Source organism: Acuticoccus kalidii, assembly GCF_021556395.1.
Lineage (GTDB): Bacteria > Pseudomonadota > Alphaproteobacteria > Rhizobiales > Amorphaceae > Acuticoccus > Acuticoccus kalidii.
In genome coordinates, this window is record NZ_JAKGCS010000006.1 from 1 (window position 1) to 55,608 (window position 55,608).

Consider the following 55,608-nt stretch of genomic DNA (forward strand, 5'->3'; position numbering starts at 1 on the left):
ACGGCTTCGCCGTCCTCCACTTCGTTTCGGCCCTTCGGGTGACGGCGCACGCCTCACGGCCCATGGCGGTCGCATGACGGCTCCGGAGGAACGACCCGGAGGGAACATGACCCGACTCTCCAAAGGAACGGAGAGGGCGCCGGCGGTGAAGTGAGGCGGGCCACGCCTGCGCCGGGGTGGCGGCACGGTGGCGCCCGCCGCCGCTCAGCGAAGGGCGGCCTCCAAAGAGGCGGTGAGGGGGCTGTCTTCGTAGACGTCGGCGACCTGGGAGATCACCACCGCCTCGGCGCCCTTGCAGCGCAGCCACGAGGCGCACGCCGAAGCCCGGCGGCGCGGAACGTGCAGCGTCAGCGGCACCGGCTTGTCGCCGAACGGGGCGACGGCGGCGAAGCGCGCCTCCGCCTCGTCGAGTACGGCGCGCGGATCGGCCACCACGGCGCGCAGCTCGAGGATCGACTGGGCGCGCATCTCGGCGGCGATGCGCTCCACGATGGTGCTGGCGAGGGCGCGCGTGGCGTCCGTCCACGGGGCCGTGCGGGAGGCGACGAAGAAGGCCTGGGACTGGAGGATCAAGCCGTCCGAGAGGATCTTGAGCTGGTTCGCCGCGAGCGTCGATCCGGTGGTCGTGATGTCGACGATGAGTTCGGCCGCGCCGGCCGCGGGCGCGCCCTCCGTCGCGCCGAGGCTTTCGACGATGCGATAGTCGGCGACGCCGGCCGCCGCGAAGAAGCGGCGCGTCAGGTGCACGAATTTCGTCGCCACGCGCAAGGTGCGGCCGTGGCGGGCACGGTGCATCTCGGCGACGTCGGCGAGGTCGGCCATCGTGTCGACGTCGATCCAGCGCTCGGGTACGGCGACGACGACGTCCGCCGGGCCGAAGCCGAGCGGGGTGACGAGATGGAAGCGCGCCTCGCGTTCGGCGAGATCGTCGATCGTCTCGTGGATGAGGTCGAGGCCGGTGAGGCCGAGATGGGCGTTGCCCTGCGCCATCTCGCGGGCAATCTCGGAGGCTGAGAGAAAGGCGATCTCGACGCCCGGCAACCCGCTGATCCGGCCACGATAGTCGCGGCCGCCGCGGGCGCGCTCGACCTTCATGCCGGAGCGGGTCAGGAAATCGAGTGCGGCGTCTTGGAGGCGTCCCTTTGAGGGGACGGCGAGGATGAGGTCGCTCATGCCGCGCCTTTCTCGGGAAGTCGGTCGAGCCAGACGGAAAAGCCGATCGCGGGGAGCGACTTTGCCGGATCGAGGAGGGCGATCAAGCGGTCATAGCGCCCGCCGGCGATGACTTCGGGCCCGGCCGAGCCCGCATCGGAAATTTCGAAGACGAAGCCGGTATAATAGCCGATGCGGCGGCCGAAGCCGGCGTCGAAGGCGATCGCGCCGGTGTCGATGCCGTGGGCCACCATCGCGTCCGCGCGTTCGGCGAAGCGCGCGATCGCATTGTCGAGCACGAGACCCTCGGTGCGGGCGAAGGCGGCGATCGTATCGGCCGCGCGGTCGAGCGGGGCGGAGAGGGCGAAATAACGCTGCATCGCGGCGACGGCGTCGGCATGGGCGCCGTTGCTCGCGGCCTGCTCCAGAATACGCTCGGCGATGTCGCGGCTCGAACGGCCGCCGGCCGGGACGTGCTCGGGGATGCCGATGATCGCATCGACCACGGCGCGCGCCTGGTCGCGGTTCATCTTGGCGAGGGAGGGGGCGAGGCGAGCGGCGATCCCGTCGCCGCTCTTGCGGGCGAGGCGGTCGAGCGCACCCGACAGGCGCGCCTCGTCGCCGAAGGCGGTGGTGAGGCGCGTGCGCCAGGTCTTCGACAGGCCGAGCGCTTCGGTGAGCGCGGTGAAGACGTTCTGATCGCCGACGCGGACCTTCGGCGCGAGGCCGACATCGGCGGCGCATTCGAAGGCGAGCGCGAAGAGGCGCGCGTCGGTCGCCATCTCGTCGTCATGGCCGATCCACTCGGTACCGGCCTGCTCGAATTCCGGTTCGCCGCTCGCCCGCCGCTTGCGGAAGATCTTGCCGCGATAGGCGTAGGCCATCGGCGCGTCGCGGCCTTGGCGCAGGTGTTCGAGGCACACCGGGATCGTGAAATCGGGCCGCAGGCACAAGGTGGCCCCGTCCGCCCCCTCGGTGAGGAAGAGGCGCTTGCGGAACTCCTCGCCGGCGAGCTCGACGAAGATGTCGGCCGGCTGCAACAGCGCCGGAAGGATGAGGCTTTCGCTCGAGCCCTCGAGCGTCGCCATCAGTTTGTCGATGCGATCGGTCACGTCAGGATTTCACGAATGGCGGCGGCGATGGTGGCGATGTCGGCGTCCACTTCGATCTGAGCGGGGCGCGCGGCGACCCACTCCTCGCGGTTGTCGATCGCCTCGGCGGCGCGCTTGCCGGCCGCGAGGTCCTTGATCTGGACCTTACCGCTCGCACGCTCGTTTGAACCTTGGATGACGACGCAGGGTGCGTTGCGCCGGTCGGCATATTTGAGCTGGGCCTTCATGCCGCTGTCGCCGATGTACATTTCCACCGGGACGGTGGCGCCGTCGGCGTTGAGGGCGGCGCGCAGCTTGGTCGTCATCGCCTGATAGTCGGGGATCGCCTCGCGATCCATCACGGTGACGATGACGGGGCCGGACTGGCGCGCGCTCTCCCCCTCCCGCGCGGCGAGTGCGGCGGCGAGACGGGACACGCCGACCGAGAAGCCCGTCGCCGGCACGTCCTCGCCACGAAAGCGGCCGACGAGCCCGTCATAGCGGCCGCCGCCGCCGACCGAGCCGAAGCGCACCGGGCGGCCGGCCTCGTCGGTGATCTCGAAGGTGAGCTCGGCCTCGAAGACGGCGCCAGTATAATATTCGAGACCGCGCACCACGGAGGGATCGACGATCACCCGTTCGCCATAGCCGGCGCCGGCGACGATATCGCCGATCGCCGCAAGATCGTCGGAGATGCGGCGCTCGGCGGCGGGGTCGAGGAGGGAAAGGACGGTCTCGGTCTGCGCGGCGTCGAGGCCGGCGCCCTTGGTGAAATCGCCGCTTTCGTCCTCACGGCCGGGGCCGAGCAGTTTCGCGATTTCGGGCAGCGGGAACTTGTCGGCCTTGTCGATCGCGCGCAGCACCGTGAGGCGGCGCGGGTCGTCGGCGGGAAGGCCGATCTCGGACAGGATGCCGTCGAGCACCTTCCGCGAGTTGACGCGGATCGCATACTCGCCGGGCGCGAAGCCGAGCGCCTCCATGGTGTCGGCGGCCATCATGCAGATCTCGGCGTCGGCGAGCGGGGAGGCGGCGCCGACGATATCGGCGTCGAACTGCATGAACTGGCGGAAGCGGCCCGGTCCGGGCTTCTCGTTGCGGAACACCCAGCCGGCGCGATAGCTTTTATACGGCTTCGGCGTGCGATCGAAATTCTCCGCCACCATGCGCGCGAGCGGGGCGGTGAGGTCGTAACGCAGCGACAGCCACTGCTCGTCATCGTCCTGGAAGGCGAAGACGCCCTCGTTCGGCCGGTCCTCGTCGGGCAGGAATTTGCCGAGCGCGTCGGCATATTCGATGAACGGCGTTTCCACCGGCTCGAATCCCCATCGCTCATAGACTGCGCGGATCGTTTCCATCATCGCCGCGGTGCGGCGGATCTCCGCCGGCGTGCGGTCGGCAAACCCCCGCGGCAGCCGCGCCTTCGGCCGGTTCGCCTTCGTCTTAGCCATTGTCGCCTCCGTTCGGCGCGAGGATGTACCGCGCAACGTCGCACGGCTCAACTGAAAGGACTTCAGTCACCGTGACGACCGACTATGCTGGGCCTCGCCAGAATGGGAGAGCCATGTGAGCGTCCTACGTGAGGATATGATCTTCGTCGGCACCGCCGAGGCGCCGCAATATTTGCGCCTCGACATGGCGAACCGGCACGGCCTCGTCACCGGCGCGACCGGCACCGGCAAGACGGTGACGCTCCAGATCCTCGCGGAAGGGTTTTCGCGAGCGGGGGTGCCCTGTTTCTGCGCCGACATCAAGGGCGATCTGTCCGGGCTCGCCGCGGAGGGGGAGCCGAAGGACTTCCTTCTGACGCGGGCGGAGGCGATCGGGCTCGGCGCGGACTACACGTTCGGCGCCTCCCCTGCGGCGCTCTGGGATCTCTTCGGCGAGGCGGGGCATCCGATCCGCACGACGGTTTCGGAGATGGGGCCGCTTCTCCTGTCGCGCTTTCTCGACCTCAACGAGACGCAGGAGGGCGTCCTCAACATCGCCTTTCGCGTCGCCGACGACGAGGGGCTCGCGCTGCTCGATCTGCGAGATCTGCGGGCCTTGATGGTTCATGTCGCGGACCAGGCGGGCACGCTGTCGAAGACCTATGGGCGCGTCTCGCCCGCCTCGGTCGGGGCGATCCAGCGGCGGCTTCTGGTGCTCGAGGAGCAGGGCGGCAATCACTTTTTCGGCGAGCCGGCTTTTGAGATCGTCGACCTGATGCGCACGGCGGAGGACGGGCGCGGCGTCGTCAGCGTCCTCGCCGCGGATCGGTTGATGGCGAACCCGCGGCTCTATGCGACCTTCCTCCTGTGGCTCCTGTCGGAGCTGTTCGAGGAACTGCCCGAGGTGGGCGACCCGGACAAGCCGCGGCTCGTCTTCTTCTTCGATGAGGCGCACCTTTTGTTCAACGACGCGCCGAAGGTTCTCCTTCAGACGGTGGAGCAGGTGGTGCGGCTCATCCGCTCCAAAGGCGTCGGCGTGTTCTTCGTCACCCAGAGCCCGCTCGATATTCCCGACACGGTCCTCGGTCAGCTCGGCAACCGGGTGCAGCACGCTCTGCGCGCCTATACGCCGCGCGACCAGAAGGCGGTGAAGGCGGCGGCGGATACCTTCCGGCCGAACCCGGCGCTCGACACGCAGCGGGTGATCACCGAGCTCGGCGTGGGCGAGGCGCTGGTCTCGACGCTGGCCGAAAAGGGGGTGCCGTCGATGGTGGAGCGGACGCTGATTCGCCCGCCGGCCGGACGGCTCGGCCCGCTCACCGCGGCCGAGCGGGAGGCGCTCGTCGCATCGAGCGCGATGGGTGCGAAGTACGACACGCCCGTCGACCGCGAGAGCGCCTATGAGATCCTCGCCCGCCGCGCCGACGAGACGGCGGCGCCGGCCGATAAGGGCGCCGATGCGCCGCCGCCTCCGACGACGACCGTGCCAGAGGAGACCGAGAGCGAGGGCTTTCTCACCTCAGCGTGGCGGATGGTCTTCGGTGGCGAGAAGAAGCTGACCGAGGCGCAGAAGATCGCCCGCCGGACCGCGCGGACGATGGCCGCCGAGGCGGGAAGCGAACTCGGCCGCGCGATCGGTGGAACGTCCGGCGCGCGGGTCGGGCGGTCGCTCGGGCGGGGGATCTTCGGCAATCTGTTGCGCCGCTGAGGGGGACGAAGGCGCCAAAGCCGGAACATTGTCGTCCGATCGAGACGCTTGCACGGATTATGGTGAGGAACGCTTCACTCCTCGTCCCTAGTCTGTTCCGCGCGGAACGGTCGCCCGTTCGCCACGCATCGTGACGTCGCGGCGCGAAAGCCTCTGGATTGACGGCATGACGGGCCCCGTTCGCCGCCCGATCGTGTAGACTGGCGGGCGTCGTTCGAGCGCGCGGCGAAGGATCGGCGTTCCGATCCGCACGTGGATCGGACGAGGAGACGATGATGGCGGTGATCATTCTGGGCATCGATCCGGGATTGCGGACGACCGGCTGGGGCGCGATCCGCGTCGACGGTTCGGCGCTCGCATTCGTGGGGTCGGGCAGCATCAGCTCGGACCCCGCCGCCGATCTCTGCGACCGTCTCGCCAGCCTCTATCAAGGCCTCTCGTCGATCCTCGCCGAGATCCAGCCCGACGAAGCGGCCGTCGAGCAGACCTTCGTCTCGCGCGATGGCGCGGCGACGCTGAAGCTCGGCCAGGCGCGGGGCATCGCGCTTCTCGCGCCGGCGATGGCGGGTGTGTCGGTCGCCGAGTACGCGCCCAATCTCGTGAAGAAGACCGTCGTCGGCGCGGGTCATGCCGACAAGCGCCAGATCCGGCACATGGTCTCGATGCTTCTGCCCAAGGCGACCGCCCGGACGGAGCACGCCTTCGACGCCCTCGCCATTGCGATTTGCCATGCGAGCCATCGCCGCTCGCGCCAATTGAGGCAGGCGGCATGACGGATGCCGTGCGGGTGGAGCGCCCCATGACGCCGCGCGCGGGGATTGCGGCATGATCGGTCGCCTCACCGGGGTCGTCGCCGAAGCCGAGGAGGTCGCGATCATCGACGTCCACGGTGTCGGCTACGAGGTGCATATGCCGAGCCGCGATCTCGGCGCCCTCGCGATCGGCGAGACCGTTACGCTCGTGATCGAGACGATCGTGCGTGAGGATCTTATCCGCCTCTACGGGTTCCGCGATCATGGGCAGCGGGACTGGTTCCGCCTCCTCCAGAGCGTCCAGGGAGTCGGCGCAAAGGTCGCGCTCGCGGTGCTGTCGGTGTTGCCGGGCGACGAATTGGCGTTCGCGATCGCCAACGGGGACCGGGCCGCCATCGCGCGCGCTCCGGGCGTCGGCAAACGGGTCGCCGAGCGGATCGCGACCGAGTTGAAGGCCCGCATTCCGGCGACGATGGGCACCGTCATCCCGGCGAGCGGCGGCGCGCCCCGCGGTGACGAGCCGCTCGCCGACGCGATCTCCGCCCTCGTCAATCTCGGCTATGACGAGACGAAGGCGCGGGCCGCCCTCACCAAGCTGCGCGCGGACGCTCCCGATGCAGGCGCGGCGGAGCTGATCCGCGCCGGTCTCAAGGCGCTCGCCGCGTGACCGTCTTCGTCGGACCGCACGCCACAGACCTTTCGCCCGCACCGCATCATGGTGGCATGTTCGGTCCGAACGGCCGCGTCCCCGCCTCAACCGACAGGAGCGCCCCATGACCGAGCGCGCCCTTTCCCCGGACGAGCAGCCCGAGGATTTCGACACCGCCTTGCGGCCCCAGCGTCTCGCCGAGTTCGTCGGCCAGCCGGCCGCACGCGCCAATCTCGACGTGTTCGTGAAGGCGGCGCGCACGCGCGGTGAGGCGCTTGATCATGTGCTTCTGGTCGGCCCGCCGGGGCTCGGCAAGACGACGCTCGCACAGATCGTCGCCAAGGAACTCGGCGTCAATTTCCGGTCCACCTCGGGCCCGGTGATCGCGAAGGCGGGCGACCTCGCCGCGCTGTTGACGAATCTCGAGGATCGCGACGTCCTGTTCATCGACGAGATCCACCGCCTGTCGCCGCATGTCGAGGAGATCCTCTATCCCGCGATGGAGGATTTCCAGCTCGACCTCATCATCGGCGAGGGGCCGGCCGCGCGCTCGGTGAAGATCGACGTCGCGAAGTTCACCCTCGTCGGGGCGACGACGCGGCTCGGCCTTCTGACGACGCCGCTGCGCGACCGTTTCGGCATCCCGCTGCGGCTCGAATTCTATTCCGTCGAGGATCTCTCGCGCATCGTGACGCGCGGAGCGTCGCTGATGGGGATCGCGACGACCGACGACGGCGCCAACGAGATCGCGCGCCGTGCCCGCGGGACGCCGCGCATCGCGAACCGTCTGTTGCGGCGCGTGCGCGATTTCGCGCTCGTCGGCGGGGCGGACGCGATCGATCGCGAGGTGGCCGACTCGGCGCTTCTGCGGCTCGATGTCGACGCGGCGGGCCTCGATACGCTGGACCGGCGCTATCTCACCCTGATCGCGGAGAATTATTCCGGTGGGCCCGTCGGCATCGAAACCCTCGCCGCGGCGCTCTCCGAGCCGCGGGACGCCTTGGAGGATATCGTCGAGCCCTATCTCCTCCAGCAGGGCTATCTGCAACGCACCCCGCGCGGCCGCTTGCTGACGGCGCGGGCGTTCGCTCATCTCGGCCTGCCGATCCCGAAGAGCGACGGGCCGCCGACACTCTTCGAGTCCTAGACGCCGAACCGGCGGCGCGCGCCTCTCCACTTCCGACCTCCGTATCGCGGCCCCGCCGCACCGTCCGCGCAACGTCAGATTGACGCAGGCGCGGTCGGTGCTCTTGCCGTTCCTCCTCGATACCGGGCGCCCGGCGGCTCGGGCGATGAACCCGTGTGCCGCCTTTTCCGTGGAAAGGCGACGGCTCGCATTCGCAGCGCCGTCCTCGGGCGGGGACGCGGCGCCGGCCTTCGGGGCTGCCGCGATGCGCAATCTGAACGCGACAGCGCCGCCAGCGGCGCGTTCCGGGTTGCGGTTCAACGGGCTTCGTGTTCAGGCTTTGAGGATAAGAATTAGGTGTGAGGGACTTGACCCATGAAGACTGCTCTATTGGCGCTCGCCAGCGCAGCCGCCATTGCCGTGGCGGCGCCGGCCGCGGCGCAGGACGACGTGAAGCTCGGTGTGCTGCTCGCCTTCACCGGCCCGCTCGAGAGCTTGGCGCCCTCCATCGCTGACGGTGCTGAACTCGCCGCGAAGGAAATTTCCGATTCCGGCCAGTTCATGAACGGCGCGACCGTGACTCCCGTCCGCGGCGATTCCACCTGCATCGATGCCGGCGCGGCCACCGCCGCGGGCGAGCGTCTCGTCACCTCTGACGGCGTCGCCGCGATCGTCGGCGCGATGTGCTCGGGGGCGACGAGCGCCGTGCTCCAGAATGTCGGCATTCCGAACGGGATCGTGATGATTTCCCCGTCCGCAACGTCGCCGGCGCTGACGAATGTCGAGGACAATGGCCTGTTCTTCCGCACCGCGCCGTCGGATGCGCGCCAGGGCGAGATCATCGCCGACATGCTGTCCGAGCGCGACATCAGCGAAGTGGCGCTGACCTACACCAACAACGATTACGGCAAGGGCCTCGCGGACTCGATCGCCAGCGCGTTCGAGGCGAAGGGCGGCACGATCACCATCAACGCCGCCCATGAGGACGGCAAGGGTGACTATTCGGCCGAGGTCGCGGCGCTCGCGGCCGCGGGTGGCGAGCTTCTGGTCGTGGCCGGCTATCTCGATCAGGGCGGCAAGGGCATCATCCAGGCCTCGCTGGATTCCGGCGCGTTCGACACCTTCCTCCTCCCCGACGGCATGGTCGGCGACGCGCTCGTCGCGGCGATCGGCGACGATCTCGACGGCTCGTTCGGCGTCCTTCCGGGCTCGGACAGCGACGGCGCAGGCGTCTATGCCAAGCTCGCCGAAGAGGCCGGCTTCACCCCCGGCGTCTATTCGGGCGAAGCCTATGACGCGGCGGCGCTCATCCTCCTCGCGATGCAGGCCGCCCAGTCGACCGAATCGGCCGACTTCAAGGGCAAGATCATGGACATCGCCAACGCCCCCGGCGAAAAGATCCTCCCCGGCGAGCTCGGCAAGGCGCTCGAGCTGATCGCGAACGGCCAGGATGTCGACTATGTCGGCGCGACGGCGGTGGAGCTGATCGGCGGCGGCGAGAGCGCGGGCAGCTTCCGCGAGATCGAGATCAAGGATGGTGCCATTCAGACGGTGAAGTATCGTTGATCAACGCTGACACCAACGCGGCCCGGGATTCCCGGGCCGCTTCCGTTATCACCCCACATTCCGACGCGATGATTGCGGTCGACCACCTCTCGAAGTGGTTCGGCGGGATCCAGGCCGTGCGCGACGTGTCGCTTTCGATCCGAAAGGGCACCATCACCGGCCTCATCGGACCGAACGGTGCCGGAAAGACGACGCTCTTCAACATCATCGCCGGGCACTACAAGCCGACTCACGGCACCGTGTCGCTCGACGGCGAGGACGTGACGGGGCTCGATCCGCACGACCTCTTCCGGCGCGGCCTGTTGCGGACCTTCCAGCTCGCCCAGGAGTTCGCCTCGCTGCCGGTGCGCGAAAATCTGATGATGGTGCCGCCGGATCAGCCCGGCGAGAATCTCGTCAACGCCTGGTTCCGACCGCGTCGCGTGGCCGAGGAAGAGGCGAAATTGCGCAAGAAGGCCGACGAGGTGCTCGACTTTCTGACGCTCTCCCACCTCGCGGACGAGCGCGCCGGCAACCTCTCGGGCGGCCAGAAGAAGCTCCTCGAGCTCGGCCGCACGATGATGGTCGACGCCAAGATCGTCTTTCTCGACGAAGTGGGCGCCGGCGTGAACCGCACCCTCCTCAACACCATCGCCGACGTGATCCAGACCCTGCACCGCGACGAGGGCTATACGTTCTGCGTGATCGAGCACGACATGGACTTCATCGCCCGCCTCTGTGATCCGGTCATCGTGATGGCGGAGGGGGCCGTGCTCGCTGAAGGCACGTCCGAGGAGATTCTCGCCAACGAGGCCGTGATCGAGGCCTATCTCGGCACCGGCCTCAAACATGCCCGCCCGCAACGGGGGGCGACCCCATGAGCTTTCTCAAAGCCGAGGCGATGCGCGGCGGCTACGGCAACGATGATATCCTCCAAGGCTGCACCGTGGAGGCCGACAAGGGCGAGATCGCCGTGATCGTCGGCCCGAACGGCGCCGGCAAGTCGACCGCGATGAAGGCGGTGTTCGGCATGTTGTCGCTGCGCGAAGGCCGTGTCCTGCTGGGTGACACCGACGTCACCCGGATGAAGCCGACCGAGCGCGTGCGCCACGGGATGAGCTTCGTGCCGCAGGTCCGCAACGTGTTTCCGACGCTCACCGTCGAGGAAAATCTCGAGATGGGCGGCTTCATCCGTGAGGACGACATCAAAGGCACGATGGACGAGGTCTACGCGCTGTTTCCGATCCTCGCCGAAAAGCGGCGCCAACCGGCGGGCGAGCTGTCCGGCGGGCAGCGCCAGCAGGTCGCCGTCGGGCGTGCGCTGATGACGAAGCCCACCGTCCTGATGCTCGACGAGCCGACCGCCGGCGTCTCCCCCATCGTGATGGACGAATTGTTCGACCGGATCATCGAAATCGCGCGGACCGGGATCGCCATCCTCATGGTGGAGCAGAACGCCAAGCAAGCGCTGGAGATCGCGACGCACGGCTATGTGCTGCAACATGGCCAGAACGCCTACACGGACACCGGAGAGGCGTTGCTCGCCAACCCGGAAGTCCGCCGCACCTTCCTCGGAGGTTGAACGTGGAAGGTCTCCTCAACGCCATCGTCCTCATCACCAATTTCGCGGTGGTGCCGGGCCTCGCTTATGGCAGCCAGCTCGCGCTCGGCGCGCTCGGCGTCACGCTCACCTTCGCGGTGCTGCGCTTTTCCAACTTCGCCCATGGCGAGACGATGTCGTTCGGCGCGATGGTTGCGATCTTCGTGACCTGGGGCCTCCAGGCCTATGGCGTGTCGATCGATCCGCTCCCGACGGCGCTTCTCGCCCTGCCGGCGGCGATCATCGTGACGGTCCTCTTCGTCCTCGGGACGGACCGGCTCATTTATCGCTTCTATCGCGACAAGCGGTCCGACCAGGTGGTGTTCATCATCGTCTCGATCGGCGTGATGTTCGTGATGGCGGGGCTGATCCGCTTCATCATCGGGCCGAACGATCAGATCTTCACCGACGGCGCGCGCTTCTTGATCTCGGCGCGGGATTTCCGCGACATGACCGGGCTCGACGAGGGCCTCGCGATCAAGACGACGCAGGTGATCACCCTCGCGACGGCGGCGGTCTGCGTTCTCCTCCTCTTCTGGTTCCTCCAGAAGACGCGGACCGGCAAGTCGATGCGCGCCTATGCCGACAACGAGGATCTCGCGACGCTCTCCGGCATCGATGCCGGCCGCGTGGTCGTGATCGCCTGGGCGCTGTCGGCGGCGCTCGCGACCATCGCCGGCACGCTCTACGGGCTCGACAAGAGCTATAAGCCGTTCGTCTTCCAGGAGCTGCTGTTGCCGATCTTCGCCGCGGCGATCGTCGGCGGGCTCGGCAGTCCGATCGGGGCGATCGTCGGCGGCTATCTGATCGCCTTCGCCGAGGTGTTCCTCACCTACGCCTATAAGCGCTTTCTCGGCCACATCCTGCCGGACTCGTGGATGCCCGACGGGCTCGCTCAGCTTCTGGCGACAGAGTACAAATTCGCCGTCGCCTTCGTGATCCTCGTGATCACGCTGCTGATCAGACCGACCGGCCTCTTCAACAGGAGGTCGACATGACCGGCTTCAAGCGGAACGTCCTGCCTTTCCTCGTCTTCTTCGTCCTCATCGTGCTGACGGGGACGTTGCAGAGCTGGTCGCTCGCCTTCTCGATCCTCAATCTGTGCCTCGTGTCGGCGGTGATGGCGCTCGGCGTGAACATCCAGTGGGGCTATGCCGGGCTGGTGAATTTCGGCGTGATGGGCTTCACGGCGCTCGGCGGCCTCGCGGTCGTTCTGATCGCGGCCGATCCGGTCGCGGCCGCCTGGCAGGCGGGCGGACCCGGCGTCCTCCTCGCGCTCCTCGTCATCCTGGCGACGGTGGTCATCACGCTCGCCGTCCGCCGGTTGATCCGGCACGCGGCCCTGCGGATGATCGCAACCGCGGTCCTCGTGATCGCCGGCCTCGTCACTGCCTCGATGGTCTTCGGCCCGTCGACCGAGGCGATCGAGGGGGTGAATCCCTCCCTCGCCGGTTATCTCGGCGGGCTCGGGCTGCCGGTGCTTCTGTCCTGGGTGGTCGGCGGGCTCTTCGCGGCGGGCGCGGCCTTCGTGATCGGCAAGATCGCGCTCGGCCTCCGCGCCGACTATCTCGCCATCGCGACGCTCGGCGTGTCGGAGATCATCATCGCCGTTCTGATGAACGAGGACTGGTTGGCGCGCGGCGTGAAGAATGTCGTCGGCCTGCCGCGACCCGTTCCCTACGAGGTCGCTTTGCGCGAAGAGCCGTGGTTCCGCAGCCTCGTCGACGCGTTGCCGCTCGGCTCGGTGGAGCTGTCCTCGCTCGTCGTGAAGGGGGCTTATATCGGCCTCTTCGTCGTCGTGCTCGCGATCCTTCTCTGGCTCGCCGAGACGGCGCTTCGCGCGCCCTGGGGCCGCATGATGCGCGCCGTGCGCGACAACGAAGCCGCCGCCAATGCGATGGGCAAGGATGTGAAGCGCCTTCACCTCCTCGTCTTCGTGCTCGGCTCGGCGGTGATCGGCATCGCCGGCGCGATGATGACGACGCTCGACGGTCAGTTCACCCCGTCGAGCTATCAGCCGCTGCGGTTCACCTTCCTGATCTGGGTGATGGTGATCGTCGGCGGGTCGGGCAACAATTGGGGCTCGACCCTCGGCGCGTTCATCGTGTGGTTCACCTGGGTGGAGGCGGAGCCGGTCGGCCGGATGGTGATCGATCACGCGACGGCTTGGCTCGGAGACGACTCCTCGGTCCGCAATCACCTCCTCGCCAACGCCGCGCAAATGCGCCTCGTGGTGATGGGCGCGGTGCTTCTCCTGGTGCTCCGCTTCTCACCGCGCGGGCTCATCCCGGAGACCGATCGACGATGACGTGCCGTCCACCCGCCCGCCCGCGATCGTCGCGGGCGGACGGGTGGGCCGCTCAGCGGTCGTAAATATAGCCGCGGGCAACCTTCTCGCGGATCTCGGCCGCGGCGCGGGGGGAGACCTCCTTGGACCAGAGGTCCACCGCGGATGAAACGTCGACCCCCGCCGCTTCGAGGTCGGCGATCTTGCGCGGATTGCCGGTGATCAGCCGCACCGAGGCGATGTGCAGCGCTTTCAGAAGCGCGCCCGCCGCCTCGAAATCCCGCGCGTCGACATCGAACCCCATCGCAAGGTTCGCCTCGTCCGACGAATAGCGCCGCTTGCCGAGCTTGCCGTCGGAAAAGCCGTACTGCAGCGCGAGGCAGTCGAGCTTGTTGGGCAGGCCGATGCCGCGCCCTTCCTGGCGCAGATAGACGAATACGCCTTCATGGCGCGCCGCCATCTCGTCCATCGACAGACGCATCTGGTCGCCGCAATCGCACATCGACGAGCCGAACGCATCGCCGAGAATGCATTCGGAGTGGATGCGCACGAGGACGTCGCGGCGACCGGACAGCGCTTTCGTCACCGCCTTGTGAAGGTCGGGCTCCTGGAGCCACTGACGGCCGCCATAGATCATCGCGAGGTGCGGATGATCGCCCAGCGGTCGCCCCGCCTCCTCGAAACCGATGCAGATCCAGATCCGATTGTGGATTTCGACCGGCGCGACCGAGATCAAAACGAGGCCCGCGGCCTCGAACGTGTTCTTCAGATCCATGCGTCTCGTTGTCTCCGGCCGCGTCTCTCGATGATGTCGGTCGTCCGCTTCACCGCAACCCATGTATGGCGGGTGATGACCTTCGACGACGGATCGTCGAAATAAACGTCCGATATTGCGGAATCGTCTTGGTCAAAATTTCGTGGTGAGCGTGCGAGCGACAGTGACATCGCGGGACTATGGACGTTCGCTACTCTCATGAGAAGAAACGACGCGGGCGATGGTTCCAGGGAACGCAGGCCCGTCAGCGCCATTTGACATGGTCGAGACGCGGGCGCGGGGGAGACACGGATGACGGCGGGTAATCCCCTTTGCGAGGAGGTCGTGGCGGCGCGGCTGCCGAGCGTCGCGCATCTTGCCGCGGCGCGGGTGGAAAGGCGGCCGCTGGTCGTCGCCCAACTCGGCCAATCGCTCGACGGGCGCATCGCCACCCCGACGGGCCATTCCCATTATATCAACGGCCCTGCCGCGATCGCCGCGCTCCACGCCCTGCGCGCCCATGTCGACGCGGTGGTTGTCGGCGCGGGGACGGCGTCGTCGGACGATCCGCAGCTCACCGTGCGGCGCTGCCCCGGCGAGAATCCGGCCCGCGTCCTGATCGACCGGAGACGCCGGTGCGGGGCGGGGCTGCAGATGCTGGCGGCCGATGGGGTGCGACGGATCGTCTTCGGCACCGGACTTTGCGACGATCCGCCCGGCGTCGAGATCGTCGAAGCGGCGCCCTCGGGCGAGGCGCTGGCGCCCGGTGCCATCATCGCGGCGCTCGCGGAGCGGGGAATGACGCGGATCCTCGTCGAAGGTGGCGCGGCGACGGTGAGCGGCTTTCTCGCGGCCGGCGTGCTCGATCGGCTCTGCATTCTCGTCGGGCCGATCATCGTCGGCTCCGGCCCGGTGGGGCTCGACCTGCCCGCGATCGACACGCTCGACGCGGCCCACCGCCCGACGGTGGAGACCGTCGCGCTGCCGGGCGGTGATGTGGTCTTCGATTGCGGCTTTCAGCGCTGAGGCAGGGCGAGGATGTCGGTGTGGCCGATCATCAGACGCTCGGTCGTGCCGATCCGTGCGGCGCGCCATTGCGCGATCGCCTCGCTCCGGTCCGGCAAAATCTCCGCCGCCGCGCCGGCCCAGCCGTCGAGCGTCGCGTCGATCAGTGCGCCGTCGGTGGCGCGTTCGAGGCGCCAGGGCGTGTCGCGCAGCTCCACATCGAAGCCGTGCTTGCGCAGGGCAGCCTCAAGGAGTGGCACGGCGTCCGGTCCCGCCGCCTTGCCGAAGCTCTTGAGGCCGCGCTGGTGGGCGTTGAAGGCGTCGATCATCGCCGCATCGAGGGGATGGGACGGAGAGAGCGCGATGCGCCCGTCATAGGTCAGCATCGCGAGGAGTGGCACCTGCGCCGCCGCGAGGGATTCGGCGAGGCGCGCGATGAAGGCGGCGGAGCCGATATCGAACAGCGCCGAGGCGGTCACGAGGTCGGGCGGTTCGTCCCACGGCACGGGCGCGGCGACGAGATCGAGCGCGCGCGTCTCCATGGTGACGCCCTCGAGGCCGTGTGAGCGGCGTTCGGCTTCGGCGAGAAGGCCGGGATCGGCGTCGACCAGCGTCCAGGATTGGGGGCGGGGAAGGTGTTCGGTGAGGGCGCGCAGCGTCGCCCCGGTCCCCGCGCCGAGATCGACGACCCGGCACGCGCCGCCCGTGGCCTCGATGTGCCGCGCCGCTCTCGCGATGAGGTCGGCGGAGCGGGCGCGGGCGTCGGCCGCGGCGCGCAATGTGAGCCAATCGGTCGAAAAGCCGCTCATAGCGCCGCGACCGCGTCGGAGACGAGGCGGCCGGTATTCGGCCACCCGGCGAAGGTGTGTCCCATCTCGTCGGCGCCTTCGGACAGGCGCGCGGCGAGCGCGGTGTCGGTGAGCACCTGGCGCAGGGCCGTCGCCATCCCCTCGACATCGTCGACCTCGACGAGGATCCCCGCCGCTGCCGGCACGACGTCGCCCACGGCCCCGCCACGCGTCGCGACGATCGGCAGGCCGGACGCCATCGCCTCGGCGAACACCATCCCGAAGCCCTCATAGCGGGAGGCGAGGGCGAAGAGCGTCGCCTCGCGATAGAGCGCGCGGATCGTATCCTCGTCCGCCTCGCCGGGGATGCTGATGCGTTCGGCGAGCCCCGCTGTGGCGATCTGCGCCTTCAGCGTCTCGACGGTCTCCGGCGCCCGCTCGATGCTGCCAACGAAGACCGCGCGCCAGGACAGGTCCGCGATCGCGGCGAGCGCGGCGGTCAGCGTGTCGAAGCCCTTGCGCTCCGAGATGCTGGCGACGGAGACGATGAGCGGCGGGTCGGCGGGACGGCGCAGCACCGCCTGCCGCCAGGCCGCGTCGAGCCCCGGCACGGCGACGGTGATCTTTCCCTGCGGCACCGCGAAGTCGGCGACGAGCGTCTCGCGCGTGTGGGGGCTCGTCACGATGACGTGGCGGGCCGTCGCGAGGGCGGCACGCTCCGAGGCGGCGAGGCGCTCGGCGCGGTCCGGGGCGAGGCCGGTCTCGAGTGCGAGTGGGTGATGGACGAGCGCGACGATCGGCGCCTTCAGCGTCGCGAGACGGTCGGCCGGCAGCGTGCCCAAGGCGAGGCCGTCGATCACGATCGCGTGTCCGGCGGGGACGGCGGCGAGCTGTGCGATCGCGTCTTCGATGTCCCTCTCGCGCGGGTTCGGGAAGGTATCGGCGAGTTTGACGAGCGCGACCTTGTGCCCGTGCCCCTTCAGTTCGGCGATCAGGCGGCGGTCATAGGCGTAACCGCCGGTCCGCGTGTCGAGGTCTCCGGGATAGGCGAAGGCGACGGGGCGCATCTTAAAGATCGGCCTCGTACCAGGCGCGGGCGACGTGGGACTCGTTGAGGAGCACGCGCACGCGCGACACGCTCTTCGCATCCTCGCCGAGACGGCCGGCGGCGATGTCCTCCGCGAGGCGGTCGAAGATGTGCTTGCAGAGAACCTCCGTCGTCGAGCGGCGCGACCGGAAGGCGTCGAGGGTGTCGAGATTCTTGTAGTTGAGGTCGGCCAGAATGCGCTTCAGGCCGTCGGTCGCGAGGCCGATATCGAGCACGATGTCGTTCGGGCCGAGCTCGGCGGCGTAGAAGGCAGCGTCGACGACGAAGGTGGCGCCGTGCATCTGTTGCGCCGGGCCGAAGGCTTCGCCCGGCAGGCTGTGGGCGATCATGATGTGATCGCGGACTTCGAGAGCGTACACGCGGCCTCTCCTTCAGGTGGCGTCAGTCGTAGGTGATGAGGATGGCGAGCGCGTCGGGCTCGGCCGTGAGGAGTGCGGGGAGGCGCGCAGGGGCGTCGGCGAACGGCACCTCATGCGTGATCAAGGCGTCGAGCGTCCGGTCGGCGAGGAGGCGCATCACGGTGTCGAGGCGCCGGCGATGGGTCCACCGGGCGGCGCGGTCGCTCGGGATCCGGCCGACTTGCGACGACACGATCTGCAACCGCTTGGCGTGGAAGGCACCGCCGAGCGGCAGGCGCGCCTCGTTCGCGCCATGCCAGCTCGCCTCGACGACGCGGCCTTCGAGGCCCACGGCCGCGAGGGCCGTTCGGAGACCGGCATCGTTGCCGCTGGTGTTGATCGCGACGTCCATATCGGAAGGCACCTCATCGATGCCGCAAAATAGGGCGCCCATCACGGTCGTGACACCGGCCCGCGTCGGATTGACGTCGGCGACGCTCACCTCGACGCCGGCGATGCGGGCGAGGAGCCGCGCGACGAGGAGGCCGACGACCCCGGCACCCACTACCAGAACGCGATCGCCGACGGACACACCGCTATCCCAGACGATGTTGAGGGCGGTCTCCATGTTGGCGGCGAGCGCGGCGCGGCGCGGCGGCACGCCGTCCGGCACGAGGGTGATCCAATCGCGCCCCACCACCGCCTCGGTCTGATGCGGGTGGAGGGTGAAGGCGGTGCGCCCGACCCATTCTGACGGGCCGTCGGTCACGCGGCCGACGAGGGCGTAGCCATATTTAACCGGGAAGGCGAACGAGCCCTCCTGATGCGGGCAGCGCATCCGCTCCCATTCGCTTTCCGGCACCCGCCCCTCGAAGACGAGCCGCTCCGTTCCCCGGCTGACCGCCGAATAACGCGCGCTCAGCCTCACCATATCCGGCCCGGGCTGGGCCACGGCGCCCGGCATCAACGTGAACGTGTTTTGCCGTGGATTCCAAAGTGCCGTAGCGACGTTGCTCGCTGACGGGGAGGACGATTGTTCGCACATGCGGCTCTCATGGTCGACCGGGGGCGGTCCTGACCTAATTAGAGCGATCGGTATCGGGTCTCCAACGCCGACACAATAAAAGGCCGAAAGGGCGCAATGCTTCGATTTGATCCGATGCGGTCCGATGCGATCGCAATAGAACCGCCCCGACGCCTTGGTGGTCTGCGGCGGATGAACCGTGTCCTGCTGCGGCGCCGCCTTTTCGTGGCGGGTCTCAACGCAGCGACGATCGCGGTGCTGGCGAGCCTGATGGCGATCGCCCTTTTCAGCGGCGGCGTGACGCCGATCAAAGCCGGGATGTGGGTCGCCTTCGTCGTCACCCTGCCGTGGCTCTCGATCGGCTTCTGGAATGCGATCATCGGGACGGTGATCACCCTGCGCGGCCCAGCGGAGGACGATCCGCTGGCGTTGACGGTCAATCCCGCCGCGGTGATCGCAACGCGGACCGCGATCCTGATGGCGGTGCGCAACGAGGACCCGGACCGCGCCATCGCACGCGTGCGCACGCTGTTCGAGGATCTCGACGAGAGCGGCCTCGCCGATCATTTCGACATTCATGTGCTGAGCGACACCGACGATCCGGCGATCGCCGCCGCCGAGGAGGCGCGCATCGCGGCCTGGCGTGCCGAAACGGCGCGTGCCGGGCAGATCCACTATCGTCGCCGCATCGACAATCACGGCTACAAAGCCGGCAATATCGAGGAATTCTGCCGCCGCTCGGGGGCCGCTTACGAGTTCTTCCTGCCGCTCGACGCCGACAGCTTCCTTTCGGCGAACGCCGTCGCCCGGCTCGTGCGGATCATGCAGCGCCATCGGCGGATCGGGATCCTTCAGACCCTGGTCGTCGGAGTGCCGTCGGCGTCCTTCTTCACCCGCGTCTTTCAATTCGGGATGCGGCACGGCATGCGCGCCTACACGGCCGGCTCGGTCTGGTGGACCGGGGATTGCGGCGCCTATTGGGGGCACAATGCGCTGATCCGCACGCGCGCGTTCGCAGCCCATTGCACGCTGCCGACCCTGCCCGGAAACGGCCCGCTCGGCGGGGCGATCATGAGCCATGATCAGGTCGAGGCCGTGTTGATGCGCCGCGCCGGCTATCATTGCCGCGTCCTCGCCGAGGAGGGGGAGAGCTTCGAGGAGAACCCGCCGACCCTGCCGGACTTCATCCGCCGCGAGCTGCGCTGGTGTCAGGGCAACATGCAATATTTCCAGCTTCTCGGGATGGAGGGGCTCCATATCGTCAGCCGCCTCCAGCTCATGCTGGCGATCCTGATGTATCTCGCCCCGTTTGCCTGGATGGCGTTCATCATGCTCGGCGCGGCGAGCCTCTTCTCCGAGGCGGGCAGCTTCTCCGGACCGGTGGCGCTCGGCATCGGCCTCTTCGTCACGATCATCACGATGACGTTCGCGCCGAAGATCATGGGCCTCGTCGGCGTCCTCGCGCGCGGCGAGGAGAGCGCGCGTTATGGCGGCCGGTGGGCCGTCGCGGCGGGCGCGGTGGTGGAGCTTGTCTTCTCGATGATCGTGGCGCCGGTCGTCGCCTTCGCGGTGGCGGTGTTCGCCGCGGGGCTTGTCTTCGGCAAGCGGATCGATTGGCGGGCGCAGGGGCGCGTCAGCCGCGCGGTCGGTTGGCGCGAGGCGGTGATCGACTTCCTGCCGCAGACGGTGATGGGGGTGGCGCTCTTCGCCCTCTTCGCGATGACGGCGCCGGCGGTGCTGCCCTGGGCAATGCCGGTGATCGTCGGCTTCGCGGTGGCGATCCCGTTCGCGGTGGCGACGGCGATGCCGGCCCTCGGGGCGTGGAGCCGGCGGCGCGGGCTGTGCGCGATCCCTGAGGATATCGCGCCTCAGCCCATTCTCGCCCGCCTCCAGGCCGAAGTGCCGCCGGTCTGACCGCCGGCACCCGGTCCGATCAGACCTGCGAGGTTTCCGTCGACCCCATCGTGCGGCCGCGGAAGATGCCGATGAAGAATTGCAGGCCGAGCACGCCGAACCCGACCGGCAGCATCGAATACGGAATCCACATCGGCGTGCCGAACGCGCTCGACACGCGTTCGCCATAGATGAACGCGTCGTGCGCCATCAGGTAGCCGCGCCACACGAGGATGCCGCAGAACACCGTGCCGACGATCCCGATGATCGCCGACAGGAGGCTGCGGACGAATGGGCCCGCCGCCTCCGGCAACAGCGTGATGCCGATATGCTCGCCCCGCCGTTCGACGTCCGCCGCCGTCATCAGCGCGAGATAGGCGACGAAGAACGCGTTGACCTCGAGACTCCACGAGGTCGGCGCGGCGAAGAAATAGCGCATCGTCGCGTCGTAGGTGATCGAGAGCACCATGAAGGCGAGGACCGCCTGGCCGAAGATCTGAAGGATCTTGGCGACGGTATCGACGATCTGGATCGGCACGGCGAAGCGCATGGGACGGACCTCGGTCAGGCGCTTTCGCCGAGGGCGAGCGCGATCGCCTTCTTGCCGATCTCCTCGCCGACTTCGGCGGACCAGGCGTCGCGCACGTTGACGCTCACCTCGGAGAAGCGCTCGAGGGTGGCGGCATCCGGCTCGATCACCTGCATTCCGCCTTCCTTGAAGGCCGGCCAGTACTTGTCTTGGAAATAGTCGACATTGGCGACGCGGGCGCTGTTCTCGTCGAACCACTCGACGCCGTCCATGAAGACCTTCTTCACGTCCTCGTCGAGCGCGTTCCAGCGGCTCGTCTGGACGAAGATGCCGATCGCGAAGGCGGTGACCGGGACGAGGAAGGCGTGGTTCACCTGCTCCTGCAGGCTGCGGCCGTTGACGGTGGAGATGTTGGCGACTGCCGCGTCGACCGTGCCGCGCTGAAGGGCGAGATAGAGCTCGGACGAGGGGATGCGGACCGACGCGCCGTTGAAGTCCTCGATCGCCTTGGTGGCTTCGAAGGAGACGACGCGGATGCGCTTGCCGGCGATGCCGTCGAGCGAATCGATCGGGGCGCTCTCGGTGCTCCAGATATATTCCGGCTCCATGATGCCGCCGCCGAGGCTGAGAAGGGTGATGCCGCCCTTTTCGAGCTCGGCCGCGATCAGCTCGAACAGCGGCGTGCCGCGCTTCAGCCGGTCGGGGTTGTCATAGAGCGGGCCGACGACGCCGGGCAGGCCGAGCACGCCGAGGATGGGCAGCGAGCGCGTGACGTACGACGTCGTGTGAAACATGAAGTCGATGTTGCCGGAGCGCAGCGCCGGAAGCTGCTCGTCCGCAGCGAGGAGACGGCCGGAATCGTAGAAGTCGAGCGAGACGGTGTCGCCGCCATGCTCGTTCACGAAATCGACGAAGCCCTGCGAGCCATAGGCGAGATCGGCATAAGACGGCGGCAGATAGGTGACGCCGGTGAGCACCTTCGCGGCTTCGGCGCGCTGGGCGCTGAGGCCGACGGCGGAGCCGAGCGTGAGGGCGCCGGTGGCGGCCATGAAATGACGACGATTGATAGACATGACGTTCCTCCGATTCATTATTTTAAGAGTGTCGGTAGCCATAGGCTGAGGGGCGGGAACAGCACGAAGATGAGCAGCATCACGAACTGAACCAGCACGAAGGGGACGACGCAGCGGACGATCTCCTCGATCCGCAGCATCGGCGCGACGGCCTTCAAGGTGTAGAGGTTGAGCCCGACGGGCGGCGTGATCACCGCGATCTCGAGGTTCATGACGAGGATGATGCCGAACCACAGCGGATCGTAGCCGAGCGCCGTGATGAGCGGCAGCAGGATCGGCGTCGTCACCACGATGAGCGACACCGCGTCGACGAGCATCCCGAGCCCGACGAGGATGAGCATCACGAGAATGAGGATCACCTCGGGCGGCATCTCGGTGCCGATGAGGAGGCTCGTGATCGTGTCGGGCACGCGCACCAGGTTGAGATAGTCGCCGAAAATGCGGGCGCAGCCCATGATGAGGAGGATCGCGCCCGAAATGCGCACCGATGCGCCGAGCACCTTCGCGATGCCTTTGAAGTCGAGGCAGCGGAAGATGAGGACGGCGATCAGGAAGGCGCCGAGCGCGCCGAAAGCCGCCGCCTCGCTGGGGGTCGCGATGCCGGAATAGATTGTCCCGAGGACGAGGACGACGAGCAGCAGCGAGTGCCAGATGCCGCCGATCGCCTTCAGCCGCTCGCGCCAGGTGTAGACGACATGCTCGCCGGCCGGCGCTTCCTCGGGATAGAGCCGCGCGCGGAAATAGATATAGACCGACAGGGCGACGGCGAGGGCGAGGCCCGGCACGATGCCGCCGATGAAGAGGTCGGCCACCGAAACGTTGGAGACCGCGCCGTAAATGATCAGCGGCACGCTCGGCGGGATGAGCATCGCGAGCGCACCGGAGGAGACGACGGCGCCAGCGGCGAGGGAGCGGCTATAGCCGCGCGCCAGCATCTGCGGCACCGCGATCGATCCGACCGCCGCGACGCCGGCGATCGAGACGCCGCTCACCGCGCCGAACACCGCCGAGGCACCGACGGTCGCGATCGCGAGGCCGCCCCGGAGCCATTGGAGCCATACGACCGCGGCATAAAAGAGGTTCTTGCCGACCGGCGTCGCGGCCAGGAAGTTGCCCATCAGGACGAAGAGCGGGAGCGCCAGCAGCTCGAAACTGTTGAGCTGCGCGAACAGCGACGTCGGGCCAAAAAAGAAGGCCATCGACCCGCGCGCCATATAAAGGCCCGTGAGGCCCGCCGCACCGAGCGCCAGGAAGATCGGCGCGCCGATCGCGATCATGGCGAGGAGGATGACGACGACGATAATCGGTTCGATCATGCCGCTGTCCCCCCCAGCTCAGGACATCCGCGTGCGCCTCGCGCGCACGGCACTATCGCATGATCGGTGCGTTTGGCGTTCAATCAGTGTTCCTCCCTCGCCCGTCCCGTTTCGCGAGCGGTCTTGCCGCCGCCTCACGCCGTCTCGTCCGTCAGATGATGCCGCCCGTGCGGAGCGCGTCGATCTTGCTTGCGTCGTAATCCAGCCAGTCCCTGAGGACTTCGTCGGTATGCTCGCCGAGCTTCGGCCCGGTATGGCGCACTTCGCCCGGTGTTTCCGACAGGACCGGGAAGACGCTCTGCATCGCCGTCGGCCCCACCGTCTCGTCCTCGACGCGGACGATCGACCGGCGGGCCTCGAAATGCGGATCGGCGAGCATCTCGCGCGCGGTATAAGTGAGGCCGGCCGGCACGCCGGCTTCGGCGAGCGCGTCCATCAGCCAGTTCGCCGGCTTGGTGGCGGACCATTCGGCGATGATCTCGTCGATCAACGTCTGGTTCTCGCCGCGGGCGCGGTGGTTCTTGAAGCGCGGATCGTCGGCGAGCTCGGGCTGGCCCATCAGCTTGGTGAGGCGGCGAAACAGGCTGTCCTGGTTCGCGCCGATCACGATCGTCGTGTCGCCGTCGGCGGTCGGATAGGCGTTCGAGGGGGCGATGCCGGGCAGGATCGAGCCCGAACGCTCGCGCACGTGGCCACCGCGATCATATTCGGCGATGACGCCTTCCATCACCGAGAGGACCGCCTCGTAGATCGAGGCGTCGACCATCTGGCCCAGTCCGGTGCGGTCGCGATGGTGAAGGGCGAGAAGGGCGCCCTGGAAGCCGCTCTGTCCGGCGAGCGTGTCGCCGATCGACAGGCCGATGCGCACCGGCGGGCGGTCGGGATAGCCGCCGAGATAGCGCATGCCGCCCATCGCCTCGCACACGGCGGCGAAGCCGGCGCGGTCCTTGTAGGGGCCGGTCTGGCCGAAGCCGGTGACGCGGACCATGATGAGGCCGGGATTGATCGCCTTCAGCGTCTCATAGCCGAGGCCCCAGGCCTCCATCCGGCCGGCGCGGAAATTCTCGACCAGAATGTCGGTCTTCGCCGCGAGGGCGCGGACGACGTCCTGCGCCTCGGGCTTTCTGAGGTCGAGCGTCATCGATTTCTTGTTGCGGCCGATGACCGGCCACCAGAGCGGGTGGCCCTCGGCGTCGGTGCGGCCCCATTGGCGCATCGAATCGCCGGTTCCGGGCGGCTCGATCTTCACCACCTCCGCGCCGAAATCGGCGAGAAGCTGGCCGCAGAACGGACCTGCGATGAGCTGCCCCATTTCCAGGACGCGGATGCCCTCGAGCGGCCTCATGACGCCTCGTACTCCTCCCCCAACCGTTTTCGTCTTCTGTAATCGACCCGATGGCGGCTGGGAGCCCGGGTCGATCGGCCCGCGGAGGCCGGAAAATCGCTTAACGCTATTGTATCCAAATCGTCAATAGAGGATGACTCATGCCGCAATGCCGAAGGGCATTTGGATCCAATAAAGAAAAGACGGAGGATCCTGCATGGGAAACGCGCCCAAGGAACGCCGCACTGCAAAAGAACGCACCGTCGATCGGGTCTATGCCGAGGTGCGTGAGCAGATTCTGGCCGGAACATGGGGCCCGGAAAGCAGGTTGACCGAAGAAATGCTTGCCGAGCGCTACAATGTCAGCCGAACGCCCGTTCGTGCTGCGCTGCACAAGTTGGCGAGCGACGGTTTCATCGAAATGATCCCGCGGGCCGGCGCGGTGGTGCGGGCGCGAACCCTTGCGGAGGCGATCGAAATCTATGACGTGCGGTCGCTGCTGGAGAGCGAAGCGGCCGGCCTCGCGGCGCGGCGGCGGAGCGAGGAGGAGGTCGCCACCCTCTATAAAATTGCCGACGAGATGGAGGCGATCGCCGAGAAGAGCGGACAGGTGCCCGCCCTCTCACAGCTCAACCAGGAGCTCCATCATCTGATCTTGCGGGCGAGCCGGAACCGCACGCTGGAGGAATCGGCGCTGCGGCTCATCGATATCGGCTTCGTGATCAACACCTATACCAACTTCCGCCGGACCGACATGGCCCGCACGCTCGCCGACCATCGGGCGCTGATCCAGGCGATCGAGGCGCAGGACGAGATCTGGGCCTCGTCGGTGATGCGCGCCCATATCGCAACGACGCGCAACGCCTTGAAGTCGACGATGCGCCCCTGAGGCGGGGCTCCGCCGGGAGCCGATCATGCGAGCGCCAGCGCGCTTCCGTCTCCCGGCTGTCGTGAACGACTCGCCGGTGGCGGCGCCCTATGCGGTGGTCTTCGCGAAGGTGTCGGCGTAGGTCTCGCGCAGCGCGGCCTTCTGCACCTTGCCCATCGTGTTGCGCGGCAGCTCGTCGACGAAGAAGACGCGCTTGGGCTGCTTGAAGCGGGCGAGCTCGTCCTTCAACGCGTCGAGGATCGAGGCCTCGCTGACGTCCGCCTCCCCGTCCTTCACGACGACCGCGGCGACGCCTTCGCCGAAATCGGGATGCGGCAGGCCGATCACGGCGCTTTCCTTCACCCCGTCCATATCGTCGATCAGGCCCTCGATTTCCTTCGGGTAGACGTTGAAGCCGCCCGTGATGATGAGATCCTTCGACCGACCGACGAGGGTGAGATAGCCGCGCTCGTCATAGACGCCGAGATCGCCGGTGATGAAGAAGCCGTTCTCGCGCTTCTCTTCCTTGGTCTTCTCCGGCATCCGCCAATAGCCGGCGAACACGTTCGGCCCGCGCACCTCGATCGCGCCGATCTCGCCGGTGGGGACCGCCTCGCCGGTCTCCGGGTTGGTGACGATCACCTCGACGCCCGGCAGCGGGAAGCCGACCGTCCCCGCCCGGCGGTCGCCGTCATAGGGGTTCGAGGTGTTCATGTTGGTCTCGGTCATGCCGTAGCGCTCGAGGATGGCGTGGCCGGTCGTCTCGCGCCAACGATCGTGCGTCTCGGCGAGAAGCGGGGCGGAGCCGGACACGAAGAGGCGCATGTTGGCGACGGCCTCGCGGGTGAGGCCCGGATGGTCGAGCAGGCGGGTGTAGAAGGTCGGCACGCCCATCATCGCCGTCGCGCGGGGCATCGCGGCGAGGATCGCGTCCGGGTCGAATTTCGGCATGAAGATGATGGAGCCGCCGGCGACGAGGGTGGTGTTCGTCGCGACGAAGAGGCCGTGCGTGTGGAAGATCGGCAGCGCGTGGATGAGGACGTCGTCCTTCGTGAAGCGCCAATAGTCCTTGAGCACCTCGGCGTTCGAGGCGAGCGCCTCGTGGGTCAGCATCGCGCCTTTCGAGCGGCCGGTCGTGCCGGAGGTGTAGAGGATGCCGCCGAGATCCTCGGCGGTGCGCGGCACGTCCACGGGGTCGCTCGGCGCGGCGGCGACGCGATCGGCCCAGCTTCCCGTCCCGTCGGCGGAGAGGGTGGCGAGCGTCTTCACCCCGGCGCTCTTCGCGATCGGGGCGAGGGCGGCCTCGGCGGCCGGGTCGCAGATGAACACCGCGGGCTCGGCGTCACCCAGGAAATAGGCGATCTCGTTGGCCGTATAGGCGGTGTTGAGCGGCAGGATGACCCCACCCGCGAGCTGCGCGCCGAGCACGAGATGCAGCATCTGGAGCGACTTCTGCGCCTGGACGGCGACGCGGTCACCCGGCGTCACGCCGGCGGCGAGCAGCGCGGCCGCGGTGCGGTTCACGTCGGCCCAGAGCTGTCCATAGGTCACGGTCGACCCGTCGGGCATGTAGGCGAACGGCGCGTCGTGGCGGCCGTCGGAGCCGACGGAGAGGCGGCGGATGAGGTTGTTGGAAAGGGTCATGGACAGGTGCCTTTAACGCGAATGCTCCGTCATCGGGCGGGGCCCATGACGGCGTCCGGCAGGCCCGTGACGAGGCCTGGGAAGATCGACAAAATCACGATCGCGGCGATCATGCACAACACGAAAGGGGCCGATCCGAGCAGGACCGTCTTCAGCGAGATGTCGGGCGCGATCGAATTGATCACATAAAGGTTTAGCCCAACCGGCGGCGTGATCAAGCCGATCTCCATGTTGATCGTCAGGATGACCGCGAACCAGTACGGATCGAACCCGGCGGACGTGACGATCGGCAACAGGATGGGCGCCGCCATCAGGATGACCGCCACCGGCGGCAGGAAGAATCCGGCGACCAGCAGGAAGAGGTTGATCGCCGCCATCAGCACCCAGCGATTGACGTCGAGCCCGGCGATCCACTCCGCGATCGCCTGGGTGACGAAGAGGTTCGACAGCATGAACGAGAAAACGCCCGCCGCGCCGATGATGAAGAGGATCATCACGCTCTCGCGGGTGGAATCGCGCAGGACGTCCCAGAGCGCGCGGAACGAATAGAGCCGGTAGATGAGCACCGCGACCACGATGCACAGGAGCGCGCCGACCGCCGCCGTCTCCGACGGCGTCGCGACGCCACCATAAAGGGCGTAAAGGACGCCGATGATGATGGCGAGGAAGGGCAGCACCCGCGGCAGGATCTCGACCTTCTGCCGCCAGCTATATTTGACGCGGGCGAGCGCCGTCTCCGCGCCGCCTTGGCGCCAGGTGTCGAAGATCGCCCAGCCCATGAAGAGCGCGACGAGGACGATGCCCGGCACCACGCCCGCGAGGAAGAGCCGGCCGATCGAGGTCTCCGTCGCGATGCCGTAGACGATCATCGTGACCGATGGCGGGATCAGGATGCCGAGCGTGCCGCCCGCCGCGATCGAGCCGGCGGCGACGGTGTCCGGATAGCCGCGCTTGCGCATCTCCGGGATGCCCATCTTGCCGATCGCCGCGCAGGTCGCGGGCGAGGAGCCGGACATCGCGGCGAAGAGCGCGCAGGCGCCGAGATTGGAGACGACGAGCCCGCCGGGAACGCGGGTCAGCCAGCGCTCCAGCGCCTCATAGAGGTCGGCGCCGGCGCGCGTCGAGGCGATCGCCGCGCCCATGATGATGAACATCGGGATCGACAGGAGCGCGAAGTCGTCGAGGTTGCCGAAGAAGATCTCCGGCAGCAGCTCCAACGCGCCGACCCCGTCGAACACCGCGAGGAAGAAGGCGGCGACGATGAGGAGGCCCGCCGCGACGGAGACGCCGGAGAAGAGGACGAGAATGGTGGCGATGGCGACGAGAACGCCGAGCGTGAGCGGTCCCATCAATCGCCGATCGTCAGTTCGTCGGCGTGGGTCGCCGGGGGTGGAGCGTTGAGGAGGCCGAACGCGTCGGCCGCGAGCTGGACGAAATAGAGCCCGAACCCGATCGGAAGCGAGAGATACGGGATCCACAACGGCGCGCCCCACACCGTTTCCGAGCGCCAGTTGCGCGTATAGGCCATGTGGAAGAGATCGTAGCCATAATAGATCATCACGGCGACGACGACGCCGGTCGCCGTGAGCGTCACGAGCATCAGGACGCGGCGGATCGGCGGCGGCAGAAGCATCGGCACGAGGTCGACATTCACGTGGCCTTTGAGGTGCTGCACGTAGGGAAGGCCGAGCATGGTCGCGGCGATCATCAGATAGGTGACGGCCTCGGTCTGCCAGATCGTCGACTTGTTGAGGACGAAACGGACCCAGATCAGTTCGCAGGTGATGAGCACGGCGGTGAAGATCATGACGGCGGCGATCACCCCGCAGGCGATCGACACCGTCGCGATGGCCCGCACGAGGAAATTCGGCCGCGGCGCAGGCGGGGCGGCGTCAGACATGTCGGCTCTCCGATGGAGGGGGAGCCGCCGGCGGCGATCGGCCGGCGGCGTCGCGCTTCACTCGACGGCGAGCGCCGCGTCGAGGAGCTGCTGTCCGTTCGGCGTTTCCTCGACGAAGGCCTTGTAGGACGTGCCCTTGGCGAGCTCGCGCCAGGCGGCGAAGTCCTCTTCGGTCATCTTGCCGATTTCGACGCCGGCATCCTCGAAGACCTGCGCCGAATCGGCATCCGCCTTCTTCGCCCCTTCGAGATAGAACGCCTCCGCCTTCTCCGCGGCCGCGAGGAGCGCGGCTTGCTGCTCTTCGTTGAGGCCCTCGAAGGTGGATTTGTTCATCAGGACGGGCTGGTACATGAACCACAGTGCGACGTCGCCGGCGGGGGTGTAGCAGCCGAGCTGCTCATAGAGCCGGTAGGAGACGAAGCTCGACGACGAGGTGTTCACCGCGTCGAGGACGCCGGTCTGCATCGCCGAATAGACTTCCGATGACGGCATCGAGGCGATCGACGCGCCGGCGCCGGCGAGCATCTGCTCGAACGCCTTCCCGGCGGCGCGCATTTGCAGGCCCTTCACGTCGTCGGGCTTCGTGATGCAATTGTCCTTCGCGCCGAAGCCGCCGGCGAGATAGCCGTGAACGAGCACCATCACGTCGTCCTCGGCCATGATGGCTTCGAGTTCGTCCATGAAGGGCGAGTCGGAGAGGCGGGCGCCGTGATCGTGATTCTTCACGAGGCCCGGCATCAGGGTGAGATTGTAGGCCGGGCGCTGGCCGCCGGCATAGGACAGCGGCAAAACCGTCATGTCGAGCCGGCCGCGCGAGAGGGGGTTGTACTGCTCGTTCGCCGAGAACAGCGAGCCCGACGGATAGATGCGGATCGACAGGTCGACGTCCGCCGCTTCCACCTCGTCGGCGACCATCTGCGCCACCTGGTGGCGGATGTCGCTCGTCGACCATTGGTGGCTGAGCTTCAGCTCTTCAGCGGACGCGCCGCCCATGGCGAACGCCAGGGCGCAGGACGCAAAGAGCGCGCGAGTGAGCGTCGTCTTCATCGAATTCCTCCCCAGGAATGGGCCGTTTCGGCCCGCACGTCGCCTTTGCCGGCGCGCGCATTTATTTGTGCGCCTACATTGCGGGCGGTTCTCCGCATCGTCAATGTTGGGTTTCAAAGACGGCTTCGGGGCAACTCTCGCGGTGCGGCGATCCTGTCGCGGCGAGGGGGTCGGGCGGTCAGCCCGGCGCGTCCCACTCCATGGTGACGAACCAGGGGGCCCGCCGATAGCGCGCGGCCCGGTCCGCGGGGCCGTCCGCGTCGGGCGCGGGCTCGTCGTAATGGACGAGCGTCAGCCCGGCGGCGAGGCAAGCGCGCATGTAAAGGCTCAGTGGGCGGTGCCAGTTGACGATATCGATGCCGCGCCAGCTCGCCCGATAGGGCCAGGCGGACAGATAATTGTCGATCGGGAAGCGGGCCGTGCCGGCCTTGTCCTCGAGCCAGCTTTGCCCGGCATTCGCGGTGGCGAGGCCGGAGAGGTTCGCGATCAGCAGCGAACCGCCGGGCGCGAGCACGCGGGCCATCTCGGCGATCGCCCGCTCGGCGTCGGGAATGTCGATCAAGGTGAGATAGCTGACGACGAGATCGAAGCTGTCATCGGGACAGTCGAGCGCCTCGGCGGTGCCGAGACGATAGTCGCCGGCCGGGTCGCGCGCGATCGCCTCGTCGATCAGCTCCGGGGTCGGGTCGATGCCGATGGCGGGAATGCCGCGTGCGGCGAGCATACGGCAAAAGCGCCCCTCGCCGCAGCCGACATCGAGCGCGCGGGTGCGCTGCCGGCGCGTCGCGCGCGCCAGCATCGGGGCATCGAGGATGTGGCGGCGGCCATAGTCGCCGCCACCCTCGGCCGGTCCCATGTCCCGGACCCAGGCGGCGGCGGAGGCCCGCCAGCCGTCCGCGTCGGGATCGTTCATGGCGCCGGCTCTACTTGCCCCAGCGGAGGGCGAGAATGTCGGCCTCGCGGGCGAGCTCCAGGAGCCCGGCGCGAACCGCCGGATGAAGCGGCGTGAACGGGTGGCGGACATGGTCGGACTTGATGACCCCGCCTTCCATCATCACCGCCTTGGAGGAGCGCAGGCCGCACTGCCGGTTCTCGTAATTGATGAGCGGCAGGACGGTCTGGTAGAGCGCCGCCGCGGTCTTCCGGTCGCCGGCCGCGTGGGCCGTGAGGATCGGCTTGATCAATTCGGGCAGCGTCGCGCTGGTCATCGAGCCGGTGGCGCCGGCGTCGAGATCGGCCATCAGCGTGATCGCCTCCTCGCCGTCGAACGGGCCGACGATCGCATCGCCGCCGGTTTCGATCAGCGCGCGCAGCTTCTGCGCGGCCATCGGCGTCTCGATCTTGAAGTAGGAGACCATCGGCACCTCCTTCGCGAGGCGGGCGAGGAACGGCACCGACAATTCGACGCCCGCGAGCGGCGCATCCTGCACCATGATCGGCAGGCCGACATCGGAGACGCGCGCGAACTGCTCGTAGGTCTGGGTCTCGTTCCCCTTCAAAAGCGCGCCGTGATAAGGCGGCATCAGCATCGTCATCGCCGCGCCGAGTTCTTTGGCGAGCGTGACGCGCTCGACGACGACCGGCGTCGCGAAATGCGAGCAGGTGACGATGATCGGCACGCGCCCGGCGACGTGTTCGAGCGACAGGCGCATCAGCGTGTCGCGCTCGGCGTCGGACAGGAGGAATTGCTCGGAGAAGTTTGCGAGAATGCAAATACCGTCGACGCCCTGATCGATCATCAGATCGAGGACGCGGCGCATCCCGTCGAGGTCGAGCGTGTCGTCGTCGTTGAACGGTGTCGGCGCGACCGGCCAAATGCCGGAATAGGCGGTGTCAGTCATCGAGCTCCTCCCAGTCGCCCGCTGTTCGCGGGTTGTGCCTCTTCAAGCCAGAGGTCGCACGGCAAATCAATGGAGGCGCGCCGCCTCTTCCATATCGTGGAAGGGGCGGCGCGGTTTGCATTGGGCGCACGCGAGGGCCATGAGTGCGACGGCCCTTGCGCCGCCCACCACCTCGGAAAGACCGTCATGAGCATGTCGACCATCTACGGAGCGCTCGGAATCGCCATCCTGTTGGAGGTGATCGGGACGTCGATGTTGCAGCAATCTCAACAGTTTACGCGTCTCGTTCCGACGGTGATCATGGGGCTTTGCTATGCGGGCGCGTTCTATTTTCTGTCGGTGTCGCTGAAGGTGATCCCGATCGGTGTCGCCTATGCGATCTGGAGCGGGCTCGGGGTGGTGCTGATCTCGCTCGCCGGCGTCGTGCTGTTCCGCCAGACGCTGGACCTCGCGGCGGTCATCGGGCTCGGCTTCATCGTGGTCGGTGTCGTGATCGTCAATCTCTTCTCGAAATCGGTCGGCCACTGAGGGCGGTGGTCGCCCCGCGCGCGAGGCGGGTTCGGGCGCCGGCGCCGATCCGGCCATAGGCGGAGACAGGACGGCTCGCGATCCGCGTCTTCATCCTTTATGAAACATGCTTGCCGGCATATTGTCAGGCAGACGAACAAAAGACCTGACCGTGGCCTCATTTCTCTTAGACGCGCATCGTTCGGCCCTCACCATGAGCGCGCGGGCGGTGTTTCGCTGCCTGGTCGAGGCCGGTCCGGCGACGCGTCCGCAAATCGGGCAGACGCTCGGCCTCTCGCGCCCGACCATGTCCGCAGCGACCGCAGAGCTCGAACGCCTCGGCTATATCGAGGTGGTCGGCGCCGTGCAGGGGGCGCTGGGGCGCAAAGCGGCGCAATATCGTGTCGGGCCGGGGGCGGGGCACGTCATCGCCGTCGATGCCGGGTCGACGCATGTGCGGGTGCGCGTCGCGACGCTCGACCGGCAGCTATTGCACAGCCGCGTGCACCGCCTGTCGTCGAGTCATTTCCTGATGAACGAGGAAATCAGCGCCGCCGTCGCCGACGAGGTGAACGCCGCGATCCACGAATGTCGTGCCGATCGCGGGCCGCTGCGGGCGATCGGCATTGCGCTGCCCACCCGCGTCGTCGGCCCCGATCAGGATCACAGCGCGACGCGGCAGGATATCCTGTTCAGTCACTTCACCCCGCCTGACGGGGTCGACATCGTGCTCGAGAACAACGTCAATTGCGCCGCCGTCGCGGAGCGCCATCATGGGGTCGCGAAAGGGCGCGAGACGTTCGCTTACGTCCAGATCGGCCTCAAGATCGGGATGGGGCTCATCCTGTCCGGCCAGCTCCTGCGCGGCCACAATGGCGCGGCGGGCGAAATCGGGCATCTCACCTTTCCGTTTGCCCCCGGCCTCGTCCCGGAGCCGGGCGAGGTCGAGCGCTATATGGGGACCGAGGCGCTGATGGGGCGCGTCCGCGCCGACTGGCCGGCGGATGGCGGGCCGGTGCCGCAGGACGCGGCCGATCTCGTCGCCCGCGCCGAGGCGGGAGAGCCGGCGGCTTCGGCCCATATCGCGCGTCATGCGGACGATATCGGTGCGCTCGTCGCCGCGTGCGTCGCGGTGGTCGATCCGGGTCTCGTGGTGCTCGGCGGTGGGCTCGGCGCGGCGAAGCCGCTGCCCGAACGCGTCGAGGCGGTGGCGCGGCGCCTGTCCTATCCGGTCGAGGTGGTGAGCACGGGGCTCGGCGTCGACGCGACGGCCCTCGGTATCGAGAAGCTGGCCGTCGACCGGGCCCTTGTCGGCCTTCTCGGCGAAGCGGCCTGATTCCGCCCAACAACCCGAAGAGCCCGAACCGAACGGCGGAAACACCCGCCGACGGCCGTTTTCGCCTGTCCGGCTATTGTCGCTGACAATTTGTTTGTTAGAGTGCCTAACGAAAGAGGGTGATCACTCTCTTGGGGTGGGTGGAACTGATAGGAGACGAGATGAAGACGAGCACGAGACTGCAGTCCGGCGTCGCGGCGTTGGCCCTGATCGCCGCGGGCGTCGCCACGCCAGCGCTCGCCCAGGACGTCACGCTTGAATACTGGGTCTATTCCGACTTCGCTCAGGGCGACGCGCTCGCTCTCCAGCAAGAGTTCATTTCCGAGTTCATCGCCGAGCATCCCGGCGTCACGATCAACATCACCGGCAAGGGCGACGACGATCTCACCGCCGGTCAGGTCGCCGGCGCCGCGAGCGGCACGCTGCCGGACGTCTTCATGAACGCGGCCGGCGTCGGCGCGCAGCTCGTCTCGGTCGGCGCTCTGTCGAACCTTTACGATCAGTGGATGGCGATGCCGGAAGAGTATCGCGCCCAGTTCGACGAGGACGCGCTCAACATCTGCATGCCGAATCCGGGCGAACTCTACTGCCTGCCTTATACCGGCTTCGGCTCGCTCCTCTTCCGCAATCTCACCGTCCTCGAAAAGGCCGGCATCGACACCACGACGCCGCCCGCGACGTGGGACGAGTGGCTCGACCAGATGAAGACCATCAAAGAGGCCGGCTTCTACGGGATCCCGGATCAGACGCTGGTCTTCAACTCGATCGCTGCGACCTATGCGATGGCCGGCGACGAAAGCAATTGGGGCATCGACTGGGAGACCCGCACGACCAAGATCGACCCCGAGGTCATGACCAAGGTCCTGCAGATGTTCGTGGACATGGTGCCGGTCAACAGCGGCACCAGCCGGAACGATCAGGCGACCAAGGATCTCTTCATCTCCAATCAGCTCGCCTATCACGCGATCGGCCCGTGGGTGGATCCGACCTACCGCCAGGCGGCCGAGAACGGTCTCGATTACGATTATGTGCTGCTGCCGAGCGTCCGCGAGGGCGATCATGGCGGGATCAAGAGCTACGAGATCATCGGCGTCGCGCCCGGCGACAATCAGGAGATCGCGTTCGAGTTCGCGGCCTTTATCACCGAAAAGCAGCAGATGGTCCGCTGGGCGAAGCTTCTGTCGCGCTACAACGCCAATGCCGCCGCGATGGCTGACCCGGAGGTCGCCGATCTTCCGCTGATCGCCCGCTCGGTCGAATCCGTGAAGTACGCGCTGCAGACGCATCCGCCCTATTTCGTCGACACGGTGCCGAATTGTTACCTGTCGACCATCATCGACTTCGCCTCGGCCACGGCCGACGGGGAATATACCCCGGAAGAGGGCGCCAAGGAGATGATCGACGAGCTGAATTACTGCCTCGAAGGCTGATCCTCGCTCGATCGTCCCTGCAACGATGATGCGGCCGGCAGGCGCCGGCCGCTCCCAACAAGGAACCTGCATGCCAGCGCGCCGACACCTGCCGCATTATCTGATGGTGGCGCCGTTCGTCATCCTGTTCGCGGTCTTCTTTCTCTACCCGATCGGGAGCGGCCTCTTTTACAGCTTCCATGACTGGAATGCGGTGAAGCCGGCGACCTTCGTCGGATTCGACAATTACGCGAGGATCCTGTCCTCCCGTGATTTCGAGCGCGCGATGTGGAACCTCGGCACCTATATCATCATCACGGTTCCGCTCGGGATCTTGGTGGCCTTCGGTCTCGCGTTGCTCGTCGACAGCTTTACCGGCGCGTGGGGCGCGTTCTTTCGCGGCGCATACTTTCTGCCGGTGGTGCTTCCGGCCTTTCTCGCCGCCACGATCTGGCGCTGGATCTACACGCCCAATTTCGGCCTGCTCAACATGATCCTCGGTTGGTTCGGCATCGAGTCGATCAACTTCCTGAACGACACGAGCACGATGCTCTATTCGTTGATCGCCGTCGATATCTGGATCTCGGCGGGGTTCAACATGGTCATCATTCTGGCCGGCCTGAAGAATATTCCGTCCGAACTCTACGAGGCGGCGCGACTCGACGGAGCCAACAAGCTCCAGCAGGTCGTCTACGTGACGATCCCGATGCTCGGGCCGGTGCTCTTCTTCGTCATCACCTACGGGCTGATCTCGGCGATGCAGGTGTTCGACAAGCCGTGGCTGCTCACCGGCTCCTCCTTCACCTCCTATGGCGGCCGGCGCAATGCGTTGCTCTTCCCGGTGATGGACATGATGGGTCGCGCGTTCGGCGCGGTGAAATTCGGCGAAGCCGCGGCCTACGGCTTTCTCCTCACCATCGCGATCGTCTTCGTGACGGCGCTGATGTTCCTCGTTCGCAATCTGAGGGCCCCGCGATGAGCGTCGCCGAAATCGCCCCGGCGCTCCCGCGCCGCCGCAAGGTGCGTGTCTGGACCGTCCTGCGCTGGATGCTCGCGTTCTTCATCGCGTTGATCGCCATTCTGCCGGTCTGGTGGATGGTCAACGTCGTGTTTTCCAATCCGGGCGAGCCGGTTTCGATCAATCCGCGCCTCTATCCGACCTCGTTCCAGGACGGGATCGACAAGATCTACATGATCTTCACCGAGACCGACTATCTGCACGCCTATCTGATCTCGCTGCTCTACGCTCTCTTCACCATTGCGGGCGTTCTGCTGTTCGGGTCGATGGCGGCGTTCGAGTTCGCGCTGTTCGACTTTCCGGCCCGCCGGATTCTGTTCGCGATCATCATGCTGTCGCTGATGGTGCCGGCGGCGGTGACGATCATCCCGACCTATCTGCTGACCGCCCAGCTCGGCTGGCTGAACACGATGCAAGGTCTCGTCGTGCCGGGTCTCGCGTCGGCGTTCGGGTTCTTCCTGCTCGTCCAGTTCATGCGCTCGATCCCGCGCGACATGATCGAGGCCGCCCGGCTCGACGGGGCGAGTCACTTCCAGATCTACTGGCACGTCGTGCTGCCGCTCAGCCGCAACGCGCTGATCACGCTCGCGATTCTCACGTTCATGCAGACCTGGGGCAACTATATGTGGCCCCTCATCGTCGCCCCCAGCCCGCACATGTACACGGTCGGGCAAGTCGTGGGCCTCTTCAACTCGCCCTATTCCCACCAAACCGTCGATGTCGTCATGACGGCGAACCTTCTCGCCGCCGTACCGCCGCTGATCTTCTTCCTGATCTTCCAGCGCCGCATCGTCGAAGGCATCGCGATGTCGGGAACCAAGGGCTAAGGGCGACCAGGACAGACAATGGCTTTTCTCGACATCAACTCGGTCACCAAGACCTTCGGCCCCGTCCAGGTGCTGGAGGACGTGAACCTGTCCATCGAACGCGGCGAGTTCGTCGTGTTCGTCGGCCCGTCCGGCTGCGGAAAATCGACCCTCCTGCGGATGATCTCCGGCCTCGAAGAGGTGACGGCGGGCACCATCGCGATCGAGGGCGAGGTGCTCAACGACGTGGAGCCCGCGCAACGCGGCGCGGCGATGGTGTTCCAGTCCTACGCGCTCTATCCGCACATGACGACCGCGCAGAACATGTCGTTCGGCCTGCGCATGGCTCGCAAGGCGAAGTCGTTCATTCGCGCGCGGATCGACGAGGCGGCGGGGATTTTGCGTCTCGAGGCGCTGCTCGATCGCCGGCCGGGCCAGCTCTCCGGCGGACAGAAGCAGCGCGTCGCGATCGGCCGGGCGATCGTGCGCGAGCCGCGAGTCTTCCTGTTCGACGAGCCGCTCTCCAACCTCGACGCGGAGCTGCGCGTCAGGATGCGGGCCGAGCTGATGGACCTCCATCGCCGCCTCGGAACGACGATGATCTACGTGACGCACGATCAGGTCGAGGCGATGACGCTCGCCGACAAGATGGTCGTGATGCACGCCGGCAAGGTGCAGCAGGCCGGCCGCCCGCTCACCCTCTATGACGACCCGGACAACCGCTTCGTCGCCGGTTTCGTGGGCTCGCCGACCATGAATTTCATCCCCGCCAAGGTCGCCGGCGCCGACGCGTCGACCGTCCGTCTGTCCGCGATCGGCGGAACGGCCGAGGGCGCGCTCGCCTTCGCAGGCTTCGACAGTGCCGTTGCGACCGTCGAGATCGGCGTGCGGCCGGAACACATGCGGGTCTTGGCCGACGGCGAATCCACCGACGCCCCCGTGGTGCTCGACGCCGACGTCGTGCTCGTCGAGGAGCTCGGCGACGTGACGTATGTCCATCTCCATCTGCCGGACGGAACGCGTCTCATCGCCCGCGCCGAGCGGGGTCTCGATTCTCATGAGGGGCGGATGCGGGTGGTGCCCGACATGAAGCGTGCGTTGCTGTTCGGGCCGGATGGGGCCCGCCTTCGCCCGGCCGCTTGGACCGCGGCGGCCTGATCATGGAGCAGTCTGGAGCGACGCGCCCGCTGATCGTCGGCATCGACATCGGCGGGACGAAGACGCACTTGCGCGCGATCGGCCCCGACGGCGAGCGGGATCTCGTGGTGCCGAGCGTCGAATGGCGCTGCCGCGAGTGGGGCGAGGACGCTGCGCGCCTTCTCGCGATGGTCGACCGCTTCGTCGAAGCGGCGCCGGTGGCCGCGATCGGCGTCGGCGCCCATGGATGCGATGACGGGGCGGAGTGCGAGGCTTTCCTCGCCGCCTTCGTCGAGCGGACGCGCACGCCGATCTCGGTCGTCAACGACGCCGAATTGATGCCGCTCGCGCTCGGGCTTCACGGCCAGATCGGCGTCGTCGCCGGGACCGGCTCGATCGCCGTCTGCCGCAAGGCGGGCGGGGAGATGATGGTCGCCGGCGGCTGGGGCTGGATCATCGGCGATGAAGGCAGCGCCGCGAGCCTCGTGCGGGAGGCCGCCCGCGCCGCCGCGCAGCACTTCGACGCCGGCGGCTCGCGCGACGAGCCGCTCGTCGAGCTGTTGTTCGACGGTCTCGAGGTGCCGCACGTGCCGCGGCTCGGATCCGTCCTCGCCGCGCTCGGCAGTGCGACCGCCGTCGGGCGCCATGCCGAGATCGTGTTTCAGGCGGCCGATCGCGGCTCAGAGCTCGCGCACCGGGTGATCCGCGAAGGCGGCGCCGCGCTCGCGATGCTGGTGCGCCATCTCCAGACGCGCGGCGCACCGGCCGACACCGTGGTCGCCGGCGGCAGCGTGATCGTCGCTCAGCCGCTCTTGTGGCAGGCTTTCGCCGATGCGGTCACCGTGACCTGCGAGGGGGCGATCGTTCCGCGCCTCTTCAGCGGCAAGCCCGTCGAAGGCGCCTGCCATCTCGCCGCCTCCCTCATCGCCCCCTCGACCGGTACGGCCGGCACGGGCGGCGTCCGCCAAGGGCTTCGGATTTGATCGAAAGAAGGATGCTTCCGTGAGTTACCGTTCCACCGTCGCGCGCCAGAGCGAATCGCTGGCCGACACCCTCGAAGCCGCGAGCGCCGAGCTCGCCGGCATGGATCTGTCCGCGCTCGACCGGCCGGTCATCGCGATCACCGGCATCGGGGCGAGCTTCGCCGCCGCCGTCGTCGCCGCCGGGGCGTTCCAGGCGGGCGGCCGGCGCGCCTTCCCCGTCCGCTCCGATGACATGACCCACGGCTACGATCTCGCGGACGCGGTGATCGGCCTGTCCCATCGCGGACGCAGCGTCGAGACCGTCGCCGCGCTCCAGAAGCTGCCGAACGCGAAGCGGATCGCCGTCACCAACGACCCGGAAAGCCCGCTCGCCGAGGCGGCCGATTTCCACGTTCGTCTCAACAATGGCAGCGACGCGACGCCGTCGACCACCGGCTACACCGCGACGCTCCTCGTCGCCGGCCTCATCCACGACAAGCTGCGCGGTGTCTCCGGCGGCGACTGGGCGAACCTTCCGGCGGCGGTGAAGACGGTGCAGGCCGCCGCCGCCGCGAAGATGGATCGTCTCGGCCGCCTGTTCGCGACGCGCCGTGCGATCGATTGCGTGGGCGCCGGCGCAAAGCTCGGCACCGCCGACGGCGCGTCGCTCCTCATCCGCGAGGCCTCGCGGATTCCGGCCTCGGCCTACGACACGCGTCACTATCTGCATGGCCCGATGGAATCGATGGACGCCACCACGGGAGTCGTGATCTTCGGCGCCGGGCGCGAGATCGAGCTCGCCCGCCATCTCGACGAGATCGGTTGCCCGACCCTCCTCGTGACCACCGACGGCTCGGTCGAAGACGGGGACAAGCTCACCGTGGTCCATGTGCCGGCCATGGACGACATCATCGCCCAGGGCATCGTCGACATTCAGACCGCCCAGCTTCTCGCCGCGGAGCTTTCCGACGCTGCGGGCCTGACCGACGTGAAGTTCCGCTATAAGATGAAGGACACGAAAGTTCCCAAACCCGAATCGGCCTGAGCGAACATGATGGACACGGCGTTCAACACCGACCCGATCGAGGGTCTCGAAGTCGGCTACGACATTCCGGCGAAACCGGGCATGGCCGAGAGCGAGATCCAGACGCCGTGTCTCCTCGTCGATCTCGACGCGCTGGAGCGCAATATCGTCCGCATGGGCGAGCATCTCGCCCGCACCGGGATGCGCCTGCGCGCCCACGGCAAGATGCACAAGTCGGTCGACGTCGCGAAGCTCCAGATCGCCATGGGCGGCGCCGTCGGCGTCTGCTGCCAGAAGGTGGCGGAGGCCGAGGCGTTCGTGCGGGGCGGCATCTCGGACGTCTTGGTGTCCAACCAAGTTCGCGGCGCGCAGCGGCTCGACCGGCTCGCCCGGCTTCCCCAGCGCGGCGCCACGGTGTCGGTCTGCGTCGATGATGTCGCGAACGTCGCCGAGCTGTCGGAGGCGGCCGTGCGCAACGGCACGACGCTCGGCTGCCTCGTCGAGATCGATTGTGGCTCCGGCCGCTGCGGTGTCGCGACGCCCGAGGCGGCGGTGGAGATCGCCAAGGCGGTCGATGCCGCGCCGGGCCTCACCTTCGAGGGCATCCAGTCCTATCAGGGCCGGATGCAGCACTTCGCAACGCACGCCGAGCGCGTCGCCGCCTTCGCCAAATCCGAGGCGATGACGCGAGCCGTGGCCGACGCGTTGACGGCGGCGGGCCTCGCGCCCCGGCTCGTCTCCGGGGGCGGCACCGGCAGTTACATGCTGGAATCGGCGTCAGACGTCTACAATGAGCTCCAGTGCGGTTCCTACGCGTTCATGGACGTGAGCTACGGCCGGATCCTCGACGAGGCGGGCCATCGGCTCGATGCGGGGACGTGGGAGAACGCCCTTTTCGTCTTCACCTCCGTGATGTCGCATCCGGTGGCCGATCGCGCCGTGTGCGACGCGGGCCTCAAGGCGCTGGCGATGGATTCGGGGCTGCCGACGGTGTTCGGCCGAACCGATGTCGAATATGCCGTCGCCTCCGACGAGCACGGCGTCATCAAGGATCCGTCCAACGCTCTCAAGGTCGGCGACCAGCTGCGTCTCGTCCCTGGCCATTGCGACCCGACCTGCAACCTTTACGACCATTATGTCGCCGTCCGCGACGGCCGCGTCGAAGCGCTGTGGCCGGTGTCGGCCCGCGGCAAGCTGTATTGAGGCGGGCGCAGCGAAGCCCCGTCCGCCGGCCTAGTTTCGGTCCCTCAACGCCCGCGCAGAGCCGCGAGGGACGGATCGCCCGGATTGTGGCGCTCGGCCTCCGCGAGGACGGCCATGGCGGCCTGCGTGCCCTCGGTCGCGGCGGCGATGCGGACGAGCATCGACCACGCGTCGACGCGTTGCGGGTCCATCTCGACCGCCTTTTGCAGCGCGGCTTGCGCGGCCGGGATGTTGCGCATCGCAAAGGCCATCCCGGCGAGCTGCAGATGCGTCTCCGGAAAATCGAGATGCGCGGCGAGCATCGCGCGCCACTCTCCCATCGCGCGGCCGAGATTGGCGCTCGCCACTTGTGGGAGGCGTGCGATCGGGGCGCCGAGCAGCGCGCGCGCCGTCTCGACGCGGACGCTGCGCAGGGGATCGGCCAGCAGCGACAGGAGCCGCGGGACGCCGTCGGTCGGCGGCGCGCGTTCCTGGGCGGGGACCGCGGCGCGGCGGATCAGCGGATCGTCGGCATCGAGATAGCGGGCGAGGTCTTCGGCGAGCGTCGCGTCGGCCACCTGGCCCAGCATGTCGAGCGCGGTCGCGCGGACGATCGCAGGAGCCGCGTCGTCGCCAATCAGAGCGCGCAGGTCGGCCGCGGCGGCGATGGGGTCGAACCGCCCGGCGGCGAGCGTCGTGCCATAATGCGGACCGCGATTGCGCGGATCGGGATAGCGGGCGGCGATCTCTGCCGCGGCCCAGGCCGCGTCCCTGTCCTGATGGCAGGTGGTGCAGGCGTCCGGCGCGCCGGTCATTGCCGCAAGGTCCGGGCGCGGGATGCGGAAGGAATGATCGGCCCGCCAATCGTTCCCCATATAGACGTGCTCGACCATATGGCAGTTCTTGCACGCGGCGCCGGCTGTGTCGGGCGTGTGGAAGTGGTGGGCGGGGCTGTCATAGTCGGCGAGGCGGAGCGTCGGGAAGGCCGGATTGCCCGCTTCGTTGTGGCATTGGGTGCAGACCGCATTGCCGCTCGCGCGCAGCCGGGCGCTGTGCGGATCGTGACAGTCGACGCAGGTCACGCCCTTGGCCGCCATCTTCGACTGAAGTAACGAGCCGAGGACATAGACCTCGTCGAGGATCTGCCCGTCCGCGTGATAGAGGCCGGGCTCGAGCAGTGAGAGACCGTAGGCGTCGCCATAGGGCGTACCGGGGAGGGGGCTCGCATCGTCGAATGCGTGGCGGCGGGAATGGCAGCCGCCGCACATGTCGATGGTGGCGTCCAGATCCTTCGTGATCCGGCCCGCCGTGAGACCGAAGGGATTGGTCCCGGCCGGCGGCGCGGTCCCCTTGGTCCACGCGATGTGCGCTTCGCCCGGCCCGTGGCATGCCTCGCAGCCGACGCCGATCTCGGCCTGGCGCGAGGCGTAGGTCTCCGTCTGCGCGTCATAGTTCGCCTCGTAGCCCGTCGCGTGACAGACGGCGCAGCGCGCATTCCATGTCTTGTAGGGGCCGGTCCAATGAAAGGCGTTGCCCGGCGCGAGCCCCTGGTCCGGGTAGAGATGGAACCATCCGCCGCGCTCGGTGTCCCAGACGACGTCGAAGCTCTGGAGCCGCCCCGGCTCGGTCTCGAGGAGATATTGCTGGAGCGGTTCGATCCCGGCGACGGAATGGACCGGGTAATCCCGCACCGAGCCGTCGGCCTCCGTCACGGTGACGAAGAAGCGTCCGTCGGGGTCGATCCGAAAGCGGGCGCTCATCGTGGCGTCGTCGAAGCGGGTGCCGTCGAAATCGGCGACGATCGTCTCCGGCGAGGGGGGCGTCCAGGCGCGGGCATGGTGGGAGGGCGCCCACGTCGCGGCGACCTCCTCATGACACGTGGCGCAGGCTTGCGAGCCGACATAAGCGGGTGCGGTCGCATCCTGTGCCGCCGCGGGCGCCGCGAGGAGCGCGACGATCATGGAGAGACGTCGGACCAGCGGTGCGAGGGCGAATTGCAAATCGGCGTCCTTGTGAGAAGCGGTCACGTGGGCGGCGTGCGCGGTGGGCGCACGCCGGTTCTTGGCGCGGCCTATTGGGCGGCCGGCGCGGAGTTCAACTTCTCCATGACCTGATCGAGGCTGAAGCTAGCCGCCTTCTGCCGAGGCGGATACTCCTTGAAGGTGTCGAGGAATTTGGCGACGACCTGCTGCGCCGGGACGAGGAAATAGGCGTGGTCGAGCAGCCAGTCATAATAGGTGTTGGAGGTGCGATAGGAGCGCTCATAGGGATCGCGCCGGAGGTTGAAGATCAAGGGAATGCGCAATTCCGTCATCGGCTCCATCCAGGCCCGTAGCGTTGCCCACGCGGTCTGCTCGAGGAAGACCAGTTTCCAGTCCCACAGACGAAGCGCCATCATGTCGCCATCGTCCGAGAAATAGAAGATCTCGATGCGGGGGCTTTCGTCGGTTTCACCCGTCAGCATCGGCAGGATGTTGTAGCCGTCGAGGTGAACCCGATAGTCGCGACCAAGGGCGTCGATGGTCACGCCGTTGAGGAGGTCTTCCTTCACGTGGTCGTTGCCGGCCATCGCGAGGAAGGTCGGCAGCCAGTCCATGTGATGGACGATCTGGTTGTTGACCACGCCCTCTTCGATATGGTCCGGCCAGCGCACCATCGCGGGCACGCGCCAACCGCCTTCCCAGTTGGTGTTCTTTTCGCTCCAGAAGGGCGTCATTCCGGCATCGGGCCAGGTGTTCATGTGCGGCCCGTTGTCGGTCGAGTAGAACACGATCGTATCGTCGGAAATGCCGAGTTCGTCGAGTTTGTCGAGGAAGCGGCCGATGTGCAGATCGTGCTCGATCATCCCGGCGCTATATTCGTCGACGGGGTGTCCGGCGATGTCGTTCGCCCGCTGGCGCATCTCCGGCGAGACGTGCGTGCGAAAATGCATTCGTGTGCCGTTCCACCACACGAACCAGGGCGTGCCCTCCCCGGTCTTGCGCTCGATGAAGTCGATCGCGGCGTCGACCGTCTCGTCGTCGATGGCCTCCATGCGCTCGCGCGTGAGGGGGCCCGTGTCTTCGATCTCTCCGCCCGCGATGGCGTGAAGGACACCGCGCGGACCGAAGCGCTCGATGAAGGTTTGGCCGTTTGGAAGCATGAGATCGGCCGGATAATCTTCGTTCTCCGGCTCTTCCTCGGCGTTCAGGTGATAAAGGTTGCCCAGAAATTCATCGAACCCATGGTTCGTGGGCAGATGTTCGTCCCGATCGCCGAGATGGTTCTTGCCGAATTGCCCGGTCGCATAGCCTTCGCCTTTGAGAAGGCCGGCGATCGTCGGGTCTTCGATGCGCATGCCGAGCTCGGCGCCCGGAAGGCCGACCTTCGACAGCCCCGTCCGGAAGACCGATTGGCCGGTGATGAACGACGAGCGACCGGCGGTGCAGGATTGCTCACCATAATAGTCGGTGAACATCATGCCGTCTTTCGCGATTCGGTCGATGTTCGGCGTTCTGTAGCCGAGCAGCCCGAATGTGTAGGCAGAGATGTTGGATTGTCCGATATCGTCGCCCCATAGAACGAGGATATTCGGTTTTCCCGGTCCGTCGGACGCAGTCTGCGCCACGGCATCGCCGGTCCACGCGACGAGCGATAGAGCAGCCAGCCCGATCGCGATTGTGTTCCGATCAAACATCGAGGCCTCCTCCCGCTGGAAAATTGCGTCATGCACGCCTCTGTGCGGCGTGTCGTGGCGTAATTGCCGCCGGGGAGAATAACCTAAGCTTGTGTGATCGCGGCACGAATTCGAGCAATTTTTAGAAATATTTTTAGTATTGGAGAAGGCTCAAGTTTCGCTCGCGCTGTGTGCCGATGATCTGCTCAAAGCGAGCCACCGCCTGCGAAGACCGCGCGGCGCGACCGCGCGGCTGACGCCGGTCATCCGAGGCACGAGCCGGGCGCGTCCGTGCAAGACGGGGCTTTTCGTATCGCACATGCGTGTGCTTTGACCCCCTTGCTGGATGTCAGCTGATAGCTTACATTCGGCTCATGGCGATCAAAACCTTCCGCTCCAAACCGCTTAGCGACCTTTGGGAGAAGGGGAATACTGGTAAGATCGACAAACGCCTGCACGATCGGATCCTTCGTCGTCTTGACCAGCTCGACGCTGCGTTAAAGGCGGATGATATGAACCTGCCGGGTTTTGACTTCCACGCCCTGCACGGGGCCGACCCCGCGCGCTACACGGTGCACATCAACGGTCCGTGGTGCGTGACGTTCGAGTTCGAAGGCGGCGACGCCTACCGCGTTGATTTCGAGCAGTATCACTGAGGAGCGTGACGATGACTGAGTACACTGCCATTCGCAATCAAGACCGTTGCCCTTCGCATCCTGGCGAGATCCTGCGCGAGGACGTTTTGCCGGCGGCTGGAAAGACGAAAGTCGAGATCGCTCGGATGCTCGGCATCTCGCGGCAGCATCTCTATGACATTCTCGACGAGAAGAAGCCGGTCACGGCGAACGTCGCCGTACGGCTCGGGAAGCTGTTCGGGAATGGCGGTGGCGTGTGGCTCCGGATGCAGGCCGCCTATGACCAGTGGCATGCGGAGCGCGAGGTCGACATCGCTGCGATCCCAACGCTGGAACGCGCGTGAATCAGATACGGATCGACGACATCCCGAGTCGTCCGTCCAAATGGATAAGGACGCTGTAAAACGCGTCACGGCGTTGGATTGGTCAAGGGCTTAACCCCTTGAAATAATTGGTGCCGGCTGAGGGACTCGAACCCCCGACCCCCTGATTACAAATCAGATGCTCTACCAACTGAGCTAAGCCGGCCCCGGAGGCCTCCTTATCAGGCCGGGACGGGATGGCGTCAACGCTCCGGCATTGCCTTGGCCAGCCAAATGAGACAGGGTTTTTTCCACAGTGAGGAGGATGTTGCGAATGGTGCTCGGACGTTGTGTCGTGGTCGCGTGTCTCGCCCTTGCGGTGATGTGTGTGGCGACCGCCTTTGTTGCACCTTCGCCGGCGGTGGCCGCCGATCTTTATGCCGTCCAGCGCGGGCACGATTCGCGTGGCCAGCCGCGCTATTATGGCCTGTCAGAGCCGTGGGCGACCAGCTCCGAACGCCCCCCTCGGCGGGGGGAGTGGTTCGTCACCGCCCCCATTTCCCCGCGCGTCAATTTCCTCGTTCCGATGGGCAAGGCGTACCTTTACGCCAAGCCTGAACCCTGGACTCCGGCCTGGTTCAGCTATTGCACCTCCAAATGGCCGAGCTTCAATCCGAACACCGGAACCGTCCAAACGCCCGATGGCGTCAGGATGTGCTTCTGATTTTTGCTCGGCGTTGCGCCATTGCAACGCCGGCCCCGGAGCCCCGATCGGTCGATGAGATTTCGGCGCCGGCGTCCATTCGGCGCCGGCGTTTTCGTGTCGCGTCCGCGGTCCGTCAGGCGGTGCGTGGGATCGCGCCCGGTGGCGTGGTGAGAAGCCGCTCGTTCGCCGCGTACAGCATGATCGCCGCCGCGTTCGACACGTTGAGCGAGGCGAGTGCGCCCGGCACCTCGATCGCGGCGGTCACGTCGCAGGCGGCGGCGACGCCTGGCCGCACGCCCTTGCCCTCCGCCCCCAGAACGAAGGCCCAGCGCTCCGCCGGCTCGAGCCCGCCGAGCGGCACCGCGGCCTCGCTGTCGAGCGCTGCGACGCGGAAGCCGTAGCCTCTCAGTGTCTCGATCGCGCGGCTCAGATTGGTGACGACGGCGATGTCGACGAGATCGAGCGCACCGGACGCCGATTTCGCGAGAACCCCGCTCTCCGAGGCGCTGTGACGCTTTGTCGTGACCACCGCATCGGCGCGGAAGGCGGCTGCGGAGCGCAGGATCGCGCCGACATTGTGCGGATCGGTGATGTGATCGAGGAGGAGGACGCATCGCGCCTCGCGCAACGCCTCGATCTCGAGCATCGGCAAAGGCGACACATAGATCGCCGCGCCCTGGTGGACGGCATCGGCGCCGAGGAGCTTGTTGAGGGCCCTGACGTCGATTTTCTCCACCGCCGGCTTCAGCGGCAGCGGCTCGAGGCGCCGCATCGCGTTCGGCGTCGCGACGAAACGGTGAACGGTCCGTCGCTCGTTGGCGAGGGCGGCCCGTACCGCGTGCAGTCCGAACAGCCAGTAGGGCTCATTGTCATCCATGTGGTGAGATTTCCGTCCGATCGTTGACTTCGCGTCCAACCCCTTTTATCACGCCGCTTCGAAACGGCCCGGAGGGGTGCCCGAGTGGCTAAAGGGGGCGGACTGTAAATCCGCTGGCTATGCCTACGTTGGTTCGAATCCAACCCCCTCCACCAACCCTTTCCCCCAAAGTCGAACTCCACACAATCCGCAACGTCATCGCCCCCGGCGAATCAGCCTGGTCGCGGCGCTTCGTTCGCGCTCCGTCGGCGGTCTTCCGCCGTTCCTGAGGACGGTTCCGATCGCGTGGGTGACGCCGTTCGGGCCTCGCCCGGCAGATCGGTTCGATGGGGGGAATGGTACGGCGTTGGTCGGCGGCTTCGGAAGCGGCCCGAGGCGGCGATGTCGCGATCGGCAGGGGAGTGACGCCGAAGCGTCACGGCAAGCGTGCTTGAGGCGCCCCAGCGTCCGCCGCCGGCCTAGGCTGGCGCGCGGCATATCGCGCCGACCGCGCGAGTGCGGGGCGGCGTTCCCTCAGATGCGACCGAACGGGGCTTCGGATAGGACGGGCCGACGGGGCCCGTCCCGCCGATCATGTCAGGCGACGGCGATGCCGCCTTTATAGACCGCCCTCAGATGGTCCGCGAAGGCCGGGAGGACGCCCGCGTCGAGCGGGTTGGCGTCGAGCACCGCAAGGTCCGCCTGCGCGCCCTCGACGATGCGGCCGATGTCCTTGCGGAAGACGAGGTCCGCCGCGTTGCTCGTTGCCGAGCGCAGGAGATCGGCCGGCGGCACGACGTCGGCCCGCAGCGCGAACTCGTCGAGCTGGTAGCCGTGCATCGGGCCGAGAAGGTCCGTGCCGTAGGCCATCGGGACGCCGGCGCGATAGGCCATCTCCACCGCCTTGATGCCGCCGTCCAGAACCTGGCGGATCTTGTCCATCCGTCCCGGCGGGAAGCCCGACGCCTCGCCGACTTCCGACAGCGCGCGGAAGCAGGAGAGCGTCGGCACCAGATAGGCGCCGTGCTCCTTCATCAGGGCGACCGTCTCCTCGTCGAGGAGATTGCCGTGCTCGATGGAGCGGACCCCGTTCCGCACGCACCGGGCGACCGAGCGCGCCGTGTAGGTGTGCGAGGTGACGTAGAGGCCGGCCATCTCGGCCTCGTCCACCGCGGCGGCGATTTCGGCCTCGGAGAACTGGTCGGAGGTGATCCGGTCGGTCGGCGAGGAAATTCCGCCATTGGCCATGATCTTGATGTGATGCGCGCCACGGCGGATCTCGTCGCGCGCGGCCTCCCGCACGGCGTCGACGCCGTTGCAGATCCGGCCGAGGCTGACGAGCGCGTAGGATTCGTCCTGGGTGTCGACGCCCATCGGGCGGAGGTCGCCATGCCCGCCGGTCGGCGAGAGCGCTTTGCCGCAATAGAGGATGCGCGGACCGGTGAACCAGCCTTCCTCGACCGCGAGGGCGAGGCCGAACTCGGCGCCGCCTTCGTCGCGCACGGTGGTGAACCCGCGCTTCAACATCCCCCGCAGCACCTCTTGCGAGCGGGCGGCGACGTACATCGGGGACTGGCGCGGCTGCTCGGACAGGTTGGCGCTGTAGGCGGTCGCGTGCACATGGCAGTCGATGAGGCCGGGGATGACGTACCGTCCAGCGAGATCGGTCCGCTCGGCCTCGTCCAGCCGGACCGGGGAGGGGCTGATCTCGCGGATCACGCCGTTTTCGATGACGACGTGTCGATCGGGAAGGACGGTCGCCGCGTCGACGTCGACGACATTGGCGTTTTCGAGAACGGCAATCATGAAGGGGCCTTGTCGGATTCGGTGAGACCGTGGCCGAGATAGAGCTCGGCCATGCGGGTGTCGGACAGGAGCGCGGCCGCCGTATCGGCGAGCACGATGCGCCCCTGGTCGAGGATGTAGCCGCGATCGCTGATCGCGAGCGCCTCGCGCGCCCGCTGCTCCACGAGGAGGACGGCGACGCCCGCCTCGGGCAGCGTGCGGATGAGGGCGAGGATCTTCGAGACGATGGCGGGCGAGAGCGCCGCCGTCGGCTCGTCGAGCACCATGAGCTTCGGCTCCGGCATCAGCGTCCGCGCGAAGGCGACCTGTTGCCGTTCACCGCCGGAAAGGCTCCCGGCCCGCCGCCGCCGCAGCGGCTTCAGCGCGGGAAAGTGCGCGTACATCGCCTCGAGCCGCGCGCGCCGGTCGGCGACGTTCTCGATCACGAGGAGGTTCTCCTCGACGCTGAGAGACGGGAAGATGTTGGCGACCTGCGGCACGTAGGCGATGCCGAGGGCGAGGCGCTTCTCCGCCGGCTGGGCGAGGAGGTCGATGCCATCGAAGCGGATCGTTCCGGCGGTGCGCGGCAAGAAGCCCATCACCGCCTTGGCGAGGGTCGACTTGCCGGACCCGTTGGTGCCGGCGATGGTGACGATCTCGCGCGCGGCGACGGTCATCTCGATGCCCGTCAGGATGTCGATCTCGCCGTAACCGCCGGTGAGATCGCGCGTGGCGAGAAGGGGTTGCGAGCCGTTCACAGGACGCCTCCCATATAGGCCTCTTGCACCTTCGGATCGTCGAGCACCGCGGACGGCGCGCCGGAGGCGATCATCGCGCCGCGGTCCATGACGTGCATGGTCGAGCAGAGGTCGGAGAGGGCACGAAGATTGTGCTCGATCACGAGGAAGCTGTAGCCCTGCGCGTTGAGCTCGCGGATCCGGTCGACGAGGCTGTCGATCAGCACCGGATTCACGCCGGCGAACGGCTCGTCGAGCAGAATCACCTTGGGATCACCCATCAGGACTCGGCCGAGCTCCAGCAGCTTCTTCTGGCCGCCCGAGAGGCTGCCCGACGGCGTGTCCTTGACGGCCGTGAGGTTCAGGAACGCGATGAGATCGGCGACCTTCTCGCGCAGCGCGCGCTCCTCCTCGCGCACCCGCCGCGGGCTGAGAAAGAGCGGCAGGAGGTTTTCGCCGGTCTGGTTGGGGGCGGCCGCGAGGAGGTTCTCGCGGACGGTGAGATGGCGGAATTCGCGCGGCACCTGGAAGGTGCGCCCGAGGCCGGCCCGCGCGCGGGCGACGGGCCCGTCATGGGTGATGTCGCGCCCGTCGAGCATAATCGTTCCGGCGAGGGGCTTCTCGAAGCCGCTGGTGACGGCGAAGAGTGTCGACTTGCCGGCCCCGTTGGGGCCGATCAGGCCGACGATCTCCTTCGGCGGCACGTCGAGCGAGACGTCGTCGAGCACGCGGAAATCGCCGAACGCGAAGGCGACATGGGAGAGAGACAGGATCATCGCTTGCGAAAATCTCCCATCAGCCCTTGCGGACGCAGCAGCGTGAGGAGCACCAGCGCCATGCCGACCACGAAGAGGCGCACCGAGGCCATCTCGACCTCCGTCACGCCCGGCAGGATGTCCCGCACGAACCGGGATCCTTCGAGGAAGAGGACGAGGACGAGGCTGCCCGCGACCGCGCCGAGAATGCTGCCCGTGCCGCCGAGGATCATCGCCATCCAGACATAGAAGGTGATGAGCGGCAGGAATTGCTCCGGCGAGATGTACGAAAAATAGTGAGCGTAGAAGGCGCCGGCGAGCCCGGCGAGGCCGGCTCCGATCACGAACACCTTCACCTTGAAGGTCGCCGGCTCCTTGCCGAGGGCGCGCACGGCGTCCTCGTCGTCTCGGATCGCCTCGATGGTGCGGCCGAACGGGCTTTTCACCATCCGCGTGATCAGCGCCACGGCGAGGAGATTGGCCGCGATGAGCAGCGTCAGAATGAGGATGTTGGGATCGACATCGAGCCCCAGCGCCACCGACATATTCGGAATGGACGTGATCCCGTGCACGCCGTTGGTGATCCAGTCTTCCTCGATGATGGCGAGGCGCAGGGTCTCGGACGCCGCCAGCGTCGCGATGGCGAAATAGTCCGTTCTGAGCCGTTTGGAGAGGAGCGCGACGGGCCACGCGACGAGTGCCGCCCCGAGCACCGAAGCGGGGAGCGAGACGTAGGCGAAGCCGCCATTGGTGGTGATGAGCGCCGTGATATAGGCGCCGATCGCGAATGAGCCGACATGGCCGAAATTGGCGAGGCCGGTATAGCCATATTGGAGATTGAGGCCGATCGTCAGCAGCATGTAGATGAGCGCGACGATCGCCATGGCGATGAGATAAGCCGTCATCGTCAGCGCACCCGCGCCGATAGATTGAAGAGGCCGGACGGCCGCAGGACGAGCGCGAGGACCATGATCGCGAAGCCGACGCCGATCTTGTAGGTGAAGCCGACGAACGGGGTGGACAGCTCCTGTGCGATGCCGATGGTGAGCGCCCCGGCGATCGCGCCCGCGGGGTTGCCGATACCGCCGAGGATCATCGCGGCGAAGGCCGGCAGCAGCGCCTCCCATCCCATCAGCGGCGTGATCACCGTCTTGATGCCGAAGAGGATGCCGCCGAGCCCGGTCACGGCGCCGGCGATCAGCCACATCGCCGAAAGGACGCGGTGCGAGGAGATCCCGCAGGAGCGGGCGAGGTCGGGATTGTCGGCGACGGCGCGCATCCGCCGCCCGAGCGGCGTCACATAAAGGAGCAGAAAGACGAGGACGATCGCGCCGACGGAGGTGGCGAGAATATAAAGGTCCGACGGCACGATGCGCAGCGGTCCGAAGCTGAAGGCGCGGGTCAGCGGGATCGGGAAGACGCGTTGATCGTAGCCGAGGAAGAAGGTCAGCGTGGAGCGGGTGGCGAAGGCGAGTCCGATCGAGGCGACCAGCGCGTACATGCTCGGCCTCCCCTGAAAGAAGCGGAACACGCACAGATAGAACACGAGCGCCAGGAGCGCGCTGGCGACACTGCCGACGATGACGCCGGCGACGATCGAGCCCGCCATCGCGATCTGGCCGGTCTGCGCGGCATAGGCGCCGGCGGTCATGACGTCGCCCGTCGAGGCGTTGGGAAAGCCCATGACGCCGAACACGAGGGTCAGCGCCACGGCGGGCAAAGCGATCACCGCGCCTTCAATGAGACCATTGAAGGCGAGGTTTGCGAACAGGGCGAAATCCATCACTCTAGAGCGTGATCACTTCGGATCGGACGAGTTCGCCATTGCGAATGACGGCCGCCGCGAAGTCGGGCTTGGCGTCGCCGAACTCGTCGAAATCGAGGCGGCTGGACGCGCCCTGATAGTTGATGTCCCCGTTCTTGAGGGCCTCCTTGCCTTCCGCGAAGGTGAACACCTCCGTGCCGCCCGGCGAGGCGACCTCGCGGATCTTGGCGTTGATCTCGGCGATCGAGGCGCCGGGACCGGCCGCTTCGATCGCAAGGCCGAAGGTGATCATCATGTCATAGGCGATCGTGGAGTAGACGCTGCGGGTGAGGTTCGGCCCGGCATTTTCCGCGAACATCTTGGCGTAATGATCGTAGGACGCGGCGCTTTCGTTGGAGATCGAATCGACCACGATCACCCCTTCGAGGACATCCGGCCCCAGCGCCTCGACGAGCTGCGGACCGAAGGCCCAGCCCGGAATGATCCACTTGTTGGTGCCGCCGAGCTGGTACCATTCGCGCAGCAGGATCGTCGTGTCCGGCAGGTAGGAACCGGCGACGATGACGTCGGGATTGGCCGACATCACCCGCTGCAATTCGGAGCGGTAGGACGCGCGGTTCGGCTCGTAGACCACTTCGGCGACGACCTCGCCGCCATCGGCGGTCCAGGCTTCGGTGAAGCCCTCGGAGTTGCCGATGCCGGAGGCGTTGTTGAACGCCATGGTCGCCGGCCGCTCGAAGCCGAACGCGGCGGCCGCCTTGGCGAAGGCCGTGCCGAAAAGGACGTTGCTGGCATTGAAGCGCCAGATGAGGTCCTTGTCGTCGAGCTCGGAGATCTGCGGCGCGCCCGAGGTCACGGCCTGGGGAATGCCCGCCGCCAGCGCGAGCGGCATCACCGCGAGCGACACGCCGGACGACCATGTGCCGAGGATCGCGTCGACCTTGTTCACCTCGATGAGCTTCTTGGCGGCGGTCACGGCGGCGTCGGGCGCGGACTGGGTGTCTTCGCCGATCACCTCGATCATGCGCCCGGCGGCCCCGCCGGCGGCGTTGATCTCGTCTGCGGCCATCACGATCGACGCTTGCATCGCCGGACCATAGGGGCTGCCCGCACCGGAGACGGGGTTGAGTGCTCCAACGATAAACCGGTCACTTTGGGACCAGGCGATCGAGGGCAGACCGAGCGTTCCGGCGATGGCGGTGGCGCCTGCCGACAGCAGCACGGACCGGCGGGTGAAGGGAGTGCCGACCATAGATTTTCTCCGACCTGTTCAACGGCTATGCTTTCGCACTTTCGTAAGAAACGATCCATGCAAATGCCGCGCCGATTTTCCTTATTTTGCCGAAAATTGGCGAACTTTTTTCTGCATTCTGGGCGAAATATCCTCGTGATCGCGAAATCAGGGGCCGAATTCTCGACGAATTTCCTGCAATGTACTGTTGCGGGTGTGCGTCGCGTCGCCCTCTGCGCGATGCGGATCTTGCGCCTCGGTTCGCCTCGTTGCGCCACCTTACCATAATGCGGGTCATCCACTGCCCTGTTGAGCCTCGACGCCGGCGCCTCGCCATCGTCATCGAGCGGGTTTAGATGGTCGGATCAGCCGCGGCGCCCGGGCGGCGCGGATGGCCGAGCGCGATCGAGACGACAGGAATGGGGTGAAGACCGAACCGATGACGACCGACCCGCAAGACATCCTCCGCACCTTCATCGAGGACGAAAGCACCGCATGGGCGGAACGGCGCCAGGGGAAATTCTGGCCGCGAAACCATCATCGGATCACGCCGCTCCTGCGCCGTGCGGGCACCGTCCTCACGCCGGCGGAGACGGGCGAACTCTTCTTCCATCTTCTCCATGTCACGGGCGGCCTGCCGCCGATGCGGGAGGGCGAATTCCCGATGGCGGTCGCCGCCTATGAGCGGCTGTTGCCCGATATCGACCGGCTCGGGATCAGCCAGCTCGCGAAGCGCCACGAGACGTTGTTCCTCTTCGGCTTCGACGAGATGGGCGTGCTGCCGTCCGGGCGCGTGGACAGCGCCAAGACGTTCGCGGCCCGCCGCAAGCTGGTCGAGCACAGCGGCAAATACACGACACTGCCGGCGATGCGCGCGAAGCTCGATTCGTTCTCCGCATTGGGCGAGCACGCGCCGGTGATCCTCGAGACGCTGCGCCATCTGTCCTATATCCACGCGCCGATCACCATCACCGGCCATTATGACGTGACCAACCTTCAGTTCTGGGGAATGGTCCTCGTGGTGCTGCTCGACGATCGAACCCGCGTCGAGCTTCTGCGCGACATGCTGGAACTCGCCGACGCGCTTCCTTGCCGCGAAGACCATATGTCGATCCTCAACGCGACCGTCGCGGCGGTGCGCTCGCGCGTCGGCGCGGACGAGTTCGAGTTTCACGGGCTCGCCGATCGTCTCGGGGCAGAATGCACCGTGCGGCGTGACGCGTCGGAGACCGCCGTCCTCGCCCGCACGCTCGGCCTGCCCTTCGAGGCGGACGAGGACTGGTCCATACGGATCGCGCTGTACGAGGCGGGGGCGACCAAGCGCCCCGTCAACCCGGATCTGTCGATCACCATGCGGCCGCATCCGACGCGCGCCTGGGAAATCCTGCTGCGCTATCCGGGCATCGGCCGCTACAGCGAATGCGACGGCAAGGTGTACTCCAACGAGGCCGACCTCGTGCCGCTCGGGAAGGGCAATCTCGGCCGCCTTCCTGAATGGCTGAAGGAAGAAAGTGCCCGCCTCGGGCTCATTTTCCCGATCGAGGCGGCCCAGATCTCGGTCGGTCGCAAGCGCTCGGCGATCTCGATCCTGAAGCGCTGGCTCGACCGGCCAAACGCCGGCTGAGCCGCGCGGGGCCGGCTAGCGCGGCCGGGGCAGAGGCTCGGGCGGATCGGTTCGCGCCGGCTCGGGCGGCGGGGCGCCTGCACCCGGAGGCGGTGCGGCCTTTGCTGCGGCGGGCGGCGGCGAATCGTCGGCGTCTTCCGATCCGGTTGCTCCGGCGGCGACCGACGTGGACAAGGGTCGCCTGTGGCCGTCGCGATTCCAGATCCGCTCCCAGAGCGGGCGCTCGTCGCGCATCGCAGGCTCGATGATCACCGTGGTCGTCGCGCCACCGACGAGGGGAATCCCCTTCGGCCTCGTCACGAGCTTGATCTCGATCGGCACGCGCTGGGCGAGGCGCACCCATTGAAAGGACGGCTCCGGCGCCTGAAGGAGCCCGCTCGACACGTC

At 67.2% G+C, this 55,608-nt stretch carries 53 protein-coding genes and 2 tRNA genes (1 of these 55 only partly in view); 26 read left to right on the top strand and 29 right to left on the bottom strand.

Annotated elements, in window-relative coordinates:
• Positions 1 to 204: 204 nt before the first annotated feature.
• Genes hisG through hisS form a run of 3 tightly spaced genes read right to left on the bottom strand, consistent with a single transcriptional unit; the run spans position 205 to position 3,691 of the window.
• Positions 205 to 1,173 carry an ATP phosphoribosyltransferase gene (gene hisG, locus L1787_RS01365; RefSeq protein WP_235706685.1) on the bottom strand — a complete coding sequence of 323 codons (969 nt, stop codon included), beginning with the start codon at positions 1,171 to 1,173 and terminating at the stop codon, positions 205 to 207.
• Positions 1,170 to 2,240 carry an ATP phosphoribosyltransferase regulatory subunit gene (locus L1787_RS01370; RefSeq protein WP_235706686.1) on the bottom strand — a complete coding sequence of 357 codons (1,071 nt, stop codon included), beginning with the start codon at positions 2,238 to 2,240 and terminating at the stop codon, positions 1,170 to 1,172. The genes hisG and L1787_RS01370 overlap by 4 nt, the downstream gene beginning before the upstream one ends.
• 20 nt (positions 2,241 to 2,260) lie before the next feature.
• Positions 2,261 to 3,691, bottom strand: a complete 1,431-nt coding sequence (gene hisS / locus L1787_RS01375; RefSeq protein ID WP_235706687.1) for a histidine--tRNA ligase — start codon at positions 3,689 to 3,691, stop codon at positions 2,261 to 2,263.
• 136 nt (positions 3,692 to 3,827) lie between these two features.
• On the opposite strand from hisS, the gene L1787_RS01380 reads away from it, so the two are divergent.
• The 9 genes from L1787_RS01380 to L1787_RS01420 all read left to right on the top strand — a co-directional run bounded on the left by L1787_RS01380 (position 3,828) and on the right by L1787_RS01420 (position 13,358).
• The gene (locus L1787_RS01380; RefSeq protein ID WP_235707147.1) at positions 3,828 to 5,378 is read left to right on the top strand and encodes a helicase HerA-like domain-containing protein; all 1,551 of its coding nucleotides are present in this window, start codon (positions 3,828 to 3,830) and stop codon (positions 5,376 to 5,378) included.
• A gap of 272 nt (positions 5,379 to 5,650) precedes the next feature.
• Positions 5,651 to 6,151, top strand: coding sequence for a crossover junction endodeoxyribonuclease RuvC (gene ruvC, locus L1787_RS01385; RefSeq protein ID WP_235706688.1), 501 nt, complete (start codon positions 5,651 to 5,653; stop codon positions 6,149 to 6,151).
• Between the two features lie 52 nt (positions 6,152 to 6,203).
• Positions 6,204 to 6,797: a Holliday junction branch migration protein RuvA gene (gene ruvA, locus L1787_RS01390; protein WP_235706689.1), complete on the top strand. Its 594-nt coding sequence runs from the start codon at positions 6,204 to 6,206 to the stop codon at positions 6,795 to 6,797.
• Positions 6,798 to 6,903: 106 nt separating this feature from the next.
• Positions 6,904 to 7,926 (top strand): Holliday junction branch migration DNA helicase RuvB, encoded by a 1,023-nt coding sequence (ruvB, locus tag L1787_RS01395; protein ID WP_235706690.1) that lies wholly within the window; start codon positions 6,904 to 6,906, stop codon positions 7,924 to 7,926.
• Positions 7,927 to 8,280: 354 nt separating this feature from the next.
• A complete protein-coding gene (locus tag L1787_RS01400; RefSeq protein ID WP_235706691.1) occupies positions 8,281 to 9,471 on the top strand; it encodes an ABC transporter substrate-binding protein in 1,191 nt (396 codons plus the stop codon).
• A 68-nt stretch (positions 9,472 to 9,539) separates the two neighbouring features.
• The gene (locus tag L1787_RS01405) at positions 9,540 to 10,331 is read left to right on the top strand and encodes an ABC transporter ATP-binding protein (protein ID WP_235706692.1); all 792 of its coding nucleotides are present in this window, start codon (positions 9,540 to 9,542) and stop codon (positions 10,329 to 10,331) included.
• A complete protein-coding gene (locus tag L1787_RS01410; RefSeq protein ID WP_235706693.1) occupies positions 10,328 to 11,032 on the top strand; it encodes an ABC transporter ATP-binding protein in 705 nt (234 codons plus the stop codon). Before L1787_RS01405 ends, L1787_RS01410 begins: the two co-directional genes overlap by 4 nt.
• A 2-nt stretch (positions 11,033 to 11,034) precedes the next feature.
• Positions 11,035 to 12,048 carry a branched-chain amino acid ABC transporter permease gene (locus tag L1787_RS01415; RefSeq protein WP_235706694.1) on the top strand — a complete coding sequence of 338 codons (1,014 nt, stop codon included), beginning with the start codon at positions 11,035 to 11,037 and terminating at the stop codon, positions 12,046 to 12,048.
• Complete coding sequence (locus L1787_RS01420; protein ID WP_235706695.1) at positions 12,045 to 13,358, top strand: branched-chain amino acid ABC transporter permease; 1,314 nt, start codon at positions 12,045 to 12,047, stop codon at positions 13,356 to 13,358. Before L1787_RS01415 ends, L1787_RS01420 begins: the two co-directional genes overlap by 4 nt.
• Before the next feature lie 52 nt (positions 13,359 to 13,410).
• Here the strand turns inward: L1787_RS01420 and ribA are convergent, their stop codons facing one another.
• Positions 13,411 to 14,112 carry a GTP cyclohydrolase II RibA gene (ribA, locus tag L1787_RS01425; protein WP_235706696.1) on the bottom strand — a complete coding sequence of 234 codons (702 nt, stop codon included), beginning with the start codon at positions 14,110 to 14,112 and terminating at the stop codon, positions 13,411 to 13,413.
• 291 nt (positions 14,113 to 14,403) lie between these two features.
• On the opposite strand from ribA, the gene L1787_RS01430 reads away from it, so the two are divergent.
• The gene (locus tag L1787_RS01430) at positions 14,404 to 15,117 is read left to right on the top strand and encodes a RibD family protein (RefSeq protein WP_235706697.1); all 714 of its coding nucleotides are present in this window, start codon (positions 14,404 to 14,406) and stop codon (positions 15,115 to 15,117) included.
• Here the strand turns inward: L1787_RS01430 and L1787_RS01435 are convergent.
• From L1787_RS01435 to L1787_RS01450, 4 genes are read right to left on the bottom strand one after another with little or no spacing between them, the layout of a single operon-like run.
• Positions 15,108 to 15,905 (bottom strand): class I SAM-dependent methyltransferase, encoded by a 798-nt coding sequence (locus tag L1787_RS01435; protein WP_235706698.1) that lies wholly within the window; start codon positions 15,903 to 15,905, stop codon positions 15,108 to 15,110. The two genes, L1787_RS01430 and L1787_RS01435, sit on opposite strands and share 10 nt — an antisense overlap.
• A complete protein-coding gene (locus tag L1787_RS01440) occupies positions 15,902 to 16,951 on the bottom strand; it encodes a glycosyltransferase family 4 protein (RefSeq protein ID WP_235706699.1) in 1,050 nt (349 codons plus the stop codon). Before L1787_RS01440 ends, L1787_RS01435 begins: the two co-directional genes overlap by 4 nt.
• A gap of 1 nt (position 16,952) precedes the next feature.
• Complete coding sequence (locus L1787_RS01445) at positions 16,953 to 17,351, bottom strand: 6-pyruvoyl trahydropterin synthase family protein (protein WP_235706700.1); 399 nt, start codon at positions 17,349 to 17,351, stop codon at positions 16,953 to 16,955.
• Between the two features lie 22 nt (positions 17,352 to 17,373).
• A complete protein-coding gene (locus tag L1787_RS01450) occupies positions 17,374 to 18,261 on the bottom strand; it encodes a zinc-dependent alcohol dehydrogenase (protein ID WP_235706701.1) in 888 nt (295 codons plus the stop codon).
• A 228-nt stretch (positions 18,262 to 18,489) separates the two neighbouring features.
• Here L1787_RS01450 and mdoH point away from each other — a divergent pair, with 228 nt between their 5' ends.
• A complete protein-coding gene (gene mdoH, locus L1787_RS01455; RefSeq protein WP_255720174.1) occupies positions 18,490 to 20,268 on the top strand; it encodes a glucans biosynthesis glucosyltransferase MdoH in 1,779 nt (592 codons plus the stop codon).
• A 19-nt stretch (positions 20,269 to 20,287) separates the two neighbouring features.
• Here the strand turns inward: mdoH and L1787_RS01460 are convergent, their stop codons facing one another.
• The 4 genes from L1787_RS01460 to L1787_RS01475 form a co-directional block, all read right to left on the bottom strand.
• Positions 20,288 to 20,797, bottom strand: coding sequence for a TRAP transporter small permease (locus L1787_RS01460; RefSeq protein ID WP_235706703.1), 510 nt, complete (start codon positions 20,795 to 20,797; stop codon positions 20,288 to 20,290).
• A 14-nt stretch (positions 20,798 to 20,811) separates the two neighbouring features.
• On the bottom strand, positions 20,812 to 21,849 hold the full coding sequence (locus tag L1787_RS01465) for a TRAP transporter substrate-binding protein (protein ID WP_235706704.1): 1,038 nt from the start codon (positions 21,847 to 21,849) through the stop codon (positions 20,812 to 20,814).
• Between the two features lie 17 nt (positions 21,850 to 21,866).
• Positions 21,867 to 23,165 carry a TRAP transporter large permease gene (locus L1787_RS01470; RefSeq protein WP_235706705.1) on the bottom strand — a complete coding sequence of 433 codons (1,299 nt, stop codon included), beginning with the start codon at positions 23,163 to 23,165 and terminating at the stop codon, positions 21,867 to 21,869.
• A 151-nt stretch (positions 23,166 to 23,316) separates the two neighbouring features.
• Entirely contained in the window at positions 23,317 to 24,510 is a 1,194-nt protein-coding gene (locus tag L1787_RS01475) for a CaiB/BaiF CoA transferase family protein (protein ID WP_235706706.1), read from the bottom strand.
• Between the two features lie 196 nt (positions 24,511 to 24,706).
• On the opposite strand from L1787_RS01475, the gene L1787_RS01480 reads away from it, so the two are divergent.
• On the top strand, positions 24,707 to 25,378 hold the full coding sequence (locus L1787_RS01480; protein ID WP_235706707.1) for a GntR family transcriptional regulator: 672 nt from the start codon (positions 24,707 to 24,709) through the stop codon (positions 25,376 to 25,378).
• A gap of 87 nt (positions 25,379 to 25,465) precedes the next feature.
• Here the strand turns inward: L1787_RS01480 and L1787_RS01485 are convergent, their stop codons facing one another.
• From L1787_RS01485 to L1787_RS01510, 6 genes are all read right to left on the bottom strand, one after another.
• Positions 25,466 to 27,001 carry a malonate--CoA ligase gene (locus tag L1787_RS01485; RefSeq protein WP_235706708.1) on the bottom strand — a complete coding sequence of 512 codons (1,536 nt, stop codon included), beginning with the start codon at positions 26,999 to 27,001 and terminating at the stop codon, positions 25,466 to 25,468.
• 29 nt (positions 27,002 to 27,030) lie between these two features.
• Positions 27,031 to 28,350 (bottom strand): TRAP transporter large permease, encoded by a 1,320-nt coding sequence (locus tag L1787_RS01490; protein ID WP_235706709.1) that lies wholly within the window; start codon positions 28,348 to 28,350, stop codon positions 27,031 to 27,033.
• Complete coding sequence (locus tag L1787_RS01495) at positions 28,350 to 28,901, bottom strand: TRAP transporter small permease (protein ID WP_235706710.1); 552 nt, start codon at positions 28,899 to 28,901, stop codon at positions 28,350 to 28,352. Before L1787_RS01495 ends, L1787_RS01490 begins: the two co-directional genes overlap by 1 nt.
• Before the next feature lie 57 nt (positions 28,902 to 28,958).
• Positions 28,959 to 29,948 (bottom strand): TRAP transporter substrate-binding protein DctP, encoded by a 990-nt coding sequence (dctP, locus tag L1787_RS01500; protein ID WP_235706711.1) that lies wholly within the window; start codon positions 29,946 to 29,948, stop codon positions 28,959 to 28,961.
• 178 nt (positions 29,949 to 30,126) lie between these two features.
• On the bottom strand, positions 30,127 to 30,861 hold the full coding sequence (locus tag L1787_RS01505) for a class I SAM-dependent methyltransferase (RefSeq protein WP_235706712.1): 735 nt from the start codon (positions 30,859 to 30,861) through the stop codon (positions 30,127 to 30,129).
• Positions 30,862 to 30,871: 10 nt separating this feature from the next.
• Positions 30,872 to 31,789: a dihydrodipicolinate synthase family protein gene (locus L1787_RS01510; protein WP_235706713.1), complete on the bottom strand. Its 918-nt coding sequence runs from the start codon at positions 31,787 to 31,789 to the stop codon at positions 30,872 to 30,874.
• 186 nt (positions 31,790 to 31,975) lie between these two features.
• On the opposite strand from L1787_RS01510, the gene L1787_RS01515 reads away from it, so the two are divergent.
• The 9 genes from L1787_RS01515 to L1787_RS01555 all read left to right on the top strand — a co-directional run bounded on the left by L1787_RS01515 (position 31,976) and on the right by L1787_RS01555 (position 41,191).
• Positions 31,976 to 32,317 carry a DMT family transporter gene (locus L1787_RS01515; protein WP_235706714.1) on the top strand — a complete coding sequence of 114 codons (342 nt, stop codon included), beginning with the start codon at positions 31,976 to 31,978 and terminating at the stop codon, positions 32,315 to 32,317.
• Between the two features lie 193 nt (positions 32,318 to 32,510).
• The gene (locus L1787_RS01520) at positions 32,511 to 33,632 is read left to right on the top strand and encodes an ROK family transcriptional regulator (protein ID WP_235706715.1); all 1,122 of its coding nucleotides are present in this window, start codon (positions 32,511 to 32,513) and stop codon (positions 33,630 to 33,632) included.
• Between the two features lie 161 nt (positions 33,633 to 33,793).
• Positions 33,794 to 35,062 carry an ABC transporter substrate-binding protein gene (locus L1787_RS01525; protein WP_235706716.1) on the top strand — a complete coding sequence of 423 codons (1,269 nt, stop codon included), beginning with the start codon at positions 33,794 to 33,796 and terminating at the stop codon, positions 35,060 to 35,062.
• Between the two features lie 70 nt (positions 35,063 to 35,132).
• Complete coding sequence (locus L1787_RS01530) at positions 35,133 to 36,020, top strand: carbohydrate ABC transporter permease (protein ID WP_235706717.1); 888 nt, start codon at positions 35,133 to 35,135, stop codon at positions 36,018 to 36,020.
• Positions 36,017 to 36,886, top strand: coding sequence for a carbohydrate ABC transporter permease (locus L1787_RS01535; protein ID WP_235706718.1), 870 nt, complete (start codon positions 36,017 to 36,019; stop codon positions 36,884 to 36,886). Before L1787_RS01530 ends, L1787_RS01535 begins: the two co-directional genes overlap by 4 nt.
• A gap of 18 nt (positions 36,887 to 36,904) precedes the next feature.
• A complete protein-coding gene (locus L1787_RS01540; RefSeq protein ID WP_235706719.1) occupies positions 36,905 to 38,023 on the top strand; it encodes an ABC transporter ATP-binding protein in 1,119 nt (372 codons plus the stop codon).
• Between the two features lie 2 nt (positions 38,024 to 38,025).
• Positions 38,026 to 38,985 (top strand): N-acetylglucosamine kinase, encoded by a 960-nt coding sequence (locus L1787_RS01545; protein WP_235706720.1) that lies wholly within the window; start codon positions 38,026 to 38,028, stop codon positions 38,983 to 38,985.
• Positions 38,986 to 39,004: 19 nt separating this feature from the next.
• Positions 39,005 to 40,009, top strand: coding sequence for an SIS domain-containing protein (locus tag L1787_RS01550; protein WP_235706721.1), 1,005 nt, complete (start codon positions 39,005 to 39,007; stop codon positions 40,007 to 40,009).
• A 6-nt stretch (positions 40,010 to 40,015) separates the two neighbouring features.
• A complete protein-coding gene (locus tag L1787_RS01555; protein ID WP_235706722.1) occupies positions 40,016 to 41,191 on the top strand; it encodes a DSD1 family PLP-dependent enzyme in 1,176 nt (391 codons plus the stop codon).
• A gap of 44 nt (positions 41,192 to 41,235) precedes the next feature.
• Here L1787_RS01555 and L1787_RS01560 read toward each other — a convergent pair whose 3' ends face one another.
• A complete protein-coding gene (locus L1787_RS01560) occupies positions 41,236 to 43,170 on the bottom strand; it encodes a cytochrome c3 family protein (RefSeq protein ID WP_235706723.1) in 1,935 nt (644 codons plus the stop codon).
• A 71-nt stretch (positions 43,171 to 43,241) separates the two neighbouring features.
• Positions 43,242 to 44,846 carry an arylsulfatase gene (locus tag L1787_RS01565; RefSeq protein WP_235706724.1) on the bottom strand — a complete coding sequence of 535 codons (1,605 nt, stop codon included), beginning with the start codon at positions 44,844 to 44,846 and terminating at the stop codon, positions 43,242 to 43,244.
• 353 nt (positions 44,847 to 45,199) lie between these two features.
• On the opposite strand from L1787_RS01565, the gene L1787_RS01570 reads away from it, so the two are divergent.
• On the top strand, positions 45,200 to 45,481 hold the full coding sequence (locus L1787_RS01570) for a type II toxin-antitoxin system RelE/ParE family toxin (RefSeq protein ID WP_235706725.1): 282 nt from the start codon (positions 45,200 to 45,202) through the stop codon (positions 45,479 to 45,481).
• 11 nt (positions 45,482 to 45,492) lie between these two features.
• Complete coding sequence (locus L1787_RS01575; RefSeq protein WP_235706726.1) at positions 45,493 to 45,804, top strand: HigA family addiction module antitoxin; 312 nt, start codon at positions 45,493 to 45,495, stop codon at positions 45,802 to 45,804.
• A gap of 108 nt (positions 45,805 to 45,912) precedes the next feature.
• Here L1787_RS01575 and L1787_RS01580 read toward each other — a convergent pair.
• Positions 45,913 to 45,988 (bottom strand) — tRNA-Thr (locus L1787_RS01580).
• Between the two features lie 108 nt (positions 45,989 to 46,096).
• Between L1787_RS01580 and L1787_RS01585 the strand changes: the two genes are divergently transcribed.
• On the top strand, positions 46,097 to 46,486 hold the full coding sequence (locus L1787_RS01585) for a BA14K family protein (RefSeq protein WP_235706727.1): 390 nt from the start codon (positions 46,097 to 46,099) through the stop codon (positions 46,484 to 46,486).
• A 115-nt stretch (positions 46,487 to 46,601) separates the two neighbouring features.
• On the opposite strand, the gene L1787_RS01590 is transcribed toward L1787_RS01585, so the two are convergent.
• Positions 46,602 to 47,345, bottom strand: a complete 744-nt coding sequence (locus L1787_RS01590; protein ID WP_235706728.1) for a TrmH family RNA methyltransferase — start codon at positions 47,343 to 47,345, stop codon at positions 46,602 to 46,604.
• A gap of 70 nt (positions 47,346 to 47,415) precedes the next feature.
• On the opposite strand from L1787_RS01590, the gene L1787_RS01595 reads away from it, so the two are divergent.
• Positions 47,416 to 47,500 (top strand) — tRNA-Tyr (locus L1787_RS01595).
• A 421-nt stretch (positions 47,501 to 47,921) separates the two neighbouring features.
• On the opposite strand, the gene L1787_RS01600 is transcribed toward L1787_RS01595, so the two are convergent.
• From L1787_RS01600 to L1787_RS01625, 6 genes are read right to left on the bottom strand one after another with little or no spacing between them, the layout of a single operon-like run.
• On the bottom strand, positions 47,922 to 49,130 hold the full coding sequence (locus L1787_RS01600) for a metal-dependent hydrolase family protein (protein ID WP_235706729.1): 1,209 nt from the start codon (positions 49,128 to 49,130) through the stop codon (positions 47,922 to 47,924).
• On the bottom strand, positions 49,127 to 49,867 hold the full coding sequence (locus tag L1787_RS01605; RefSeq protein WP_235706730.1) for an ABC transporter ATP-binding protein: 741 nt from the start codon (positions 49,865 to 49,867) through the stop codon (positions 49,127 to 49,129). Before L1787_RS01605 ends, L1787_RS01600 begins: the two co-directional genes overlap by 4 nt.
• Positions 49,864 to 50,622 (bottom strand): ABC transporter ATP-binding protein, encoded by a 759-nt coding sequence (locus tag L1787_RS01610; protein ID WP_235706731.1) that lies wholly within the window; start codon positions 50,620 to 50,622, stop codon positions 49,864 to 49,866. The genes L1787_RS01605 and L1787_RS01610 overlap by 4 nt, the downstream gene beginning before the upstream one ends.
• Entirely contained in the window at positions 50,619 to 51,506 is an 888-nt protein-coding gene (locus L1787_RS01615) for a branched-chain amino acid ABC transporter permease (RefSeq protein WP_235706732.1), read from the bottom strand. Before L1787_RS01615 ends, L1787_RS01610 begins: the two co-directional genes overlap by 4 nt.
• Positions 51,507 to 51,508: 2 nt before the next feature.
• Positions 51,509 to 52,384 (bottom strand): branched-chain amino acid ABC transporter permease, encoded by an 876-nt coding sequence (locus tag L1787_RS01620; RefSeq protein ID WP_235706733.1) that lies wholly within the window; start codon positions 52,382 to 52,384, stop codon positions 51,509 to 51,511.
• 4 nt (positions 52,385 to 52,388) lie between these two features.
• On the bottom strand, positions 52,389 to 53,618 hold the full coding sequence (locus L1787_RS01625) for an ABC transporter substrate-binding protein (RefSeq protein WP_235706734.1): 1,230 nt from the start codon (positions 53,616 to 53,618) through the stop codon (positions 52,389 to 52,391).
• 403 nt (positions 53,619 to 54,021) lie between these two features.
• On the opposite strand from L1787_RS01625, the gene L1787_RS01630 reads away from it, so the two are divergent.
• Positions 54,022 to 55,221, top strand: a complete 1,200-nt coding sequence (locus L1787_RS01630; protein WP_235706735.1) for a hypothetical protein — start codon at positions 54,022 to 54,024, stop codon at positions 55,219 to 55,221.
• Between the two features lie 15 nt (positions 55,222 to 55,236).
• Here the strand turns inward: L1787_RS01630 and L1787_RS01635 are convergent, their stop codons facing one another.
• Positions 55,237 to 55,608, bottom strand: the 3' end of a protein-coding gene (locus tag L1787_RS01635) for an HlyD family secretion protein (protein WP_235706736.1). The gene runs 705 nt beyond the window's last position; the window shows 372 of its 1,077 coding nt (coding positions 706–1,077); the start codon falls outside the window, past its right edge; the stop codon is at positions 55,237 to 55,239.

Excerpts from the sequence above, each read along its gene's own strand:
- L1787_RS01465 (WP_235706704.1), bottom strand. The coding sequence starts at position 21,849 with ATGTCTATCAATCGTCGTCATTTCATGGCCGCCACCGGCGCCCTCACG.
- L1787_RS01565 (WP_235706724.1), bottom strand. The coding sequence starts at position 44,846 with ATGTTTGATCGGAACACAATCGCGATCGGGCTGGCTGCTCTATCGCTC.
- ruvA (WP_235706689.1), top strand. The coding sequence starts at position 6,204 with ATGATCGGTCGCCTCACCGGGGTCGTCGCCGAAGCCGAGGAGGTCGCG.
- hisS (WP_235706687.1), bottom strand. The coding sequence starts at position 3,691 with ATGGCTAAGACGAAGGCGAACCGGCCGAAGGCGCGGCTGCCGCGGGGG.
- L1787_RS01620 (WP_235706733.1), bottom strand. The coding sequence starts at position 52,384 with ATGGATTTCGCCCTGTTCGCAAACCTCGCCTTCAATGGTCTCATTGAA.
- L1787_RS01450 (WP_235706701.1), bottom strand. The coding sequence starts at position 18,261 with ATGGTGAGGCTGAGCGCGCGTTATTCGGCGGTCAGCCGGGGAACGGAG.
- L1787_RS01505 (WP_235706712.1), bottom strand. The coding sequence starts at position 30,861 with ATGAACGATCCCGACGCGGACGGCTGGCGGGCCTCCGCCGCCGCCTGG.
- L1787_RS01600 (WP_235706729.1), bottom strand. The coding sequence starts at position 49,130 with ATGATTGCCGTTCTCGAAAACGCCAATGTCGTCGACGTCGACGCGGCG.
- L1787_RS01555 (WP_235706722.1), top strand. The coding sequence starts at position 40,016 with ATGATGGACACGGCGTTCAACACCGACCCGATCGAGGGTCTCGAAGTC.
- L1787_RS01405 (WP_235706692.1), top strand. The coding sequence starts at position 9,540 with ATGATTGCGGTCGACCACCTCTCGAAGTGGTTCGGCGGGATCCAGGCC.
- L1787_RS01380 (WP_235707147.1), top strand. The coding sequence starts at position 3,828 with ATGATCTTCGTCGGCACCGCCGAGGCGCCGCAATATTTGCGCCTCGAC.
- L1787_RS01435 (WP_235706698.1), bottom strand. The coding sequence starts at position 15,905 with ATGAGCGGCTTTTCGACCGATTGGCTCACATTGCGCGCCGCGGCCGAC.
- L1787_RS01585 (WP_235706727.1), top strand. The coding sequence starts at position 46,097 with ATGGTGCTCGGACGTTGTGTCGTGGTCGCGTGTCTCGCCCTTGCGGTG.
- dctP (WP_235706711.1), bottom strand. The coding sequence starts at position 29,948 with ATGAAGACGACGCTCACTCGCGCGCTCTTTGCGTCCTGCGCCCTGGCG.
- L1787_RS01520 (WP_235706715.1), top strand. The coding sequence starts at position 32,511 with ATGAGCGCGCGGGCGGTGTTTCGCTGCCTGGTCGAGGCCGGTCCGGCG.
- L1787_RS01475 (WP_235706706.1), bottom strand. The coding sequence starts at position 24,510 with ATGAGGCCGCTCGAGGGCATCCGCGTCCTGGAAATGGGGCAGCTCATC.
- L1787_RS01410 (WP_235706693.1), top strand. The coding sequence starts at position 10,328 with ATGAGCTTTCTCAAAGCCGAGGCGATGCGCGGCGGCTACGGCAACGAT.
- L1787_RS01370 (WP_235706686.1), bottom strand. The coding sequence starts at position 2,240 with ATGGCGACGCTCGAGGGCTCGAGCGAAAGCCTCATCCTTCCGGCGCTG.
- L1787_RS01485 (WP_235706708.1), bottom strand. The coding sequence starts at position 27,001 with ATGACCCTTTCCAACAACCTCATCCGCCGCCTCTCCGTCGGCTCCGAC.
- L1787_RS01545 (WP_235706720.1), top strand. The coding sequence starts at position 38,026 with ATGGAGCAGTCTGGAGCGACGCGCCCGCTGATCGTCGGCATCGACATC.
- L1787_RS01460 (WP_235706703.1), bottom strand. The coding sequence starts at position 20,797 with ATGCGCTTCGCCGTGCCGATCCAGATCGTCGATACCGTCGCCAAGATC.
- ribA (WP_235706696.1), bottom strand. The coding sequence starts at position 14,112 with ATGGATCTGAAGAACACGTTCGAGGCCGCGGGCCTCGTTTTGATCTCG.
- L1787_RS01470 (WP_235706705.1), bottom strand. The coding sequence starts at position 23,165 with ATGATCGAACCGATTATCGTCGTCGTCATCCTCCTCGCCATGATCGCG.
- L1787_RS01430 (WP_235706697.1), top strand. The coding sequence starts at position 14,404 with ATGACGGCGGGTAATCCCCTTTGCGAGGAGGTCGTGGCGGCGCGGCTG.
- L1787_RS01525 (WP_235706716.1), top strand. The coding sequence starts at position 33,794 with ATGAAGACGAGCACGAGACTGCAGTCCGGCGTCGCGGCGTTGGCCCTG.
- L1787_RS01625 (WP_235706734.1), bottom strand. The coding sequence starts at position 53,618 with ATGGTCGGCACTCCCTTCACCCGCCGGTCCGTGCTGCTGTCGGCAGGC.
- L1787_RS01440 (WP_235706699.1), bottom strand. The coding sequence starts at position 16,951 with ATGCGCCCCGTCGCCTTCGCCTATCCCGGAGACCTCGACACGCGGACC.
- L1787_RS01570 (WP_235706725.1), top strand. The coding sequence starts at position 45,200 with ATGGCGATCAAAACCTTCCGCTCCAAACCGCTTAGCGACCTTTGGGAG.
- L1787_RS01530 (WP_235706717.1), top strand. The coding sequence starts at position 35,133 with ATGCCAGCGCGCCGACACCTGCCGCATTATCTGATGGTGGCGCCGTTC.
- hisG (WP_235706685.1), bottom strand. The coding sequence starts at position 1,173 with ATGAGCGACCTCATCCTCGCCGTCCCCTCAAAGGGACGCCTCCAAGAC.
- L1787_RS01420 (WP_235706695.1), top strand. The coding sequence starts at position 12,045 with ATGACCGGCTTCAAGCGGAACGTCCTGCCTTTCCTCGTCTTCTTCGTC.
- L1787_RS01575 (WP_235706726.1), top strand. The coding sequence starts at position 45,493 with ATGACTGAGTACACTGCCATTCGCAATCAAGACCGTTGCCCTTCGCAT.
- L1787_RS01615 (WP_235706732.1), bottom strand. The coding sequence starts at position 51,506 with ATGACGGCTTATCTCATCGCCATGGCGATCGTCGCGCTCATCTACATG.
- ruvC (WP_235706688.1), top strand. The coding sequence starts at position 5,651 with ATGATGGCGGTGATCATTCTGGGCATCGATCCGGGATTGCGGACGACC.
- L1787_RS01490 (WP_235706709.1), bottom strand. The coding sequence starts at position 28,350 with ATGGGACCGCTCACGCTCGGCGTTCTCGTCGCCATCGCCACCATTCTC.
- L1787_RS01535 (WP_235706718.1), top strand. The coding sequence starts at position 36,017 with ATGAGCGTCGCCGAAATCGCCCCGGCGCTCCCGCGCCGCCGCAAGGTG.
- ruvB (WP_235706690.1), top strand. The coding sequence starts at position 6,904 with ATGACCGAGCGCGCCCTTTCCCCGGACGAGCAGCCCGAGGATTTCGAC.
- L1787_RS01510 (WP_235706713.1), bottom strand. The coding sequence starts at position 31,789 with ATGACTGACACCGCCTATTCCGGCATTTGGCCGGTCGCGCCGACACCG.
- L1787_RS01590 (WP_235706728.1), bottom strand. The coding sequence starts at position 47,345 with ATGGATGACAATGAGCCCTACTGGCTGTTCGGACTGCACGCGGTACGG.
- L1787_RS01515 (WP_235706714.1), top strand. The coding sequence starts at position 31,976 with ATGAGCATGTCGACCATCTACGGAGCGCTCGGAATCGCCATCCTGTTG.
- mdoH (WP_255720174.1), top strand. The coding sequence starts at position 18,490 with ATGCGGTCCGATGCGATCGCAATAGAACCGCCCCGACGCCTTGGTGGT.
- L1787_RS01400 (WP_235706691.1), top strand. The coding sequence starts at position 8,281 with ATGAAGACTGCTCTATTGGCGCTCGCCAGCGCAGCCGCCATTGCCGTG.
- L1787_RS01540 (WP_235706719.1), top strand. The coding sequence starts at position 36,905 with ATGGCTTTTCTCGACATCAACTCGGTCACCAAGACCTTCGGCCCCGTC.
- L1787_RS01610 (WP_235706731.1), bottom strand. The coding sequence starts at position 50,622 with ATGATCCTGTCTCTCTCCCATGTCGCCTTCGCGTTCGGCGATTTCCGC.
- L1787_RS01480 (WP_235706707.1), top strand. The coding sequence starts at position 24,707 with ATGGGAAACGCGCCCAAGGAACGCCGCACTGCAAAAGAACGCACCGTC.
- L1787_RS01495 (WP_235706710.1), bottom strand. The coding sequence starts at position 28,901 with ATGTCTGACGCCGCCCCGCCTGCGCCGCGGCCGAATTTCCTCGTGCGG.